Origin of the sequence: Synechococcus sp. CS-1328 (genome assembly GCF_025128095.1) — a bacterium.
Classification (GTDB): Bacteria; Cyanobacteriota; Cyanobacteriia; order PCC-6307; family Cyanobiaceae; genus CBW1002.
Genome location: NZ_JAHLYT010000068.1, coordinates 55,355 through 102,674, shown reverse-complemented (window position 1 = coordinate 102,674; position 47,320 = coordinate 55,355). Strand labels below are relative to the sequence as shown.

Sequence of the window (47,320 nt, the reverse complement as noted above, 5' to 3'; positions counted from 1 at the left end):
TCCATCGGCGGGAACCTCTCCGTCGCCGGCGCCACCAACCTGCAGAACTCCCTCACCGTGGCGGGGGCCACCACCCTGCAGAACAGCCTCTCGGTCGCCGGGGCCACCACCCTCAACGGCGCTACCACGGTCAACAATTCGCTCACCGTTAACGGCGCCTCCACCTTCAACGGCAACCAGACGGTGAACGGCAGCCAGACCGTCAATGGCAACCAGGCGGTGAATGGCAACCAGTCCGTTTCCGGCAATCAACTGGTTGGCGGCAATTCCACCATCACCGGCAACCAGTCCATTGGCGGGAACCTCTCCGTCGCCGGTGCAACCAACCTGCAGAACTCCCTCAATGTGGCCGGTGCCACCACCCTGCAGAACAGCCTCTCAGTCGCCGGGGCCACCACCCTCAACGGCGCCACCACGGTCAACAATTCGCTCACAGTGGCTGGGCCCACCACCCTTCAAGGCAATCTCACTGTTGATACCCTTGCTGGCGCTGGTTCCGGGCTAATCATTGCCAACAGCACCGGCACTCTTTCTCGGTCCAATATCAGCGGTTCCGCTCTCAATAGCCTCAACTGCGTCGGTAACGGTCCTGATGCCGTTTGCTATGGCCCCAATGCCGTAGCCAACGGCGCCAACACCACCGCCATCGGAGCCGGTTCAACAGCTAACGGCAGTGGCGCCTCTGCGCTTGGCAGCCAGGCCAACGCAGCCTTCGAAAGCGCCACGGCCATCGGTAACCTAGCCACTGCCTCTGGAGTGGGCGCAACGGCCATTGGCTCCTCCAGCCAAGCTACGGCTGCCAATAGCCTTGCCATCGGCAGCGGAGCTGAATCCAGCTACGCCAATGCCACTGCCATCGGAGACGGCGCCACGGCAATCAGGGCCGGGAATGGTGCATCCAGTTCCGTAACTCTCGGACAAAGCGGGAACGGCACTAGTGAATACTATCTACCCGGCCTCTCCAACAAGCCAGCCACAGGAACTGAGTATCTGATCATCGACTCACAGGGGAGGGTTCAAACAGGCACCGCAACTATCGCGCCTAACTACATCATCGCGGTTCAGAACGTGTTCAATTGCACGTACCAAGGCATTGACGCGAGTTGCTATGGCGAAGGTGCCTCCGCAGTTGGAGACTACGCCAGCGCCATTGGCGCGAACAGCACCGCAAGGGGATTCGGATCCACCGCCGTAGGTGCAGACTCTTTTGCGGGCAATCAATCCACTGCGCTAGGAACACTGGCACTCGGCATCGGGAGCAATTCCGTAGCTATGGGCACGGCGGCATTTGCCATCGGAAATCGTTCGATTGCGATTGGCGAACTCTCCCTAACCGGAGGAGCAAACTCCATTGCTATCGGATTCAATTCCCTCACGGGGGGAACAAACTCGATCGCGATTGGCATCGGAGCCTCTGCGCTTGATGCCGATTCGATCGCCATTGGCGCGAATGCCCAAACCACCCGAAGCAACCAGGTAGCGATTGGGACTTCGGCCACAGAGGTAACGATCGCAAATATCTCAGGCAGTGGCAATCAGCTGGTCTTCGCCAATGCCGATGGCACCCTCAAGCGGTACACGGGATCAACCACTCTTGACACAGACTTAAGCATTTCTGGCAACCAGAGAGTCGGTGGCAACCTCTCCGTGGCTGGAGCCACGACCCTCAACGGCGCCACCACGGTCAATAACTCCCTCACCGTCAATGGCAACCAGTCGGTGAACGGCAACCAGTCCGTTTCCGGCAATCAGCTCGTTGGCGGTAATTCCTCCATCACTGGCAACCAATCCGTTGGCGGCAACCTCGCGGTGGCGGGTACCACCACCCTCAACGGTGCCACAACGGTCAACAACTCCCTCACCGTCAATGGTAACCAGACGGTGAACGGCAACCAGTCCGTTTCCGGCAATCAACTGGTTGGCGGCAATTCCGCTATCACCGGCAACCAGTCCATTGGCGGCAGCCTCACCGTCGCTGGTGCAACCAACCTGCAGAACTCCCTCAATGTGGCCGGTGCCACCACCCTGCAGAACAGCCTCTCGGTCGCCGGGGCCACCACCCTCAACGGCGCCACCACGGTCAACAATTCGCTCACCGTTAACGGCGCCTCCACCTTCAACGGCAACCAGACGGTGAACGGCAACCAGTCTGTTTCGGGCAACCAATCCATCGGCGGCAACCTTTCGGTCGCCGGCACCACCACACTCAACGGTGCCACCACGGTCAACAACTCCCTCACCGTCAACGGCGCCTCCACCTTCAACGGCAACCAGACGGTGAACGGCAACCAGTCCATTTCCGGCAATCAGCTCGTTGGTGGCAATTCCACCATCACCGGCAACCAATCTGTTGGCGGCAACTTCTTTGTGCTAGGAGCTACCAACCTTCAGAACTCCCTGACTGTCAGTGGGCCAACCAACCTGCAGAACAGCCTTTTTGTAGGCGGCAGCACCACCCTGAATGGCGCCACCACCATCAACAACTCCCTCAGCGTTAGTGGGAATCAGAGCGTTAGCGGCAGTCTTTCCGTAACTGGACCCACAACCTTGAACGGCGGGGCAACAATCAACAACGGCCTTACATTGAGCGGTCCACTCACGATCAATGGCCAAACGATCGGCAGCTCTGCCATCAATGCCCTGAACTGCGTTGGCACGGGAGCCAACGCCGTGTGCTACGGGCCCAATGCCCAGGCCACGGCAAACTTCGCCACCGCCATCGGTTCCGACAGCCGCAGTGCCGGCACTAACAGCCTTGCCCTGGGAGCCGGTGCAACGGCCAACTTCGCGGGATCCACGGCCCTGGGGGCAGGCGCCCAGGCCACTGCAGCCAACCGCATCACGATTGGAACCAACAACACTTCGATTCAACTGCCCTCCCTCACCGGCACGGGATCCCCGGGGGTTGTTGATGTCCTGAGCCCAGATGTGAATGGCGTGGTGCGGGTTACAACCTTCCCCACCAACACCACCACCTTCTGCAACCGCACCGGAGCGGGCTCCACCTGCTATGGACCCAACTCCGAGGCCTTCGGGATTGGAGACACCGCTATCGGCACCAACGCTACGGCTGATGGAACCATCGGTGCCACCGCTCTCGGTGCCTTCACCGAAGCCAATGGCAATGGATCCACTGCGCTCGGCGTCGCCAGCTCGGCCGATGGTGACTTCTCTCTGGCTGTCGGCTTTGGAGCCAATGCCTCCAGCAGCAATGGCCTTGGCTCCATGGCCATCGGCAGCCTCAGCAGGGTGGCGGGAGAGGGCTCAGCAGCAATTGGTCTCGGCGCCCAGGCCAGTGGAGTCAATGCTCAGGCCTTTGGAACCGCGGCCACTGCCACGGGCAACAACACCCAGGCCTTCGGCGCGGCAGCGTCTGCAACCGGGGTCAACTCCCAGGCCTTCGGCTCCAACGCCAGCGCCAGTGGAACCGATGCCCTGGCTTTCGGTTCCAGTTCCACCGCCTCCGGGACCAACACCACCGCCCTTGGCACCGGTGCCTCTGCAAGCGGGGTGAACACCCAGGCTCTTGGTGCTGGTGCACTCTCCAATGGTGTTGATTCTTTGGCGGTTGGATCCAATGCCCGTGCCACTGGTTCGCAGGTGAGTGCCATTGGTGCCGGCGCAGTGGCCAATGGTTTCAATGCCATTTCCTATGGCACCGGTGCAACGGCCAATGGACGCAATGTTGTGGCCATCGGCACGAACGCCAGAGCAGAAGGTTTCAACACCAATGGCGTGGCGATCGGCACCGATGCCTTTGCTTCCGGTACGGATGTGACCGCTCTCGGCGCTGGGGCTCAGGCTACCGGCGTGGGATCTACCGCCATCGGCAGCGGCGCCACCACCACACGAAACAACCAGATCGTGTTGGGCACCGCCACAACCACGGTCACTGCGCCCAACCTTGCCGGCCAGGGCACCGAACTCGTTGCTGCCAATGGCGATGGCACCCTGGTGCGCTCCGTCGGGATCAGCGCCAGCGGAGGCTCCCTCACAGTGCAGAACGGGCTCACTGTGGTCGGCCCCACCACCTTGAACGGGGGAGCCAATATTTCCAACGGCCTCAGCGTGCAGGGAGGGGCTAATGTGGACACCCTGAATGTGACTGGATCCACCAATATCGGTGGCAGTCTCAACGTGAGTGGCCCCTCCACATTCAATAACAATGTGACCATCAACGGCGGGCTTTCTGCCTCAGGTCCCGTCAGCCTCACGGGCCTGGCCAACAACAATAACTTCGCCGTTGACAAATACCAATCCGGCCAACGGCGACTGCTCACCATTGACGGCAGCGGCAACTCCGGCACCTCGCGGCTCACTGTTCCCCAGGTGGAAACTGCTGTGACCCAGACCGTGCCCCGACTTGAGAATTCCGTTTCACAGCTTGGCAGGGCTGTCGAAACCACCGGCGCCATGGCGGCGGCGTTCTCTGCCGTGCCTGAAGTCTCCCTGCAAGAGGATGAGCCGGTACGTTGTGGATTCGGGGCCGGTGGCTTCGGCTCTCAATACGCTGTTGCTGCAGGCTGTGCCGTGCGCGTGGCGGATCGGGTGCACATCAATGGTGCTCTTTCCTATGCACCCTCGGTGGACTACGGCTATGGATCCACACCTTCGGTGGGCGGCCGGCTGGGCTTCTCCTTCCCCCTGGGCAAGATCGACAAGAGCCGCTCTCCCCAGGCCCACCAGATCGCAGCCGTGAGCGATGACCTGATCGCCCTTCGCCAGCAGGTGAACCAGCGCGATCAGCAGATCGGAGAGCTCAAGCAGCAACTTGAGAAACTTGAGGCCTCGCAGGAAGCACGGGGTGGCAGCCAGACAGCAACATCAGAGGTCACCACGCAACTGATCGCGTTGCTGAAGCAGAGAATCGAAGAGCTGGAGAGCGTAAAGAAAAAGTCTGAAGAGGAAGACAAGCGTCAGAACGGTGTGATCCAGAAGCTTCAGGACCAACTGGCAGACCAGGAATCTCGCTTCAAGAAGATGATGGAGCAGATCCGAACCCTTCTACCGGGCGGCAAAGTTTCTCTCGACTCTTCCAGTCAGAACTGACAGCCCCCCCTGGAATGCTCTCTCTCTGTATTCGCCTTTCTTCTTTCTGTAAGTACCAATCACTCCCCATGAATCGTTCCCTCTCCATACTCGTCTGCCTCGGTCTCATCGTTTCAGCTCCTGCTGCCGTGCTGGCCCAGCAGAAACCAGCCTCGTCAGCGGTGAACGATGCCCAGTTGCGGCAGCAATTCCGCGATGGCTTCTTGCGCGGCTGTCTGGGTAACAATCTCGCGGGGATCCGCAACAAGACCCAGTACTGCACCTGTCTTGCCGACGCCTACAACTCCCGTTACGACGGAGCCACCCTGGCAGCGATCTCTCAGTTCGCCACCACTGCCGGCAATGCCGGGACCACGCTGGTGAACCTGATGATGCAGCCGGAAACACAGCGGTGCAAGGCAGCGAACTCCTAACGGCGGCAGTTCGGCCTCAGGAGCCCAGCCAGGCACAATCGGGCCATGGAGCCAGCCAGTACAGACAGCCACTCTGCTGACGGAAGCGTGGAGATCCTCGACTCCCGCGCCTGGAAACGGGCCGAGCGGGCAGTGTGCTGCCTCCCCTATCGGCGCGACTTCTACCTGATGGTGAGCGGGCAGGCGATCAGCAGCACCAGCTTTTGTGGCCGCAACGACCTGCATCCGCTCTTCCGGGGCGGAAGTCCTGTCCCTGACTCTGTGGAACGCGACTGGATCTGGTTGATCCGGCTGGGCGTGCTGCGGCGGGAGGTGGATGGTCAGGGGCTGACGGAGCGAGTGCGACTCACCCCTATGGGCCGACAGATCCTGGCCCACTGGCCAACCGACTTTCCCAGGCCCACGCCCCTGCTGAGGCTGCAGCACTGGCTCAGTCGGCATCGGCCCCGTCGATGAGCGGAGCCTGTTCAGCGCCCCCGTCCCTCACTCCCCTGATGGTGCTGGGCACCAGCAGCGGAGCGGGGAAATCGCTGATGACGGCGGCCCTCTGCCGGGTGTTGAAGCGTCGCGGTGAAACGCCCCTGCCCTTCAAGGGGCAGAACATGAGCAACAACGCCTGGGTGGATCCGGCTGGCGGCGAGATGGCCTACTCCCAGGCCCTGCAGGCCTGGGCCGCGGGGGTGGAGCCTGTGGCCGCGATGAACCCGGTGTTACTCAAGCCGCGGGGCGACAGCACCAGCGAGGTGATCCACCTCGGCCGCTCGGTGGGCACCGCCCGGGCCGAGCACTACTACCGCGATTGGTTCCGGCCCGGTTGGCGGGCGATCCGTCAGGGCCTGACGGAGCTTCAACAGCAGCACCCTGGTGGCCGGCTGGTGCTGGAGGGGGCCGGCAGCCCCGTGGAGGTGAACCTGCAGGCTCGCGATCTCACCAACCTGCGTCTGGCCCAGTTTCTGCGGGCCCGTTGTCTGCTGGTGGCCGACATTGAGCGCGGTGGTGTCTTCGCCCAGATCGTCGGCACCCTGGCGCTGCTGCGTCCGGTCGAGCGCCCGCTGATCCGGGGCCTGTTGATCAACCGCTTCCGGGGGCGGCGTGAGCTGTTCGATGCCGGCCGCGGCTGGCTGGAGGCGCAGACCGGGGTGCCGGTGCTGGGGGTGATGCCCTGGCTGGAGGAGCTGTTTCCACCGGAAGACTCGCTCGATCTGCTGGAGCGGCGCGGCCGCAAGAGCGGCGCCGAGCTGGAGATCGCCGTGCTGCGGCTGCCCTCGCTCAGCAACTTCTCCGACCTCGATCCGCTCGAAGCGGAACCCAGCGTGCAACTGCGCTGGATCCGGCCCGGCGAGGAGCTGGGCCGGCCCGATGCCCTGATCCTGCCGGGCAGCAAGCAGACCCTGCGCGATCTGGCTGGCCTGCAGGGGGCTGGCCTGAATGAGGAGATCGCCGCCTACCTGGCCGGCGGCGGCCAGGTGTTCGGCCTCTGCGGCGGCCTGCAGATGCTGGGCCAGCGGTTGCAGGATCCCGAGGGTCTGGAAGGTCTCGAAGTCGCCATACCAGGCGCCTCGCCCAGCACGCTGCCAGGCCTCGGCCTGTTGCCGCTGGCCACCGTATTCAGCCCCGCCAAGACCCTGCGCCAGCGCCACAGCACCGCCCTCTGGCCGCCGGGCGCCCCGCTGCAGCTGGAGGGTTTCGAGCTGCACCACGGCCGCACTGAACTCCTGGAATCGGGCCCTGGCCCTGGCCCCTGCGCCCCCCTGGCGGCGGAGGCAGGGCTGGGCTGGTGGCGTTCAGCTGGTGAGCAGGGCGGCGTGGTGGCGGGCACCTACCTGCACGGCGTCTTCGAGAACGGACCCTGGCGGCGGCGATGGCTGAACCAGTTGCGACAGCGCCGCGGTCTTCCCCCTCTGAGCGAGCACCAGCCCCACCACGGCCGCCAGCGCGACGTCCTGCTGGATCGCCTCGCCGATGCCTTTGAAGCCCACGTGGACCTGGTCCCGTTGCTGGGAACCCCTCGGCAGCCTGGCGCGCCGATCAACACCGGTTAGCGCAACACCGCTTAGCGCAACACCGGTGAACTCCGCATCCCCCAGGCCCCACCAGCCAGGGCGAGCCCCAGCAACGGCAGCTCGCCGAACCGGTCATAGGGGGTCAAGCCCTCACGCGGCTCCAGGCTGAGTACCGCCGTGACCGGCCTGCCCGGGGGGAGGACGGCGCGCAGGCGGCCGGAGCTGTCGATCACCAGACTGGGGCCGGTGTTGGCCGCACTCACCAGCCAGCGACCTGTTTCCAGGGCCCGCAGCTGGGCCAGGGCCTGGAACTGGCCCTGGAGCTGGGCGGGGTAGGGGTCGAGATTGGCGCTGGCCAGCAGCCACTGCGCCCCGGCGGCCACGGCGGCCCGCTGGCCAAAACCATCGGCGATCTCGTAGCAGATCGCTACCCCGATCGCCCCGCCAGGCCGCATCAGCAGCCGCGACGGCGACCCCGGCGTGATCCCCCCCACGGCCGAGAGCCCACTCCAGCGCCACAGGTTGGCCAGGGGCACCCATTCCCCCAGCGGCACGACCCGGGCCTTATCGATCCAGCCGCTGGGGCGAACCTGATCGCCAGCCGCAAAGCGCAGCACGCTGCTGCGCACGTCCGCGTCCTGGCGCCGAAAGCCGCCGCTGAGCACTTCGGTGGGTGCGGGATCTGGCAGGGGCTGATCCAGCGGCAGGGCACCCTCGGGCAGCAGCAACGCATCGATCGGCTCGCCAGTCGTCGCTGCCGCCACGGCCAGCTGTTGCGCTGCCGCCAGCCTTTGCAGCAGTAGCTGCTGCTGGACTGCTTCGAATTTCTGCCGGGTGGGAATCGCTGGCTGCACCACCAGCAGCCGCAGAGCATTGTCAGGTGCCGGCAACCCAGTTAAGGCCAGGGAAGCTCTCGCTGCCTGAGCACCTGTGGTCTGCTGCGAAGCCCGCAACAGAGCGGCACCCACACCATGCAGAAATAGAACGGCCAGGAGTCCGCCCAGCAGCGCCGCCATCCCCTCAGACCAACGGCGGCGCACCCACAGCCGCAAGACACGCCACAGCAGCCAGCCGATCAGGAGCTGCAACGCCGCCACCAGGCCGGCGCCGCCGAGGCTCGCCCAGGCCGCCAGGGCACGATCACCCGGCAGTGCCGAAGCCCCCAGGCCGATCCAGAAGAGCGGGCCGCGGGCCAGTAGCACCTCGACCAGGCCCCAGAGCGCCGCCGCCGTGATCGCCGCCCCCAGGCCACCGGCTCCCCACCAGTCCTCCAGACGCGTCAAGACAGCCAGCCACAGGGCCACCAGCAGGGCTCCAGCCAGGCCGCACAGCCCCCAGAGCAGCAGGCAGAGGGGCAGGCTGAGGGGGAGGGGGACTCCCACCCAGTCGAGGGGATGGAGCCAGAGCAACCAGCGGTGGCTCACCAGCACCGCCGCAGCCCCCCAGGCCCAGCCACCCCGCCAGCTGAGCGGCGAGCGCGGCAAGGCCCAGAGCAGCGCCAGGGCCGGCCACAGCAGCCAGGGAGCTCCCAATGGCGGCAGAGCCAGGCCTGCCCCAGCGCCAGCGACGGCCGCTCCAATCCACCAGCGACACCGGTCAGCTCCCATGGCTGTGGAGCCTAGGAACGGCCAATCTGGTCACAGCAAGATGGCCGCCGATCCATGGACCAGGGCAACCTGCTGCAGATGCTGCTGTTGCGCGGCCTCGGCACCACATCGCTGGTGGGCGACCGGCTGCGGCTGGTGAGTCAGGACTGGGTCCGCAGCGGTCGGCTGGATCCCGGCCAGGCCTCCGCCCTGGTGGAGGACGTGCTCAAGGCCCTGCGCGGCGAAACGCCTGAGCTGGAGCAGCAGGCGGAGCGGCAGCTGGAACGCAACCGCGATCAACTGCTCGAGGATCTGGGCCTGGCACGCCAGCGCGAACTGGATGAGCTACGGGGGCGCATCGACCGGCTGGAGCAGGCCCTGCGGCAGCGCCAGATCAGCTCCGACTCCTCCGACTGAGTCAGTCGCCACCGCCCAGGCGGGAACGGTTCAGGGGGCAGAATCGGCAGAGTCCAACCGTTCCTTGCCCGCCGCCCCATGCGCGACATCCTGATCAGCTCGGCGGTGTTCGTGGCCTGCCTGATGGTGGCCTTCGTGAGCCAGCTGGTGGCCCCCTCCACCGTGATTGGCGCGGCCAGTGCCGAATCTTCCGTGGCCGGCGCATTAGCCAGTCCGGCAGTGGCCGTGACCAACGCGGCAGCCAGCAACGGCATGGCGGCTCAGGCTCTCAATGCCCCTGCCGTGAGCAGGCCCGCTCGCGCCGTTGTGCAGGCACCGCTGGAACTCGATCCCAACGATCCCAACCCCACCCTGTTCGCCATGGCTTCTGATTCGCCGATCCCCAGCTCCACAGGAGAGGCCCTGGCCCAGGGGGCTGCGTCCCTCGGCGGAGCGATCGATGCCCCCAAGGAGCGGGTCACCCCCAGCGGGCTGCGCATCACCGACCTGGTGATCGGCGATGGTCCCGAGGCTCAGAGCGGCCAGACGGTGGTGGTGAACTACCGCGGCACCCTGGAAAGCGGCAAGGAATTCGACTCCAGCTACGGCCGTGGCCCCTTCTCCTTTCCCCTCGGTGCCGGCCGGGTGATCCGCGGCTGGGACGAAGGTGTGGCCGGCATGCAGGTGGGCGGCAAGCGCAAGCTGGTGATTCCCTCTGATCTGGCCTATGGCGAACGGGGCGCCGGCGGTGTGATTCCCCCCAACGCCACCCTGATCTTCGAGGTGGAGCTGCTGCGGATCGGCCGCTGAAGGCTTGGCAGCTGGACGCTGAACTCGAACGCCTTCGCCGCCAGGTCCTGCGCTTGCCGTAGAGGCACGTGGCCCTTGCCAGACAGGAGCCCCACATCTGAAACCTGTAGTAATCGTTAGGATGCCTCTGACAAGGCTCCATCGAGCCTGACTCCCGTCCTGCCACGGGTGGACACCGAGCCCACGACTGAACGGCCCGGCCCTCCTGAGGCAGGCTTTCCCCAAGCCCTTTCCCTTCCCCCATGGCTCACACGCTGCCCGCGCTGCCCTATGGACTCGATGCGCTCGAGCCCCATATCAGCAGCCGGACCCTGGAGTTTCACCACGGCAAGCACCACAACGCTTACGTGACCAACCTCAACAACCTCGTGGCCGGCACCGACCTCGAGGCCAAGAGCCTGGAGGACACCATCACCGCCGTGGCCGGTGATTCCAGCAAGGCCGGTGTGTTCAACAACGCCGCCCAGGTGTGGAACCACAGCTTCTACTGGCAGTGCATGAAGCCCGGTGGTGGCGGCAGCCCCAGCGGCGCGCTTCTGGAGAAGATCAATGCCGATTTCGGCAGCTTCGAGAAGTTCGTGGAGGCCTTCAAGGCCGCCGGCGCCACCCAGTTCGGCAGTGGCTGGGCCTGGCTGGTGCTGGATGGCGGCACCCTCAAGGTGACCAAGACCGCCAACGCCGACCTGCCCCTGGCCCACGGTCAGAAGGCCCTGCTGACCATGGATGTGTGGGAGCACGCCTACTACCTGGATTACCAGAACCGCCGTCCCGACTACATCACCACCTACCTCGAGAAGCTGGTGAACTGGGACTTCGTGGCCGCCAACCTGGCCGCCGCCTGATTCACCATCCCATCACGCGCCCCCGGCGCCTCTGCCGAGAAGCCCCTGGGTATCCCAGGGGCTTTTTCTTTTGCCCGTCTCGGGGAAGAGCCTGGCTGTGCATTCTGAGCGGCTCAGACATGTGAGATCGTCACAACCCCTGACCGAAGAGTTGAGACTCCTTAGCGTGGGCCCAAGGCCAATCCCTGATCCTTGCTGCCGCAGCCTTCCCGCCGGGGATCTGCACTTCCTGCTACGCATCACAACCATGAAGAAGAGCCCGACCGAGAAAGGCATTAAGGAACTATTCAAGGGAATGTATACCTTCGGTGACAGCCTCACCGACTATGGCTCTCTGGCTGCCTACGCCTACAAAACAGTTCTTGATCCCACGGTGCTGCCGCCCTGGAGTGGTGTCACCTTCAGCAACGGCAATCCCGTGAGCCAGCTGGACCTACGCATCCGGCTTGGCCTCACGCCCGCTTCGATTCCAGCCCCCAATGAGCAGCTGCCCAGCCCCTACTATCTGCTCGCCAATCCCTATGTCGCGCCTCCCGGTCTCGGTATAGCCGGGGGCCCATCTTTTTCCATCGGCGGAGCCACCAGCGGCAGCGCGAGTGTGTACAACGTGCTGGAGGTGCCCGACCCAGCAACGAAGACCAAGGTGCCTCTGGCCACGCTGATTCCCCAGCTATCCAACACTGGAGTCCAGAACCAGATTCGAGCTGCGCTGGCCCAGGGTGTTCGCCCCACCTCCCGGGAACTCACCCTCGTCGAGGGTGGAGGCAATGACCTGCTGGTGGCACAGATCGAGGAAAACCCCGACCTTGCCGGTGTTTTCCAGCAGGCACTGGTCAACATGCGCGAAAACCTCAGCGTTCTCCTGCGGGCGATGGGCGCTCGTCAGCTGCTGACCTTCGGCATGGCTGATTTCAGAGGCACGGTGAACGGGGTGCCTTATCAGATGCCCTTCCTCAGCGAAATCCTTGCGGCAGCCAGCGCTCCCGATGCTCCGGCCTGGTTGCAGCAGTGGAAGCAATTCGACGACGCCGGCGGCCTCGAGACGTTCCAGCGGGACTATGCCGCAATGGTTGCCGATGTCGCCCGGCAGTTCCCCTATGCGGCAGTGATCTATCACTCACCCGAATTTGGAGCCAACTGGAAGCTCTATGGCGAGCAGCTTGGGGATTTCGCCGACTACGGCATCCAGGACACACTGTCCTATGCCCAGGCCAAGGACCAACCCCTTACAGAGCAGGAAACCAACTCCTTCCTCTACTTCGACACCGTCCACAATGCCAGCAACGGCCAGGTGATGGCGGGCAAGGCCATGGCCCTTACCCTGAAGAGCGCCGTTTCAGCCATTGAGGGCGCAACCCTGGGCGCCAGGGAAATTGGCAACAACCGGCCCAATCTGCTTGTGGCGCAGAGCGGCAACACCGAACTGATCGGCCTGGGTGCAGGCGATGTTCTGCTCGGCAATCGCGGCAATGATGCCCTGTCGGGCGATCAGGGCAACGACAGTCTGGAAGGCGGGCGTGGCACCGACTGGCTCAGCGGTGGCAGGGGATCAGACACCCTCACCGGCGGCCGCGGTGCCGACTTCTTTGCCTACGAGCTGCAGGATGTGCGTGCCTCCTGGCGGGATGTGATCACCGATTTCAACGGCGCCGAAGGCGATCGGCTGGGGCTCACCGCCATACTCGATGGCACCGACCCCTTTGCAAATCCGGGCTGGACGTTCATCGGGGTGGAACGGTTCACAGGCAGTGGAGAGGAACTGCGCTTCGTCGGCGGCGTACTGAAGGGCGATGCCGATGGGGATGGACGGGCCGATCTGCGCATCCGGCTGGAGGGCATCAATGCCTTTGACGCCGGCTGGATCACCTGAGCGGCCGCGACTGCCCCAGCACCGCCTCCGGCGCGATCCACATGGCATCGCCATAGGAGAAGAAGCGATACTCCCGCTCGATCGCCTCGGCGTAGAGATCGAGCAGGCGCCGCCGGCCGATCAGGGCACTCACCAGCAGCAGCAGCGAGCTCTTCGGCAGGTGGAAGTTGGTGAGCAGGCCCTGCACCACCGCGAAGCGGAAGCCGGGCTGGATCACCAGGTTCACCGGCCCCGTGTGGGGCTTCAGAACGCCGCCGTGCAGGACCGCCACCCCCTCGAGGCTGCGCACGCTGGTGGTGCCGATGGCGATCACCCGCCCGTCCCGGGCGCGGCAGGCCTGCACGGCCGCCACCAGGGCCTCGTTCACCTCCACCCACTCGCTGTGGAGTTCGAGGCCGCGCAGGTCTTCGGTTTCCACCGGCCGGAAGGTACCCAGACCCACGTGCAGGGTGGTGGTGGCGATCTCCACCCCGCGGGCCCGGATCGCGGCGAGCAGCTCATCGCTGAGGTGCAGCCCAGCTGTGGGGGCGGCCACCGCACCCGGGCGGGAGGCATAGCGGGTCTGGTAGCGCTCGTTATCGCTGGTGTCGTGTTCGTGGATGTAGGGCGGCAGTGGGATCGCGCCATAGGCCAGCAGCAGCGGTTCGAGGCCGGCGGCATCGGTGCACTCCGGCGGAAACTGAACGATCCGGCCACCGGTGTCGGGATCGCTCTCCAGCACCTCCACGCTCAGGGGAGGCTGCCCCTCGGCCAGCAGCTCCAGCTGGTCACCGGGGCGCAGGCGCTTGGCCGGCCGGGCCAGGCAGAGCCAGCGGGCCTCCTCCCGGGGTTCGAGCACCAGCAGTTCCACGGCGCCACCGCTGCCGGCACGGCGGGCCTGCAGCCGTGCCCGCAGCACACGGGTGTCGTTCACCACCAGCAGATCACCGGGCCGCAGCTCCTCCTGCAGATCCCAGACCGTGCGGTGGCGGCAGCCCGCATCGGCTTCCACCGCCAGCAGGCGGGCCGCATGGCGAGGCTCCACGGGGCGCTGGGCGATCCGCTCGGGCGGCAGCTCGAACCCATAGCTGGACAAGGCACGATCCTCCTGATCTCCCAGGGAGGACACCGCAGAATGGGAGGAGAGGGGCTGCAACCGCCGATCGGGAATCAGGCCGGCAAGTAATAGCGCACCACGGTGAAGACCCGGTTGTGCTGGGCATCCAGTGCCTGGCGCATGTTGATGGCGCGCTGGTTGAGCAGCAGGCTGTCGATGCGGTAGCGGGGAATCGCCATCGGCATCACGATCGTGAGGGTGGAGGCGGGGTAGCGGTTCTCCTCGGCTTCCACCACGGCCACAAAGGGTTGGATCAGGGAGGCAAAGGGGCTGTCCAGCAGCCGCAGTTCCAGCTGGGGTTCGTCCCCCACCAGACGCAGCCAGTCGGCCTGAATGGCGGCTGGATCATCCTCTTCCGAGAGCACCCACACCGCCACCACCTGATCGGAGACCCGGGCGGCGTAGTGCAGGGCATCGAGGCTGGGGCGGCTGAAGCCGGCGATCCAGACGATGCTGCGGTTGCCGATCGGTTCATGGCGTAGCGGCAGCCGCACCGGCTGGATCTGATCGGGCTGTACAGCGATTTCAGCCGTCACCCGCCTGTAGCGCCGCCGGATGCGGGCCAGCAGCGCCACCAGCAGCGGGATGGCGATCACCACCGTCCAGGCCCCTTCGCTGAACTTGCTCAGCACGATCACCACCAGCACCACGCAGGTGGTGACGGCCCCCAGGGCATTCATCAGCAGCCGGCCGTGCCAGCCCGGGCCGCGCTGGCGCCACCACAGCACCACCATGCCCGTCTGGGACAAGGTGAAGGCCATGAACACCCCCAGGGCATAGAGGTTCACTGCCACGGTGGTGTCACCCCGGCAGACCACGATGATCACGGCGGTGGCCAGCACCAGGGTGGTAATGCCGTTCTGGAACACCAGCCGATCTCCCAGCCAGCCCATCTGACGCGGCAGGAAGCGGTCCTGGGCGAGCATCGCGGCCAGGCGTGGGAAGCCGGCGAAGGCGGTGTTGGCCGCCAGCACCAGGATCAGCAGGGTGGTGATCTGCAGAGCCCAGAGCAGCGGACTGCCGGCACCGAACACCCGCAGGCCGATCTGGGCCAGCACGGTGCGATTCGGATCGGGTGCCACGCCGTAGAGGAAGCCGAGGCCGCTCACACAGAAAAACATCGCGGCGAGCATCAGCCCCATCACCAGCATCGTGGTCCGCGCCCTGGTCGCCGCCGGCTGGCGGAACAGCTTCACCCCGTTGGCGATCGCCTCGATGCCGGTCATGGCGGAACAACCGGAACTGAAGGCCCGCAGGATCAGAAACAGCCCAAGCGGCTCCACCGCCCGAATCAGCGGGGGGGGATCGGGCTGGAAGCCATGGTGGAACACCAGGTCCTGAAGTCCGCCGAGGGCCAGAAGCGCCACCATCAGCACAAACGCGTAGGTGGGGAGCGCGAAGGCCTGGCCCGCCTCGCGGACACCGCGCAGGTTCGCCCAGCCCACCAGCAGCAACAGCAGCAAGGCGAAGGCCACCTCGTGGCGCAGCAGGCCCGGCAGCAGTGAGGAGAGCGCCTGGGTTCCCGCCATCAGGCTCACCGCCGCCGTGAGGGTGTAATCCACCAGCAGCGAGGCGGCGGCCACCAGGCTGGCAGCGGTGCCGAGGTTCTCGCGGGCCACCACGTAGGAGCCGCCACCCTGGGGGTAGGCCTCGATCGTCTGGCGGAAGGAGAAGACCACCACGGCGATCAGCGCGATGATCGCCAGCGTGATCGGCAGCGACAGCTCCAGGGCGCGGCTGCCGGCCAGGATCAGAACCCCCAGAGCGGCCTCGGTGGCATAGGCCACTGAGGAGAGGGCATCGGACGACAGGATCGGCAGGGCTTCGTAGCTGGGAAGCCGTTCGGCTTCCGCCTCGCTGCGCGGCAATGGCTTGCCGAACAGCCGCTGGATCAGCTCCATGGACCCATCGCTCAGAAGGCCAGGCTTTCGGGGTTGGTTTCGATCAGCTGGGCCAGGTCCTTGAGGAAGGCGGCGGCGTGGGCGCCATAGATGGTGCGGTGATCACAGGTGAGGTTCACCTGCATCTGTTTCTTCACACTGATCGAGCCATCCTTGCCGGCCACCACGGTGGGGCGCGACGCGGCCACGGCCAGAATGGCGCCGGTGCCGGGGGGAAGGATCGCGTCGAAGCGATCCACCCCGAACATGCCCAGGTTGGAGAGGGTGAAGGTGCCGGTGCTGTATTCCTCCGGCTTGAGCTGCTTGGTGCGGGAGCGGGCCACCAGATCGGCCCAGTTGCGGGCCAGGGAATAGATGTCGGTCTTGTCGGCGGAGGCCAGCACCGGTGTGATCAGGCCGCCGTCTTCCATGGCCACGGCCACGGCCACATTCACGGCGCCGGGGTAGGTCATGCCGGCCTCGGTGGTGGCGGCATTCACCTGGGGATGGCGGGCCAGCACGACCCCCACGGCCTTGGCCAGCAGGGCGGTCATGGTGACGCCCTTGCTCTTCACCTGCTTGTAGAAGGCATCGAGCTTGTCGGTGGTGATGGTGTAGCCCACCCGGAAACAGGGCACCTCCAGGCTGGCCAGCATGTTGCGGTTCACCGCCTGCTGGAGGGTGTTGAAGGCCACGCTCTCACCGGGGCGGCCAAAGGCCTGCCCTGCCGGAGCGGGGGCTGCAGCGGGCCGGACGGCAGCCCCATTGCCAGCGGCAGCACCTGCCGGGGCGGCGCTCACCGCAGCGGCCGAGCCCTCGGCGACCCGGGGAAGACTGACCGGCTGGCCGGTCGCGGCCAGCACGTCGTCGGCCTGAATGCGGCCATGGGGACCGCTGCCGCGCAGGCCCTCGAGCGCCACACCCAGCTGACCGGCCAGTTTTCGGGCGCGGGGGCTGGCCACGACGCGGCCATCGGCGGCCGCCGCGGAGGAGGAGGCCAGCTGGGAAACCGTCGCGGCAGCCACCGGAGCTGCCACAGGTGCGGTGGGCGCTTTGGCTACAGCGGCAGGGGCGGGCGCGGCCGGCGCCGGCGCTGCAGGGGCAGCTGCTGCAGGAGCAGCCGCCGCAGCGGGAGCTGCAGGTGCCTTCGCTGCCGCCTCGGCGATCTCCGCTTCCGATTCCACGATCAGGCCGATGGTCTCGCCCACCGGCGCTGTGCCGCCAGCGGGCATCAGCACGGCGGCGAGGAAGCCTTCGTTGAAGGATTCCACGTCCATGTCCGCTTTGTCGGACTCGACCACGAGCACCGACTCGCCCCGTTCGACCCGATCACCGGGTTTCTTGAGCCACTCCACGATCTTGCCCTCCGTCATGGTGGAGCTGAGGGCAGGCATGAAGATTTCGTGGGTGGCCAAAGTCCGCCGCGCGTTTCGCGGATTTTACGAGTCGCGCGGCGAGCCAGCAGTTCAGACGCCTTCGATGGCCTCGATCACGCCATCGCGCACCAGCACGGAGGCCTGCAGACGCTCCACCAGGTTGTCGCCCACCTGTACGTCACAGAAGCTTTCGAGCTGGCCCTGCTCGACGATCTGCTCCATCTCCAGTTCACGCACCTGGCGCTGCTGCTCCAGCACCTGCCGTTTCTGTTCTTCCAGTTCCGCCCGCTTCTGCCCCACCTGCTGCTGCACCGAGCCCACCTGCTCCTGGACGCGGGGATCGAGGGGATTGAGGCTCTGGCGGCGGATCTCGTCGATCAGCTGCTGGCCTTCCTGCTCCAGCTGGGCCAGTTGCTGATCGCTCATCTGCACGGCGTTGCTGAGCTCGCGCTCGGCGTCCTCCTTCCAGCGGGGCGTGACCACGGCGCGCACCGTGATCGTGCGCTTGATCGAGAGGCTGGGGCCGTTGGCCATGGACAAACAAAAGCAGCATCCACCCTCTCAGCCACCGCATCCGAGGTCAACGCCGGTTCGCCGCACCGCTGGGCCGCTGGCTGAGCCGCTGGGCTCGCAACGTCAGCTGCGGTCGTCAGCCTGCGTAAATCGCCTCGATTGCGGCGCCATCCCGGGCCGCGATGCGGTCGCGCCGTTGCTTGAGGGTCTGGGTGAGCAGGCCGTTCTCGAGCGTGAAGGGGTCCACCAGCGCCACCCCCGCCAGGCGCTCATCCGGCCTTGAGCCTGGCCGCGCCGCCAGAACACGATTGAACTCACTCTTGAGCGTCCGCAGCAGGGCTGGATCGACCGGTTCCAGTGGGGTCTCGGCCTCCAGGTTGAGCGGGGGCAGTCCCGCCGCCACGGCAAAGGCGGCCAGGGCTTCCCGCCGCGGAACCACCAGGGCGCCGAGCTGGCGCCGGTCCTGGCCCACCAGCATCACCTGCTCCACCAGGGCGCTTTCCACCAGGGCCTCCTCGAGGGGGCCGGGTTCGATGTTCTCGCCGCTGCTGAGCACGATCGTGTCCTTGGCGCGGCCGGTGAGCACCAGGCAGCCATCGGCCAGCAACCGCCCCAGATCGCCGGTATCGAACCAGCCCTCGGCATCGAGCACCTGGGCGGTGGCGTCCGGTTTGCCGAAGTAGCCGCCCATCACCTGGGGGCCGCGGGCCAGCACCCGGCCGCGTTCGCCAAGGCGCAGCAGGGCGCCGCTCTCGGGATCGACGATTCGCAGGGCCGTTCCAGGCAGGGGCTGGCCGGAGCTGCCGCGGCGGTTGAGCCAGGGTCGGCGGCAGGTGAGCACCGGACTGGTCTCGGTGAGGCCGTAGCCCACCAGCAGCTCGATTCCGATCACCTCGAAGAAGCCATCCACGTGCAGAGCCAGGGCACCACCGCCACTGATGGCGGTGCGGAGCTGTCCGCCGGCCAGCTGCTTGCGCACCTTCGGCCAGAACAGGGTGTCCGCCAGCCGCTGCAGGGGCCAGCGCAGCCCGACCTCAAAGGCGGCGCTCAGACGGCGCAGCGGCGGCTCCGGTTCCAGGGTGCGATCGAGCGCCTGACGGCGGCAGAGGCAGAAGCGGCGGCCGTTGGCCAGGGCCAGGTTCAGCAGGCGCTGGCGGGAGGAGGGCATGGCGGCCAGGGCATCCTCAAACCCGGAGAGCAGGGCCTCCCAGAGGCGCGGCACGCTGATCAGGTACTGGGGCCGCACCGCCTGCAGGTCCTGGCGCAGATGGCGCAGGGTTGTGTAGGTCTGCCGGCAGCCGCAGGAGAGCAGGAAGTATTCAGCGCTGCGCTCGTAGGCATGCCAGATCGGCAGCACACTCAGCACCCGATCGCCGGGGCTGGGGGCCACCGCCACCCCGAGGTGGCGCAGCTGATGCAGCAGGTTGGCATGGCTGAGCGGCACCCCCTTGGGCTGGCCGGTGGTGCCGGAGGTGTAGAGCAGCGTGGCGAGGCGCTGTTCGCCCCCAGCCGGGGGTGCTGGGGGCGGCGCCTGGGCTCCGCGCTCCAGAAACTCCTCCCAGGTGAGACAGGGTGGCGCCGCATCGCCGGCCGCACCGCCGTGCCCTTGCTCATCAGCACCTTGGCTGCCGGAGCCTTTGCCGCAGAGCAGCACCACAAAGCGCAGCCTGGCCAGCCGTTCACGGCCGAGATCGAGGCTCTGCAGCAGCGCTGCCGACTCCACCACCAATCCCTTGGCACCGCAGTCGTCGAGGATGTATCGCAATTCTTCGGCTGGCGCCGAGCTGCCGCGCACCGCATCGGCGGCGCCGGCGCGCATCAGCCCCTGATCGGCCAGGAGCCAGCGGGGGCCGTTCTCGGCAAACAACGCCACCACATCGCCGGGTTGCACCCCCAGGGCGGCAAAACCAGCGGCCGCGGTTTCGATGCCGCGGCGCAGCTGGCGAAAGCTCAGGCTTTCGGCCGGCGCGGCGTGGGGGGCTTCCAGCGCCGGGGCCTCCCCATACAAAGAGTCGAGCGCCGGCCAGAGCTCCTCCAGGCCGCGCAGATGGCTCCAGTCGGTGCGGCCTTCCAGGGCCTGCCGGTCTTGTTCACTGCCGCTCCAGTGGATCTCGGCGGGCGCGGCCATGGCGGAAACGACGGGCGTTGGCGCCCACGATTACCACCCCTGCAGCGCTTCTGCCGGGAGGGGAGGCCGCAGCTGCAGATCGAACACCTCGGCGAAGGCCGCGATCAGCAGGGGTTGCACCTCTGCGGCCGTGAGCTGGGGAATCCAGTCGCACAGGCGCCCCACCGGTCGATCGTGCAGGCCACAGGGCACGATCGCGGCATACCCCTCCAGGGGCCCGTCCACATTCAGGGCCAGGCCGTGCTGGCTGATCCAGCGCCGCGCCCCCACCCCGATCGCCGCCACCTTGCGCCCTTCCAGCCACACCCCCGTGAGACCGTCCAGCCGTTCGCCCCGCAACTCCAGGCGAGCCAGCACCCTGAGCACCACCTCCTCCAGCCGCCGCAGGTACTGGTGCAGATCGGCCCCGTGGCGCTGCAGGTTCAGCACCGGATAGAGCACCAGCTGGCCGGGCGCATGGTGGGTCACCTCACCGCCCCGATCGATGCGGTAGGTGGGCAGGGGCGGATCGGCCGGATCGAACCGCAGGAAGGTCGGATCGGCGCCGCGGCCGAGGGTGTAGCAGGGGGGATGCTGGACCAGCAGCACGGCATCGGGTCCGTCGGGATCCTGCAGCAGACGGCTCTGGAGCTGCTGCTGCCACTGCCACGCCTTCAGAAACGGCACCGGATCGGCGGTTTCAACGCGAGTTTCAGCGGAGGCTTCAGCGGCGGTTGCAGCGGCGGTTTCAAAAAGGATTGCGTCGTTCCGGAATCGGGGCACTGGCTTTCGTAGCGTTGGTGCAAGCCGAGAAACCGGAGGCGGTCCAAGCTCATGAAACTGCTGATTCATGGCCGCAATCTTGATGTCACCCCGGCCATCCGGGAGTACACCGAAGCCAAGCTGACCCGCGCCATCAACCACTTTGAGGGCATGGTGAAGGAGGCCGACGTGCATCTGTCCGTCGCCCGCAACCCCCGCGTCCCCCAGCAGACCGCCGAGGTGACGATGTATGCCAACGGCACGGTGATCCGCGCCCAGGAGCGCAGCGAGAACCTTTACGCCAGCATCGATCTGGTGGCCAGCAAGCTGAGCCGCCAGCTGCATCGGTTCATGGACCGGCAGCACGACCACCACCACAGCTCCGGTCACAGGGCCAGCACCACCCCCGGCACAGAAGAGATCGTTGGAGAGCTCTCGGTCGATCACTCCCTCACCGAAGGTCGGGAACCGGAGCTGCCCGCCCCCGCGGTGCGGCGCAAGTACTTCGCCATGCCGCCGATGAAGCTGGACGACGCCCTGCATCAGCTGGAGCTGATCGACCACGACTTCTACGTGTTCCGCGATGCCGACGATGGCCAGATTCAGGTGGTCTATCGGCGCAACCACGGTGGCTTTGGAGTGATTCAGCCCAGAGACGCCTGATCGACCCTGAGCTGAGTCACCCCCAACCTGAGCGAACCCACGGCCGGCGTCCCTCGGTCGTTCCACCGGTGGTAATGGCCATGGCCCGCGATCGCTCCAGCCTGCGCGAGCAGCCCGACCTTGCTCCCCTGATCGACCATGCCCTGCTCGACCCGCTGCAGGGCCGGGCTGGCGTGCAGCGCTGCTGTGAGGAAGCGCGCCATTTCGGCTTTGCCGGGGTCTGTCTGGCTTCGCGCTGGGTGGCGACGGCCCGCGAGCACCTGCCGATCGGAGGGCCGGTGAAGTTGATCTCGGTGGTGGGGTTTCCCTTCGGTGCCGTGCCAGCGGCCATCAAGCGAGCCGAGGCGGAAGCCGCGGCCGCCGGAGGGGCCGATGAGCTCGATGTGGTTCCCGATTTCGGTGCCCTGATCGACCGGGACACAGGCAGCCTGCACGATGATCTGGCGGCGATCGTTGAACTGGGCCTGCCGCTCAAGGTGATTCTCGAGGTGGGCCGTCTGGAGCCGGAGGCGCTGGAGCTGCTGGTGGAGGTGAGTCTGGATGCCGGTGCTCGCTTCCTCAAGACCGGCAGTGGCTTCGGTCCGCCCGTGACGGCAGACCAGGTGGGTCGGCTGCGGGAGCTGGCCCGCGGCCGGGCGGCAGTGAAGGCCTCCGGCGGTATCACGGATCTCGAGCAGGCCCTGGCCCTGGTGGAGGCCGGCGCCGCCCGCCTGGGTACGAGCCGTGGCGTGGCCCTGATGCAGGCGCAGCGTGCCGGATCGCCGTCTTGAAGGTCTGGCCCTCAGTGCCCGCCCCCTGGGCGAACACGATCGCCTGCTGAGCCTGATCAGTGAGGAGGAGGGCCTCTGCCGGCTGGCTGTGCCAGGGGCCCGTCGGCCCCGCAGTCGCCTGGCGGCCGCGGTTCCCCTGGCCCACCTGACCCTGCAGGTGAGCGGAGGCCGGGGGCTGCAGCGGGTGCGGCAGCTGCAGGTGCTGCACAACTACACCCTGCTGGGGGAACGGCTCGAGACCCTGGCCGCCGCCCAGTCGCTGCTGGAGCTGGCCTCCCTGCTGGTGCCTGAGCACCTGCCGGTGCCCGGACTGCTGGGGGACCTGCTGATGCAGCTGGGTCGTCTGGAAGAGGTGGTGCGGCAGCACTCCCCCAATCCCGAAGCCCTGGCGATCGCGGTGCAGGGCAGTGTCCATCTGCTGGCCCTGGGGGGCTATGGCCTGCCCCTGCAGCACTGCGCCCGCAGCGGTGCAGCCCTGCAACCGCCCGTGGGCAACTGGGAGTGGCGCTGCAGCCTGCTGCCGGGTGAAGGATTGGTGGTGGGGGCGCTGCCGGGCGCCCGGGTGGTGCTCAATGCCTCGGAAGTGGCCCTGCTGCAGCGTCTGCCCCGGCCCCAGCTGCCCCGCCGCCGCGATGGAAGCCTGCTGGGACCCGAGCCGGTGTGGCTGCACCTGCTGGCGCTGCTGGAGATCTGGTGCGACGAACACCTCAGCCGCCGACCGCGGGCCTGGCGCCTGCTGCGGCGGGACGGGCCAGACGGCCCTGGGGCAACATGAACCCGCATGACACGACCCGCAGCGCCAGCGTGAGCGCCCCCAACATTCCAGGAGCTGGCGGCGGCGCCACCGGATTACAGGCCGTGCTGGCCCTGCCTGGCTTCATGCGGCTGTGGATCGGCCAGGTCTTCTCGCAGCTGGCCGACAAGTTCTACATCGTGTTGATGGTGTTCCTGATCGCCCAGTACTGGGTCACGGACACCCCCGGCACCAATCCGGCGCTGGCGGAGGCCGCGGCGGTGATGCGGATGGACGTGGAGACCCGCGCCCAGGTGATCACCCTGCTGGCCACAGGCATCTACGTGGCCAACACGATTCCGGCCATGGTGCTGGGCACCGTGGCCGGCGTCTGGGCGGATCGCTGGCCGAAACGGGGCGTGATGGTGGCCTCCAACGGCCTTCGGGCCGCCCTGGTGCTGCTGGCGCCGCTCTGCCTGATCCCCGGGCCGGTCTGGTTCGGGCTGAGCTGGGGCTACTGGGGATTGGTGGGCATGACCTTCCTGGAGTCAGTGCTGACCCAGTTCTTCGCGCCGGCGGAACAGGCTGTGATCCCGCTGCTGGTGCCTGGCCCGCTGCTGCTGGCGGCCAATTCTCTCTATCAGGCCACAAGCATGGCCGCCACGATCCTGGGCTTTGCCCTCGGCGATCCGATCCTGCGACTGCTGCGCAACGGCCTGGCCCAGTTCGGCATTCAGGGGGGGGAGTTCCTGCTGCTGCCTCTTTGCTATGGCCTGGCGGCGGTGGCGATCAGCACCATCCAGCTGCAGGAGCAACGCCAGCTCGATCGACAGACCACGGTGTGGCAGGAAATCGGCGATGGCCTGCAGGTGCTGCGGGCCCGACCCAGCGTGCGCACCGCCATGGTGCACCTGGTGCTGCTCTACAGCTTGCTGGCCGCGCTCTACGTGCTGGCCATCAGCCTGGCCTCGGGGGTGGAGGGGCTGGGCCCCACCCGGTTCGGAGTTCTGCTGGCCATGAGCGGTGTGGGCCTGGCGGTGGGGGCCCTGGCCATGGCCCAGCTGGGCCATGGCATCAACCGGCGGGTGCTGGCCTCCGCCGGCCTGGGCACGATCGCCTGGTGCCTGGTGCTGCTGGGCCAGTTGCGCGGCAGCCTGGTCTTCACCCTGCTGCTCTGCGGCCTGCTGGGGGTGGGAGCGGCCCTGCTGGCGATCCCCGCCCAGACCACGATCCAGGAGGACACGCCCGAGGCGCAACGGGGCAAGGTGTTCGGTCTGCAGAACAACCTGATCAACATCGCCCTGAGCCTGCCCCTGGTCCTGGCAGGCACGGTGGTGAGTCGCTATGGCCTGCTGCCAGTGCTGTGGGGACTGGCCGCCATCGCCCTGCTGGCCGCCGTGATCGAGCAGCCCTGGCGCCCCGAAGGCCGCTGAGCCTGAGCGAACGCCCATCCGGTCGCTGAGCCCTGAGGCAGCCCGATCAACGCTGCTAGCGTCGTCCTCTGCTGGTGCAGGTGGTGCTTGGCGCATATTGCCTGGCTTGGCAAGAAATCACCGTTCTGCGGCAACGTCACCTACGGGCTCACCACCACCTATGCCCTGCGGCAGCGGGGGCACGGCATCAGCTTCATCCACTTCGACACCCCGGCCACGGGCCTGAGCCTGCCCGAGTTCGGCAGTGCTTCGCGCAACCGCATGGCCAATGAGAGGGCGCGGAGGGCAAGCGCCTCGCTTCAGTCAGGCGAGCGGGCGGTAGGCGGGGTGGGGAACGTTTCCCTGGTCCAGACCAACCCGACGGTGACCCTGGCAGAGGAGAACCCGGAGGTCGCTCTGCCCTATCTGATGAAGTCGCAGGTGTACACCATCCCCTCGCTGGGGGCCCAGCGAGCCCTGCGGGAATCCCTGGAGCGCCTTCGTCCCGACGTGGTGCACGCCAGTCTCACCCTCTCACCGCTGGATTTCTTCCTGCCCGACCTCTGCCAGCAGCTGGATCTGCCGCTGGTGGCCACCTTCCATCCCGCCTTCGACGCCAGCCTGCGCAATCTGGCCGGAGGCACGCAGCAGCTCACCTATCAGCTGTATGCCCCCTCGCTGGCCCGCTACGACCGGGTGATCGTGTTCTCGGAGCTGCAGGCCGAGGTGCTGCTCCGGCTGGGGGTGCGGCGCGAACGGTTGGCCGTGATTCCCAATGGCGTCGACATGGCCACCTGGCGGCCGGCCTCGGTGTCTCCGAGTCCGGAGCTGGCCGCTCTGCAACAACGCTTCGCCGGCCGCCGCGTCTTTCTCTACATGGGCCGGGTGGCCACCGAGAAGAACGTCGAGGCCCTGCTGCGGGCCTGGCGCCTCGTGCGTCCCCGCGGCTGCGTGCTGGTGATCGTGGGGGATGGTCCCGTGCGGGCGGCCCTGCAGGGCAGCAGCAGTGAACCCGATGTGGTGTGGTGGGGTTTCGAGCCCAGTCTGGAGCGCCGGGTTGCCCTGCAGCAGCTGGCGGAGGTGTTCCTGTTGCCCTCCCTGGTGGAAGGCCTTTCCCTGGCCTTGCTGGAGGCCATGGCCAGCGGCACGGCCTGCGTGGCCACTGATGCTGGCGCCGATGGCGAGGTGCTGGCGGAGGGAGCGGGCATCGTGATCAGCACCCAGGGCGTCACCACCCAGCTGCGCACCCTGTTGCCGGTGTTGCGGGACCAACCCGTGTTGACCCAGGAGCTGGGGCGCCGGGCCCGGGTGCGGGCGATGGAGCGTTACACCCTGGCCGCCAATATCGACAGCCTTGAGCACCTCTATGGCGAACTCTGCCACCACTCCCAGGTGGCCTGAGCGGCATCAGCTGCAGGGCTCTGCGCTTCTGTCCCGTTGTTTCAAGGTTCCACAAACCGGCTCGCCTGGCCTGAACTACACCGATCTACGGTGGGCAAGATTATGCTGTAGATATGAAATCAAAGCCCTTGACGAGACTTGAACTCGTGACCTCTCCCTTACCAAGGGAGTGCTCTACCGCTGAGCTACAAGGGCGTGTGGTGGATGGGCCGGGTTGGATTTGAACCAACGTAGGCAGAGCCAGCGGATTTACAGTCCGCCCCCATTAACCACTCGGGCACCGACCCGAACCACACCCCAAGAACTTACCAGCCGGCCTGCCGCCCCCAGCACCGCCAGCGGCCCAATCCGCCGGGCCTCGATACGATCGAGCTTCTTCCGATGGTGGAACTCCCGGTGCGACTGCTGGTGCTCCACGGCCCGAACCTCAACCTGCTCGGCTGCCGCGAACCGGGGCTGTATGGCAGCCGCAGCCTCGAGCAGATCAATGCCGCTCTGCAGGAGCAAGCCGCCGGTCTGGGGGTGGAACTCGATGGTTTCCAGAGCAACCACGAAGGCGCCCTTGTGGATCGGATCCAGGCGGCCCGCGGCGACACCGACGGCATCCTGATCAATGCAGGGGCTTACACCCACACCTCGATCGCCATTCGCGACGCCCTGCTGGCCGTGGCCATTCCCTTCGTGGAGCTGCATCTGAGCAACACCCATGCCCGCGAGCCCTTTCGGCATCAGTCGTACCTGGCCGATCGGGCCGTGGGGGTGATCTGCGGCTTCGGGGCCACCAGCTATCGGCTGGCCCTGGACGGACTGGTGGAGCACCTGCGCGCGGCCCGCCCATGACGGGAACGTCCCAGGCGATGACATCCCGGCCAGCCCGGGTGAAATGGCTGGCCGCCCCGAGCAGCGAGGCGTGGCTGCAGCAGGCCATGGCCGATCTCGATCTGGTGCTGATCGATCACGCCCACTGCGAACGCAAGGCTGCCGGCGTGGCCCTGCAGCTGATGTTCCGCTACCCCTCCGATACCGCCCTCGCCGCCGCCCTCAGCCCGCTGGCCCAGGAGGAGCTGCAGCACTTTGATCGGGTGCTGGCCCTGCTGCTCCAGCGCGGCATCCCCCTGCGTCCCCTGGCAGCGCCCCCCTATGGGGCCGGTCTGTCGAAAGAGATCCGCCGCCAGGAACCGGATCGCATGCTCGACAGCTTTCTGGTGGCCGGTCTGATCGAGGCCCGCAGCCACGAGCGCATGGCCCTGCTCGCCCAGCACGCGCCCGACCGCCAGCTGCGGGAGCTCTACGGCGATCTGCTGGCCAGTGAGGCCCGCCACTTCGGGCTCTACTGGATGCTGTGCGAACAGCGTTGGCCGCGGCCGCAGCTGATCGCCCGGCTGGAGCAACTGGCAGCGGTGGAGGCGAATCTGCTGGCCCGCCTGCACTCAGAAGCGCGGATGCATAGCTAGACCGCCAGTTCGTCTAGACGGCCAGTTCCTCCAGTCGGGGGTAGCGGTCGGCGATCGGGTCACCGGTGAACTGGGCCACCCAGCCCTCCGGGTTGTTGAAGAAGCGCAGGGCGCAGAACGACGGAGCCGCCCCCATGTCGAACCAGTGGGGCGTGCCGGCCGGCACGGCGATCCAGTCGTTGCGCTCGCAGAGGATCTGCACGACCTCCTCGCCGAGGTGGAGGCAGAACAGACCCTGCCCTTCCACGAAGAAGCGCACCTCGTCTTCGCTGTGGGTGTGCTCCTGCAGAAACTTCTGGCGCAGGGACTCCCGATCGGGGTGGTCGGGGGTGATGCGGATCGCATCCACGGTGGGGTAAGCCCCTCCCTGCTGAACCCGGGCGATCTCGGCGGCATAGCGGCTGAGAATCTCTGCCTCGTCTGCCTGGTCGGGCAGATCCTGGGCCGCAGGCCAGCGCTCGAAACGGATGCCCCGTTCCGCCAGGGCGCGCTGAATCATCCGCTCATCTCCGGTCACCAGCTCCGGCATGGGGCTTCCCTTGGCAGGGGTGCTGGGGTAGAGGCTCAGCTGACTCAAGGATCAGGTCCAGGGATCGACGTGGCTTCAGCCTAGAAAGATCGGCGCTGATCGCCTCCTGCCCATGCCGCTGCCGGCCGCGTTCCCCCCGACGAGCCTGCCGCCCGACACCCCAGCGGCTCTCACCCTGGTGGGGGTGGGCCCGGGCGATCCACGCCTGCTCACGGTGGCGGCCGTGGAGGCCATCAGGGCCGCCATCGTGGTGGCTTACCCGGTGGCCCGCCTCGGCGCCAGCGGCATGGCCGCCGCGATTGCCGCCCCCTGGATCACCCCTCAGCAGGTGCAGTTGCCGCTGCTGTTCCCGATGGTGAGCGAAGCGGCGCCGCTGCGGCAGGCCTGGCACGCTGCGGCCGATACCCTCGCGGCCGCCGTGCTGGAGGCCGCCGGCCAGGGCGGCTCGGTGGTGCTGCTCTGCGAAGGGGATGTGTCGCTTTTCGCTTCCAGCTCCTACGTGCTGCTGGCCCTGCGCCAGCGCCATCCGGCCCTGCCGGTGCAGCTGATTCCCGGTGTCAGTGCCGTGGCTGCCGCGGCGGCGGCCGGCGCCTGGCCCCTGGCGCTGCAGCAGGAGAGCCTGCTGATCCGCCCCACTCCTGAGACGCCAGAAGCTCTGGAGGCCCTGCTGGATCGCGCTGCCGCGGGCGCCGAAGTGCTGGCCCTGCTGAAACTGGGCCATCGCTGGGCCTGGGTTCGGCCCCTGCTGGAGCAACGGGGCCTGCTGGACCAGGCCCTGTTTGCGCAGCGGGTGGGCTGGCCCGATCAGCAGGTGGCATCGGCCCGTGTTGTGGAGGCCGGCGCGGCTCCTTACTTCTCGCTGCTGCTGATCCGGCAGAGCTGGCCGGAGGTGCTGCCCTGATCGGTGGTGGCGTGATCAGGGCTGCCCTGAAGCGAGGCGGCCGCTTGCGTCAGCAGGGCCAGGGCCTCGGGCGGCGTGGGGGCCCGCATCAGGGCATGGCGCAGCTGGGCCGCGCCTGCAAAGCCCTGGCAGGTCCAGCTCATGTGCTTGCGGGCGATCAGCAGCCCGTGATCGCCGCGGGCCGCCACCAGGGCCTGCAGCTGCTCCGCGGCCAGGGCCAGCCGTTCGGCGGGGCCAGGGATGGGCGGCAGGGCGCGTCCCGTCAGGGCGGCATCGATGCGGCCCACCAACCAGGGATGGCCCATGGTCCCCCGTCCCACCATCACGCCGTCGGCACCGGTGATCGCCAAGCAGCGCAGGGCCTCCTCCGGGCCGGTGATGTCGCCATTGGCAATCACCGGAATCTGCAGCGCCGCCTTCACCCGGCCGATCGCGATCCAGTCGGCCTGGCCCCGGAAGCCCTGTTCGCGGGTGCGGCCATGCAGGGTGAGCAGCTGGGCACCGGCGTTCTGGAGCTGGATGGCAAACCCCACCGGATCGGCGCTGCTGCCGCACCAGCCCAGGCGCGTCTTCACCGTGACCGGAATCCGCACCGCTGCCGCGACGCTTTCCACGATCCGTGCCGCCAGATCCGGATCGCGGATCAGGCCACTGCCGCCGCCCTTGCGGGCGATCTTGCGCACCGGGCAGCCCATGTTGATGTCGATCAGAAAGGCGCCGGCCGCTTCAGCGCGCCGGGCCGCGTCCGCCATCGCCGCCGGGCGGTGATCAAACAGCTGCACCCCGATCGGTCCCGGCTCCTCCGCCAGTTCCTCCACCTTGGCCAGGCCATGGCCCAGCTCCAGGCTGGTGGCGTTCACCATCTCGGTGAACAGCAGCGCATCAGGAGCCCAGCGGCGCACCAGAGAGCGGAAGATGCGATCGCTCACACCGGCCAGGGGGGATTGCAGCACCCGGCAGCGCAACTGACGGCTGCAGCCGCGGCCCGCGAGGGTCAGGGGCGTGGGGGCGACAGTCACGTTGGTGGCGATGGTGGTGGCGATGGTGCTGCAGCCATCATCCGAGGTGGTGCAGAACCAGGCGATGCCTCGGTCGGATCAGAATCCTTTGACAGAAACTCCAGCTCGAGCAGCCTGAGCGAGAACGAGGCCCTTGCGGTGCAGACCTTGCCCAACCCGGAGCCCACGGCCCACCCCTTTCCCCTCAGCCGCAGCCTGCTGGAGGTGGTGCTGGACGATCGCACCAGTGATCGCTTCGTCTGTGAGCTGGTCTGGTGGCGCCTGGGCTACCGCCCTGTGGCGCAGATCTGGCTGGCGGGCCCCGACACGTCCCTGGATTGGGCCGAGGCCTTCCCCCAGGCGCCTGAACTGATTGCCGAGCGGCCGGCCAGTGTGCGGCTCACCCGCTCGGTCGCGCCGCCCCACAAGCAGCTGCTGAAAGAACAGCTGGGCTTCGCCGGTTACCGCATCGGCGGCCTGTACCCCCGTCGCACCCGCCGGGCCACGGCGGTGAACTGGCTGCTGGCCCACCTGGCGGAACGGGGCGAGCCGCTGGCAGCGAGCGGCCCGCTGCCGCTGCTGTTGGAGCCGCCGATCGACCCTGTGCAGGGCCACCCCGGCGACCTGCCGATCTCCTGATCTGGGGATCCATGGACCAGCCGATTCCGGGCCGGGTCAGGGGCGGATCGTCACCGGCGTGCCGAGGGGGGTGTGCTCGAACAGCCAGCGGGCGTGGGGGCTGGGCACTCGAACACAGCCGTGGCTGCGCGGCACCCCGAACCGCTGGCCGGCGGCCTCCTGCCAGGGCGCACCGTGCAGGCAGATCACCTGATCCGGCGTGACACAGAGGGCCCATGGCACATTCGGCGCCACAAAGCTGCTGCCGCGCATGGTGACGCTGCGATGCTTGCCGTAGACCTTCCCCTCACCGGTGGGGGTCGGACTCGACGCCAGCCCGGTGCTGACAGGCACCGTACGCAGCAGCGTTTCTGCCGCGCCGTAGGCGTAGAGCTTCTGGTCGGAGAGGTCGACCACGATCGCGGCAATCAGCTCCACCATGGGGCGTCGCCGCCCGAAGGCGGAAGGCAGAGAGGGATACCTCCTCCCTAGCCAGATCAGCCAGGCGCGCGGCCGCTCTGTAGTGTCAGGAAACGCAATGTCGTTGAGATAAGCCGCTTTGGCGCTACCCGTCGTCGCCATCATCGGGCGACCCAATGTGGGCAAGTCCACCCTCGTGAACCGCCTGTGCCGCAGCCGCGAGGCGATCGTGCACGACGAACCGGGCGTGACCCGTGATCGCACCTACCAGGAAGGATTCTGGCGGGATCGCACCTTCCGCGTGGTCGATACCGGCGGCCTGGTGTTTGATGACGACAGCGAATTCCTGCCGGAAATCCGCGAACAGGCCAACCTCGCCCTGGCGGAGGCCGCCGTTGCCGTGGTGATTGTCGACGGTAAGCAGGGATCAACCGCCGCCGATCAATCGATCGCCGAATGGCTCAGGGGCCAGAAGGTGCCCGTGCTGCTGGCGGTGAACAAGTGCGAATCGCCGGAAGCCGGCCTGTCGATGGCGGCCGAATTCTGGGGTCTGGGCCTGGGCGAACCGTATCCGATCTCAGCGATCCACGGGGCCGGCACCGGCGATCTGCTCGATCGGGTGGTGGGTTTCCTGCCTCCCACAGAAGAGGTGGAAACGGAGGAACCGGTCCAGCTGGCGATCATCGGCCGGCCCAATGTGGGCAAGTCGAGCCTGCTCAATGCCATCTGCGGTGAGAACCGGGCGATCGTCAGTCCGATCCGCGGCACCACCCGAGACACGATCGACACCACGATCGAACGGGAAGGCAAGGCCTGGAAGATCCTTGATACGGCCGGCATCCGCCGGCGCCGTTCGGTGAACTACGGCCCCGAATTCTTCGGGATCAACCGCAGCTTCAAGGCGATCGAACGCTCAGATGTCTGTGTGCTGGTGATCGACGCTGAGGATGGGGTGACGGAACAGGATCAGCGCCTGGCCGGCCGGATCGAGGAGGACGGCCGCGCCTGTGTGGTGGTGGTCAACAAGTGGGATGCGATCGAGAAGGACAGCCACACCATGCCGGCGATGGAGCGGGAGCTCCGGGCCAAGCTCTATTTCCTCGACTGGGCGCCGATGCTGTTCACCTCCGCCCTCAGCGGCCAGCGGGTGGAAGCGATTTTCCCCCTGGCCCTGCTGGCGGTGGAACAGCACCGTCGCCGCGTCACCACCTCGGTGGTGAACGAGGTGCTGCAGGAGGCCCTGAGCTGGCGCACACCCCCCACCAGCCGCGGCGGTCGCCAGGGGCGGCTCTATTACGGCACCCAGGTGGCCAGCCGTCCGCCCAGCTTCACCCTGTTCGTGAACGATCCCAAACTGTTCGGCGAAACCTACCGCCGCTATGTGGAACGGCAGATCCGGGAAGGGCTGGGTTTCGAGGGCTCACCGATCCGCCTGTTCTGGCGCGGCAAGCAACAGCGCGATGCCGAGAAGGAGCTGGCGCGCCAGCAGAGCCGCAGCCGCTGAGTGGACTGGCTGCGGCAGATGCCGATCGGCCAGTACGTGGCCGACGACGACTCCCAGGCGGAGAGCGGAGCCGGCAGCTGGCTGAAGCGGATGGATCCGCGCCTCAAGCTCGGCTGGACCGTGGCTTTCCTGGTGACGCCAATCCTGGCCGGCCCGATCTGGCGCCTGGCCCTGGTGGCCCTGCTGCTGCTGATCACGGCGGTGTGCGGCCTGCCCTGGCGTCTGTGGCGCCGCAGCCTGCCCCTGCTGCTCGCCCTGGCCCTGTTCGTGGGGGTGCTGTCCGCCCTGCTGCCGGCCGGATCGGCCCCTGCAGCGCCCCTGCAGCGCCCGCCGGACGAAGTGCGTCTTGAGCCCGGTCCACCGGGCAGCCCCGCCCCCAGCCGCTCCGGCCAGAGCTGGGAGCTGGTTCATTGGGGTCCGGTGCAGCTGGGGCCCCTTCCCCTGGGCCCGCTGGTGATCAGCCGTCGCTCGGCCGAGCTGGGCCTCAACGGCGCCACCCTGCTGTTCACCTTGATCCACAGCGCCAACCTGCTGCTGCTCAGCACCAGCCCAGAGGCGCTGGTCTGGGCGATCGGCTGGTTCCTGAAGCCATTGGCTGCCCTGGGCTGGCCGGTGGACCGGCTCGGTTTCACCCTGCTGCTGTCGCTCCGCTTCCTGCCGCTGGTGCAGGAGGAGCTGCAGAACCTGCTGCGCTCGATCTCCACCCGGGCGGTGAACCTCAAGCAGCTCGGCTGGAAGGGAAGCCTGGCGCTGGTGCTGGCGGTGGGGGAACGGCTGCTGGCCAATGTGCTGCTGCGGGCGGAACAGGGGGCCGAGGCCCTGCTGGCCCGGGGCGGCCACTGGCTTGCGCCCGACCGGTTGCATCAGCCGCCGGCCTCGCTCGGCAGTGCCACGGTGCTCGGCGGAATCGCTCTGGTGGCCCTGTTGCTGCTGCGCTGGCAGGTCGGTGCTCTTTAATGGCGCCAGTCCAACGGACGACGTGAGCGCAGAGCGTTATCTCAACCATCCCACCTTCGGGATGCTCTACCGGGTCGCCCCGACTGGTGAGAACTGCGATCTCTATGCGACCCTCTACGCCCAGAGAATCTTCTTTCTGGTGACGCTGCAGCCCAGGGGCGCCAACTTTGAGGTGATCCCGCTGATGGATGCCCGCCACTACGCCGAGCAGAACCTGGCCCGCTCCCGGCGGGAAGGACCTGAAGTGCACGCCCGCTGGCGGCAGCTGTTCGACCAGACCTTCATCTGAATTCACCGGTCATGGCAGCGGCAGGGTTGGCCGAGCGTCTCTCCGAGGTACGCCAACAGCTGCCCGCAACAACCCAGGTTCTGGCCGTGAGCAAGGGTCAGCCCAGCGAGCGGATCCGGGAGGCGGTGGCCGCCGGCCAGCGCAGCTTTGGGGAAAGTCGGCTGCAGGAGGCCATCACCAAGCAGGAGGAGCTTGCCGATCTCGATGGGCTGGCGTCGCCCCTCGACTGGCACTTCATCGGGCGGCTGCAGGCCAACAAGGCCCGTGGGGTGCTGCGCCAGTTCGGCACGATCCACTCGGTCGACAGCCTGGCCCTGGCCGAGCGCCTGGCTCGCATCGCCGCTGAGGAGGCCCTCAGCCCAGCGGTGTTCTTTCAGGTGAAGCTGCGGCCCGATCCGAGCAAGACCGGCTTCGAGCCGGAGGAGCTGCGGGCCGCCTGGCCGCAGCTGCGGGCCCTGGCGCCGCTGCGCCCGCTGGGGTTGATGACGATCGCCCCCCAGGGCCTGGAGGCCGCGGAACGACAGGCCCTGTTCCAGGACTGCGCGCACCTGGCGGCAGAGCTGAATCTGGGGCAACTCTCGATGGGGATGAGCGGCGACTGGCGGGAGGCTGTGGCCGCTGGAAGCACCTGGTTGAGGCTCGGCAGCACCCTGTTTGGGCACCGCCCCTGAGGGGAAGTGCTTGCAACCGTTCTCGTGGGACGCTATTCAGGTGCCAAGCATCACAACAGAGGCTCCATCCGTGTCGTTGTTCTCCCGCCTGCGTGCCGTCGTGTCCGGCGATGACTATCTCGACGGCGAGTACGACGACGACCTCGACTATGACGCCGGCGACGTCAACTCCAGTACCAGCAGCAGCACCAGCCGTTCGATCGGCAGCAGCAGCAGCGCCCTGGCCCTGACCAGCGATTTCAACCCCGAGGATCCCTTTGGCGGCACCAATGTGATCGGCATGCCGGGCCTCTCCTCCTCGGCGGCGGAGGTGACCCTGATGGAGCCCCGCAGCTTCGATGAGATGCCCCGAGCCATCCAGGCGCTGCGCGAGCGCAAGACCGTGATCCTCAACCTCACGATGATGGAGCCGGACCAGGCCCAGCGCGCCGTCGACTTCGTGGCCGGCGGCACCTTCGCCATCGACGGTCACCAGGAACGGGTGGGGGAGAGCATCTTCCTGTTCGCGCCGTCCTGCGTCACCGTCACCACCACCGGTGGGGAGGAGTCGTCGTCGCCGACGGTGGTGAGCAGCCGTGATCACGCCGCTGAGAGTGAGGCCGCCCCCAGCCCCGCCTGGGGACGGCAGGATATGGGTCTCTGATCCCAACCCTCCGGCTTGAGCTCCGCTGAATCCCCCCGCTTCGGCGTGGTCGGCCTGGGCCGTATGGCCCAGGCCTTGCTGTTTCCCCTGATCGAGAGTGGCCAGCTGGCTCCCGCCGACGTGCGGGCGGCCGTGGCCAGCGCCGCCTCCTCCGAGCGCCTCCGCCAACTCCACGGCCTGGCGGTGAGCACTGATCCCGCCGAGGCCTGGGCAGCGCCAGTGGTGTTGCTGGCGGTGAAGCCCCAGCAACTGCAGCAGGCGGCCGCTGCAGCGGCCGGTGTGGCCGGCGCAGGCGGTGCGGCTGGGCAAGGCCTGCTGATCTCCGTGTTGGCGGGTGTGACCCTGGAACGGCTACAGCGTCTGTTTCCGCAGCGGGTCTGCGTGCGGGCCGTTACCAACACCCCCTGCCTGGTCCGCCAGGGTCTTACCGGCCTGGCCTGGGGTGGGGGATCTGGAGCATCCACGCCCCAGGCCACGCCGCAGCAACGCCAGCTGGTCCAGGACCTGTTCGAGCGGGTGGGCGATGTGATGGAGCTGCCCGAGAGCCAGCTCGATGCTTTCCTGGCGCTGACCTCCTCGGGGCCAGCCTTTGTGGCCCTGATCGCCGAGGCCATGGCCGATGGGGCTGTGGCAGCAGGCTTGCCGCGGGTGCTGGCCCATCACCTGGCGCACCGCACCCTGGCCGGCACCGCCGCCCTGCTGCACGAGCAGGAGCTCCATCCGGGCCAGCTCAAGGACATGGTCAGCAGTCCGGGCGGCACCACCATCGCCGGCCTGCGGGTCCTGGAGCGGGCCGGGGCGCGATCGGCGTTGATCGAGGCGGTCGTGGCCGCAGCCGAGCGCAGTCGGGCGCTGGCCTGAGCGAGTCTCAGGGGCTCTGAGAAGCCCTCAGGGGCGCGGCTGGCCCAGCCGTGGCTCCGTTCCGGCCAGCAAGCGCTGGATGTTGCTGCGATGGCGCCAGACCACCAGCAGGGTGGTGATCACGGCGAGGGCGAGGTAGGGAAGCCGCAGGCCCATGCCGTTGCCGGCAAACCAGCCCAGCATCAGCAGGGGCAGGGAGAGGGCCGCCACCACGCTGGAGAGGGAGACGATGCGGCTGATGGTCAGCACCGTGAGGAAGATGCCGAAGCAGGCCAGACCCACCGGCCAGGTCAGACCGATCAGCATGCCCAGCCCGGTGGCCACGGCCTTGCCCCCTTTCCAGCCCAGCCAGACCGGCCAGATGTGCCCGGCCAGAGCCGCAAGACCGGCCGCCACCACGCCGCTGTCGATCAACCAGGCGCCGCTGCCGAGCGGTTCGCCCAGGGGCTCGAGCACGGCCCGTGCCAGCACCACGGCGGCGATGCCCTTGCCCACATCCAGCAGAAACACCGCCAGGGCAGGGCCCTTGCCCACCTCCCGCAGCACGTTGGTGGCGCCGGTGGAGCCGGACCCGTGCTGCCGCAGGTCGATGCCGCGCAGCCAGCGACCAGCCAGATAGCCGAAGGGGAGCGACCCCAGCAGGTAACCGGCCAGCAGCATGATCAGGGGGAGCAGCAGGGGCATGGGGCGGGACGCCGCAAACGACCGCTGCGAGCTTGCCGCAACGGAGGGCCCTCTAGCTCAGCGCAGCAGCCAGCTCCCTCGCAACGCAACGCGGTCGCCATGCAGCGCAGCAACAGCTCAGTGCGGCAACGACCTAGTAGGTCTGCTCGTCATCGACCAGTTCACCGGGACCGGCGGCGAAGGCCAGCCAGAGGGGGAACTGCAGGATCGGCACCTCCACCACCCGTTCAGCCGCATCGATCACGATGAAGGGCAGCTCGCCCCGCTCCTCGAGCCGGTCGGCCCGCTCGATCAGGGCATCGGCCCGCTCGAACAGCACGATGCCGCTGTTCGGTCCGAAGTCTTCCCGCCCGAGGCCGAGGCAGTCCTGCAGACCCCGCCGCCATTCACCCAGTCGCTCAGGTTGGCCTGCCAGCACCAGGGTCTGGAAGCGTTCGCCATACAGCTCCCCGAGGATCGACACCGCCGCACCGGCGATCAAGGCATTGCGGCTGCGGCTGCCGGCGCTGGCCTGGGCGCCGCGGCCGCCCTGATTCAGGAACCAGTCCTCCAGCAGGGCGGCCTGCGCTGCCTCAAGGGTGCGCCGCAGGGTCCAGGGATCCGCGTAGAAATCAGGCTGGCCGCTGTAGCGCTCCAAACGGGAGCGAATCAGGGCGTCGTCCTGGCTGAACAGGCCCGCCGCTGCCACAGGCGCGGCGGCGGGTGCTTCCGCAGCTGCTGATGCGGCGGCCACCTGATCGAGCGGTGAGGGCTGCACCACCAGGGGCTGGGCCACCAGCTCCACCTGCTCGGCCGCCACCACCAGATCCTGCAGCGCCCCCACCAGGTAGTCCTGAAAGCCCTTGAGCCGGCGGGCGATCGCATCCGACTGGCCACTGAAGCTGCTGCCGATCTCGCGCTGGATCTGCTCCCGCCGCCGCTCCAGTTGCCGGATCTCCTCTTTCAGGCCGCTGTGGCGTTCGGTCAGATCCTGGAGCGCCAGGGTCAGCAGGCTGTCCCGGGCTGCGTCCAGGGGCTCCGGTACCGAAGGTTCCTGGGCAACCGACGCCGCAGGCTCCCCTACCACAGGTTGCTCTGGGCCCCCCGTAGGCCCCACGGTGCCCAGCCCTTCACGCGTCTGATCCTGCTCAGCAGCTTCGGGGCCTTCCGCTGGAGAGACAGGAGTGCCGTTCAGCGGGGTGGGGGGATCGGGCAGCGTGCGGCTGTCAGTCATCAGACCAGGAGTTCAGAGGCAGGAAGCGGAATCTGCGGAGGCGCAGCGGTGCTAGTGGAGGCGGAGTCGTGAACGTGGCGATCTCGGTTCAGGCGTTGTCAGGTGGGGACTCTGGCGACAGATGCGGCAGGTGGCGGCGCAGCTGCTCAGCCAGGGCCTCGGCCTCGAACAGCATCGGCAGCAGGTGGATGCTGCTCTGCTCTCGGAAATAGAAGATCACAGGGACCGGAGGCCAGAACAGGCGCCAGCTGATCCACTCGGCATAGGGGAAGCGGCGGATGCAGGTCGAACCGCGCCACACCAGCAACTCCGCATGGGCGAACTGCAGCCGCAACAGCGCCGTCTGCAGGGCCAGCACCAGGCCAAACAGCACTACCGTCGCCGTGAGCCACGGGGCTCCTCCCCAGAGGGGCTTCAAGGTCAGCAGGGCGATGCCCAGGATCACCACGCCGGCGGCCACCCAGAAGCGGGGGGCCAGCACGGCGCCGAGGGCGGGATCAGGACCGCTACGGGCGGGATCGACGGTCACCGGTGGCTCAGTTGAGAAGGGGGCTGACGCCATTATCCGAACAGCACCTGGGTGAGCACCACGTCCATCAGCGCCACGGTCACCAGGATCATCACCACCGCACCGGTGGTGCTGGTGCCCACCTCCTTGGGCCCACCGCTGGTGGTCAGACCCCAGCCGCAGGAGAGCACGGCGATCTGAAGGCCGAACACCACCGCCTTGACCAGCATCGAGGGCAGGTCGTCAGGCTCCATCCAGGTGCGAACGGAGTTCCAGAACACCGTGGGAGGAATGCTGTAAAGCAGCGAGCTGCTTACCTGTCCGGACCAGATCGCCACCCCGAAGAACAGCAGGCACTGCACCGGCGCCATCAGCACCATGGCCAGCACCCTTGGAACCACCAGGTATTCGACCGGATCGGTGCGCAGCATCGTGATTGCGTCGATCTGTTCGGTCACCTTCATGGTGCCCAGCTGGGCCGCAAAGGCGGTGGCCACCTTGCCGGTGAGCAGCATGGCGGTGAGCAGCGGCGCGATCTCCCGCGACATCCCCAGGGCCAGCAGGCCCCCCACCGTGGCTCCGGCACCCTGGCGAGACAGCTCGGCCGCCACCTGGATGTTGAACACGGTGCCGGCCGCGAGGCCGGTGATCAGCACAATCAGGAAACTGCCCGGTCCGGCTTCCAGCAATTCCATCAGCAGATCGTTGAAGCCGATCCGGCCGCGGGCGATCGCCGCCAGGGCCTGGCCGCCGATCATGCAGCTCGCTCCTAAACGCCGTAACCAGCGGGGCGCAAGCCAACGGTTGGACAGGAGCCTCATCGGCCAACCCCGCCATCGGCCACCAGCAGATGGGCACCGCGCTCAGGCCAGCGGCGCATCACCACCAGCCCCAGCACGATCAGTACCACCGGGATGATGCCCATGCAGAGGCGGATGGCCGTGAGGGCACTGCCGGGTTGCTCGACGCCACGGGCGGCCACATAACCGCTCAGGCTCATCAGATTGCCGAAGAAGAACAGGGCCAGGCTGATGCAGATCTTCTGGGCCAGCACCATCCAGGCGCTGTACTGCCCGGCGGGCTTCTCTGGATCGGCATCGATCGCATCGGGCAGCAGGGCCCAGGGAATCAGATAGGCCGTGGCGGCGCCCAGCCCAGCGGTGATGATCGCCAGCACCAGCAGGGCCAGGCGAAGCAGGTTGGATGCGGAGGCCGTGGGCTGAACGGCGGCATCAAGAGCCGGCAGCAGCATGGCCATCATGCAGCCGATGATCCACAGGACACTGCCCCATTGCAGGGCCTTCACCCGCCCCCAGCGGTTGGAAACCCCGTTCCAGATCCACAGACCGATCAGGGAGCTGACGATGAAGGGCAGCAGGATCCAGTTGCTCCAGCCCTCCGGCAGACCCATCACCACCGGCAGGTAGAGCAGGGCGGCGGTCTGCATCAGCTGCAGGGCACACCAGAGCAGTAGGTATAGGCCAAGCACGCGCAGAAAACGGCCGTTCTGGCGCACGCGGCGCAGCAACCGACGCGTGGTGCCGCGACGCGACGCGGGCTTCTGACAATGCAGCGCCGCCGGTGCGATCCCCCAGCCACAGAGCAAGGTTGTGAGGCTGATGATGCCTCCGGAGATCATCCCCACACGCCAGTAGCTGTTGGGATCGGAATGGTTGGCCAGCAGCAGGCCGCCCAGCACGAGCCCGATCAGGCTGGCAATGATCGATCCGGTGAAGCGCAGGGTATTGAGCCGCGTGCGCAGGGTCACATTGGCGGTGAGCTCAGCTGCCAGGGCGGCGTAGGGCAGGTTGACGCAGGTGTAAAGGCTGTTGGCCACCACCGAGATCGCCACGAAGATGGCAAAGCGCTGCCAAGGTCCACCCGGTGGCAGCCACCACATCAGGGCCATCGCGATGCCGAGCGGCACGGCGCTCCAGAGGATCCAGGGAAGGCGCGGACCGGATCGCGATTTGGTCTTGTCGCTCAGCCAGCCCACCAGGGGATCGTTGATGGCATCCCAGAGCCGCGCCAGCATCAACACCAGCCCGGCCATCCAGGCCGGCAGGCCCGCTGCGGAGGTGTAGAAGATGAACAGGTAGAAGCCGATCAACGACGCGGCCATGCCTGTGCCGGCATCGCCAATGCCGTAGGCCATCAGCATGCGTTGGCGGGGCCAGCCCACCAGATCGTTGGCGTCGCTCACCGGACGCCCCCCGGAGGTGGAAGCGGCAGGCCGCGACTGGTGGGGTGGGGAGCTGGAATCGCGCACTCGGCCCTGGACGGCACGCAGGCCATAATGCAGCAGTCGAACGGGGGTCGACCCTCGGCTCGGCATACCAGCGCAGGACACAGCGATTCGGTTCAACCGGAAGCTCAGATGTGCCGGTATCAGCTCCAAGCCACCAGCAGGCCAACCAATGGCCACGGGTAAGGCCTGGAACGGATCTACTTCTGCGGGCGTAGTTTAGTGGTAAAACCTCAGCCTTCCAAGCTGATGATGCGGGTTCGATTCCCGCCGCCCGCTTCCTGTTCTCACTAAGGTTTACGGCTCAAGTCGCTTGCTGCGACTGGTTTTCGGGCTACCAGAGTCCGCCAGCACCTGTTTGCCCGTGCCTGCCTGTGAGGCGCAACATCTCACATGCCGGCCGCCATCGACTGGGACCTGTCGATCAGGGATGTTGTGTCTCAGGCGCTGTCTCAGCGGGGCTGCCGAAGCGGCTGGACGGTTCTGAATCACCGGGGTCACGCGAGGCTGAACATCGACGCTGGTGCCGACGGGGGCAGGCGCCGCCAGGTGCTGCTTCCTATCCCCTGGCTGTGCTATCAGGTCGACCAGATCCGCGATGCCGTGGCTCCGGTTTGCGAGGAGTTCCAGAAGGGCATCGAGCCCGACGCCTGTGTCGACTATTCAGCCCGGGCTGGGTGGTGACTATGTGGTCCAGTACCTGATGAATCGCCGGCTCTGGAAAGCATTCCGGCGTGAGTACGAAGCTAGAGGCGAGAAACTCGTGCCCTGCTCCTGCCGGCACAGGTACGCCCAGGTGCCCACGTGATCTGTGATCTGCCACCGAAGCTGGATGTCAGTCATGACCGCGTGATCCGTTCGGGTCGAACCGGATGGGATCGGACCTGATGTGTGACCTGTTTGGCGACCTATAGTGAGACTCCTGACCGGTCTGATCTGCCGATGGCGCACCGCGTACTGGCCGAGACCACCGTGAGCATCTCGGAACTCAAGAAGAACCCCATGGCCACCGTGGCGGCCGGAGAGGGGATGGCCGTCGCGGTGCTCAACCGCAACGAGCCGGCCTTCTACTGCGTGCCGGCCAGGGCCTACGAAGAGCTGATGGATCTTGTGGACGACCTGGAGCTGGGTCGCATCGCCGATGCCCGACTGGCGGACGGCCAGAAGCCGGTGCGGGTCAGCCTCGATGCCCTTTGAGCTGGCTTTTCACCCGGAGGCCCTGCGGGAATGGCAGAAGCTGACGAAGGGAATCCGGGAGCAGTTCAAGAACAAGCTGGTCGAACGGCTGATTGAGCCCCTGATCCCGGCCAGCAAACTGCGTGGATCCACCACCCGCTACAAAATCAAGCTGCGAGCAGCTGGATTCCGCCTCATCTACGAGGTGCGGGAATACGAGGTGCTGGTGCTTGTCGTGGCGGTGGGCAAGCGGGAGCGCAATGCTGTCTATCGCCAGGCCGACCAGCGCTGAGGTCCTCACCCCATGGCCGACTCAAGGCCCTCTGAGCTGGATCAACTCCGCCAGGAAAACGCCCGACTGATGGCCCTGCTGGAGGCCCATGGCATCGACTGGCGCTCCAGCGCACCTGCCCCATCTGAACCTGTCCCGGTTTCGGTCCAGCCCCCTGTCATTGCTCCCGTTTCGGCACAGGAGAAGGTGGCGCTGTTCCGGCATCTCTTTCAAGGCCGAGACGATGTCTACGCCCTGCGCTGGCAGAGCAGCAGCAGCGGGCGATCGGGCTATGCGCCGGCGTGCGCCAATGAATGGCAGCCGGGCGTGTGCGAGAAGCCGCGGATTGCCTGCCGCGACTGCCATCACCGGCAGCTGCTGCCGCTGACGGATGCGGCGATCTACGGCCATCTGGCCGGCGACCACACCATTGGCCTCTACCCCCTGTTGGAGGACGATCACTGCCAGCTGCTGGCTGCCGACTTTGACGAGCAGGACTGGCGTGACGACGCCCGGGCCTTCCTGCGCTCCTGCCGGGAGCTGGCGGTGCCGGCAGCGCTGGAGATCTCGCGCTCCGGTGAGGGTGCTCATGTGTGGGTGTTCTTCGAGGAGGCCGTGCCGGCCCGGGAGGCTCGCCAGCTGGGGGCAGCCCTGATCAGCCACACCTGCTCCGCGACACGCCAGCTGGGGCTGAGCTCCTACGACCGGCTCTTCCCCAACCAGGACACCATGCCCAAGGGCGGGTTCGGCAACCTGATCGCCCTGCCGCTGCAGAAGGAACCCCGGCAACGGGGCTGCAGCGTGTTCGTGGATGACGACCTGCAGCCCTATCCCGATCAGTGGGCCTATCTGGCGTCTCTGCAGCGGTGCTCGGTGGCGGGGCTGCAGACCGTGATTCAGACCGCCACCACCGGCGTCCATCCTCTCGACCTGCGCTTCATCGACGAGGAGGACCTGGCGACCCCATGGAAGGCATCTCCTCCGATTCCCAAGCTCAGAGGACCGCTGCCCGCCTCGATCACCCTCACCCTGGCCGATCGGCTCTATGTGGAGCGCTCGGGGTTGCCGCAGCCGCTGCTCAATCGCCTGATCCGCCTCGCCGCCTTTGCGAACCCGGCTTTCTACAAAGCCGAGGCGATGCGCCTGTCGGTGTGGGACAAGCCGCGGGTGATCGGCTGCGCCGAGAACTTCCCCCAGCACATCGCCTTGCCGCGCGGCTGCCTGGAGCCGGTGCAGACCCTGCTGCAGGAGCAGGGGATCGGCTGGGAGCTGGTGGATGACCGACAGAAGGGCTCACCGCTGGAGCTGGCATTCACCGGCCAGCTGCGCGGTGACCAGGAGGCGGCAGTGGAGGCGATGGTCTGCAGCCGATCCTGTTCATGCAGTGCGGACCCATTCGCCACACCGCCGAGCGGCCCGCCGGGGCGCCCCAGACCCTGGAGCTGGTGAGCCGCACCCATCAGCTCAAGGGGCTGCCACCCGATCTGCCGATCCAGGAGCTGATGCACCGGCTGGCGGAGGATCAACGGCGCACCGATCGGATTGTGGCCGAGGCCCTCGCCTGCTGGGAAGCGGGACGCAAGCTGCTGCTACTCAGCGAGCGCACGGACCACATCACAGCGATCGCCGCTGCGCTGGCTGAGCAGGTGCCGAACCTGTTTCTGCTGCATGGCCGGCTGAGCGCACGCCAGCGCAGCGCCACCCTGGCTGCGCTGGAGGCTTTGCCGCCGGAGGCGCCCCGCATCGTGCTGGCCACCGGGCGCCTTGTGGGTGAAGGCTTTGACCACCCTCCGCTCGACACCCTGTTGTTGGCGATGCCCGTGTCGTGGAAGGGAACTCTGCAGCAGTACGCCGGCCGCCTGCACCGGGAGCAATGCGGCAAGACCACTGTGCGCATCATCGACTGGCTCGATCTCGGCCATCCCGTGCCGCAACGCATGTGGGAGCGGCGGTTGCGTGGGTATCGGGCCATGGGATACGAGCTGATCTCAACTCAGTAGTCCATGCCGAGCTCCTGAGCCCGGGCGGCCAGCTCATCGACGACCTATGCCAGTGGCGGACTCAGGCCCAGGGCATCACGGGCCCGCAGGCCCAGGGCTGAGGCCATCGTGGCGCTGCTTGATGCCAAGGACGCTGTGGGGCTCGGTGATCAGCCAGTCGCTGCTGATCAGGGTCTCGCTGCACTGCTCAAACCAGTCGAGGGCGTGCGGACTGCGCTCTTCCGGGGTCAGCAGAGCCACCACCACGCTCGATCACCGATGGGGTGAGGGGCATGGTGGCCTGCAGCTTGCGCAGATCAGCGGCCCAATCCGAGCGATCCAGCTGGCGCAGGGGCTGCAGACTCAACCGGCCATCGGGACCAACGACGATCTCGATCTGGTCGCCTTCCCGCAGTCCGGCCTGGCGCAGGCAATCGGCCGGGAGCCGCACCGCCAGGCTGTTGCCCCAGCGGCGGATCGCCTGCTGGAAGTGCCTGCCGGCATCCACGGAATGGTCACTGGGCTGGGACTGCGCCAAAGGAGCCAGCTCGCCCGCGGTCGGCACGCTCTAGATCCAGCACCCTTCATCCGGTTTGAGTGGTTCAACGCCGCAGATGCTGCTGGCTCCAGCGCGTGAAGGTGGCCAGGACCCAAGCTTTCACCCAGCCTGATGACAGCCATGCCCAAGCCACTGACTCCTGCAGCCCCGTCGAGGTCTCCGCTGGCCCTGATGGCCGCCATCACCCTGACCATCACAGCCATCGGCGGCGGTGCTTCGGCTGTGGCCCATCCCCTGGCCGTGGTGCCGGAGGCCGAGCGGCTGCCAGGCCATTCGGCTGAGTTTGTCGATGCCCCCACCAGCAACGCTGGGGTCTCGGCGGTGCGCAGCCTCGGCAGCCAGCCCCTGGGGGGAGATTTCAGCGCCCTGCACCGCCATGACAACCGGCCCGGGGTTGCGTATCTGCTGGAGGGACGCCTCACGGATCGCCGGGGGCCCTCCTAGAGCCCAGTGGTGCGACAGGCCGGGGAAGCGGCCTTCGAAACCACCGGAATCACCCATTGGTGGCGCAATGAAACCAGCGAACCGGTGCGGGCCATCGTGGTCGACATTGTCGAAGCTTCTACACCCTGAACAGGCAGATCGCTTGGGGGTACGGGCCACTAAATGACCGTGCCATCGGCCACCATTGTGTTCTTCTCGATCACCACAATTCCGCTGCGAATGGTGAATCCCAGCTCACTGCGGTCAGCCTCCTGGACCCGATCCTTGTTGATCACCTGCACGTTGGTGCCCATGCGCACATTTTTGTCGAGAATCGCTCGCTTCACCACTGAGCCTGCCCCAATCTCGAGCGGCACGCCACCACGCGAGCGCACCAGAGCGCGCTCAGCCTCCGATTCATAACTATCGGCCCCCATCACCAGCGTGTCCTCAAGGACGGCGCCCTCCTCCACCAGCAGGCGCAGCACGCAGTGATCGATCACACAGCGATCGAGCAGGCAGCCCTCGCTGAGCACGGAGCGGCGCACCCGAGCCTCGCGGATCTGGCTGGGCGGTAGATAGCGCGAACGGGTGTAGATCGGGGCCTGCTCGTCGTAAAAGATGAAGGCGGGCTGCTCATCGGCCAGGGCCAGATTGGCGTCATAAAACGCGTTGATGCTGCCGATGTCTTCCCAGTACGCATCGAACAGATAACTCTGCAGCGGCTGGCCAATGGCCAGGGCGGCCGGAATGATGTCCTGGCCGAAGTCGGTGGCTTGCGGGTGGCTGGCGAGCAATTGGAACAGAGTATCCCGCTCGAACACATAGATGCCCATCGAGGCCAGAAAAGGGCGGAGCTCCGCTTCGCTGGCCGAAAGGCCCAGGGCCCGGGTGTCGACTCGCATCGCCTCGAGGGCCTCACCCTTGGGCTTCTCGCGAAACTCCCGGATCCGCCCTGTGGCATCGGTGCGCATCAAGCCAAAGCCTTCTGCCACCGAGCTGTCCACTGGCAATGCCGCCACCGTCAGCGCGGCAACGCTGGCCCGATGCGCCGCCACAAAGGCCGCGTAATCCATCCGGTAGAGCTGATCACCCGAGAGGATCAGTACCTGATCCACATCCCAGGCCTCAAACAGCTCGCGGTATGGGCGTACCGCATCGGCAGTGCCCTTGAATCAGCTCGGGCTGTCGGGGGTCTGCTGGGCCGCCAGTACCTCCACGAAGCCGCCGCTGAAACCGGAGGAGAGGTTGTAGGTGAGGCTGATGTGGCGGTTGAGCGACTGACTGTTGAATTGGGTGAGGGCGTAGATCTTGAGAATCCCTGAGTTGATGCAATTGCTGATCGTGATGTCGATCAGGCGGTTTTGACCGCCCAGCGGCACCGCAGGTTTGGCGCGGGTGAGGGGGTGGGGCTGTAGACGGGTGCCGGCGCCGCCGCCGAGGATGATCGCCAGAACACGCATCACGCGCTGAGCTCTCGCTTGAAAAGGAAGTAGAGGTGATTTGGATCCTTGTATTGCCGGGGCAGGCAGTGGTGAAGAATCGCGAGGCGGTGCCAGCAGACACTCCGCTTGATCTGCTCAATAGTTTGCTCTTCCCGGACCAGGATCCGCAGGGCCTTGCAGTACAGCGGAAAACTGGCTTCCAGCTCGCCGATCGTGAGGGAGGTGGTGAAGCTTGCCGGGCTCATGGCAGCAACATTTCGGACGCTCTGTAGGTTCGATCAACCGCCCGGTCGGGCGAAGCCCCCGTTTGGGGGCAATCGATCCTCAGTCGCAGTGGGTCGCCTGAAGGCGTAGCGGGTGTGGAGCCTCGTGCTTGCGCCGGGGCGCAGCTCGAGTTTATGGCCTTCCGGGCCGGAATCCCAGTGAATCTGCTGCAACGAGCCTGGAAGGGATGCCCCCAAATGGGAACAGTGGAAAGCCTGTGCCCCTGGGCGATAGGGGTTAGCGGTGCAGGCAGATCTGAACCGTGCCAAAGCACATTGGCCTCAGCCACGAAGGCCTCAAGCCACGAAGCGTCGATGCAGTCCGCATCCCGGCTCAGTCGTCGTAGACGCGGCAGTTGACGTCGGAGGGGTTGAGATCGCAGAACACTTCGAAGGGAGAGGGAGCCTCGGCCTCCTCGGGGTGGCGTTGCTGGAACTCCTCCAGTTCCCTGATCTGCTGCTGGATTTTGCTGGCGATCGCCTGCTCACCTTTGGTCTGAGCCTCGGCGAGGGCGGAGCGATAGGTCTGAAGCTGGTCTCCGATGGTGGCCATGGCACACAGCCCCAGCAGGGGCCCGAATTGGCCCGGTGAATGTAACCCTGCCGGCTCCAAGGACAGGTCACCCAACCCGGCGATCGCTGGGCAACGTTTGCTGTGATTCAGGTACTTCTACTCATCCTGGGGGCACCATCGTGTCGGAGTCCGTGGATCCTGCAGGGTGGCAGGGTGGTGCGGCCTCGGAGGATGGAATCTATGGCCGACGCTCCCTATCTCGTTGCCCTGGCCCTGGTGGAGTTTGGGGGCAAGCGCGCGCTGCCGCTCACCGGTAAATCCCAGTCAGCCGCCGCTGCCGAGGCCATCGATCCCGGCGATGACGGACGCACCCTCGCGCTGGAACTGCTGCTGCGCCTCTGGCAGCGCAGCGAGGAGGGCCCTCTGCAACGGGCCGCTGGAGAGCCCAGCCTGCTGCTGGTGGAACTTCCGATGGAGGTGATGAGCGAACAGCTGCCCCTGCTCAAGGCGAAC

49 protein-coding genes, 3 tRNA genes and 1 pseudogene (1 of these 53 only partly in view) are annotated in these 47,320 nt (G+C 67.0%); 32 read left to right on the top strand and 21 right to left on the bottom strand.

The annotated features are described in order from the left end of the window. From KQ310_RS12800 to KQ310_RS12785, 4 genes are all read left to right on the top strand, one after another. Nucleotides 1–5,049: YadA-like family protein (locus KQ310_RS12800; RefSeq protein ID WP_259722110.1), on the top strand; the 5,049-nt coding region annotated here is incomplete at its 5' end. Nucleotides 5,050–5,117: 68 nt separating this feature from the next. Next, a complete protein-coding gene (locus KQ310_RS12795; protein WP_259722109.1) occupies nucleotides 5,118–5,462 on the top strand; it encodes a hypothetical protein in 345 nt (114 codons plus the stop codon). A gap of 87 nt (nucleotides 5,463–5,549) precedes the next feature. Next, nucleotides 5,550–5,918: an Npun_F0494 family protein gene (locus tag KQ310_RS12790; RefSeq protein ID WP_259722108.1), complete on the top strand. Its 369-nt coding sequence runs from the start codon at nucleotides 5,550–5,552 to the stop codon at nucleotides 5,916–5,918. Continuing rightward, nucleotides 5,915–7,504: a cobyric acid synthase gene (locus KQ310_RS12785; protein WP_259722107.1), complete on the top strand. Its 1,590-nt coding sequence runs from the start codon at nucleotides 5,915–5,917 to the stop codon at nucleotides 7,502–7,504. Before KQ310_RS12790 ends, KQ310_RS12785 begins: the two co-directional genes overlap by 4 nt. A gap of 11 nt (nucleotides 7,505–7,515) precedes the next feature. Here KQ310_RS12785 and KQ310_RS12780 read toward each other — a convergent pair whose 3' ends face one another. Next, the gene (locus KQ310_RS12780; RefSeq protein WP_259722106.1) at nucleotides 7,516–8,997 is read right to left on the bottom strand and encodes an apolipoprotein N-acyltransferase; all 1,482 of its coding nucleotides are present in this window, start codon (nucleotides 8,995–8,997) and stop codon (nucleotides 7,516–7,518) included. 129 nt (nucleotides 8,998–9,126) lie between these two features. Here KQ310_RS12780 and KQ310_RS12775 point away from each other — a divergent pair, with 129 nt between their 5' ends. The 4 genes from KQ310_RS12775 to KQ310_RS12760 all read left to right on the top strand — a co-directional run bounded on the left by KQ310_RS12775 (nucleotide 9,127) and on the right by KQ310_RS12760 (nucleotide 12,969). Next, complete coding sequence (locus tag KQ310_RS12775; protein WP_259722105.1) at nucleotides 9,127–9,468, top strand: phasin family protein; 342 nt, start codon at nucleotides 9,127–9,129, stop codon at nucleotides 9,466–9,468. A 78-nt stretch (nucleotides 9,469–9,546) separates the two neighbouring features. Beyond that, nucleotides 9,547–10,257 carry an FKBP-type peptidyl-prolyl cis-trans isomerase gene (locus tag KQ310_RS12770; protein WP_259722104.1) on the top strand — a complete coding sequence of 237 codons (711 nt, stop codon included), beginning with the start codon at nucleotides 9,547–9,549 and terminating at the stop codon, nucleotides 10,255–10,257. A gap of 242 nt (nucleotides 10,258–10,499) precedes the next feature. After that, a complete protein-coding gene (locus KQ310_RS12765; RefSeq protein ID WP_259722103.1) occupies nucleotides 10,500–11,099 on the top strand; it encodes a superoxide dismutase in 600 nt (199 codons plus the stop codon). A gap of 247 nt (nucleotides 11,100–11,346) precedes the next feature. Then, complete coding sequence (locus KQ310_RS12760; RefSeq protein ID WP_259722102.1) at nucleotides 11,347–12,969, top strand: SGNH/GDSL hydrolase family protein; 1,623 nt, start codon at nucleotides 11,347–11,349, stop codon at nucleotides 12,967–12,969. Here the strand turns inward: KQ310_RS12760 and queA are convergent. The 6 genes from queA to lipB all read right to left on the bottom strand — a co-directional run bounded on the left by queA (nucleotide 12,962) and on the right by lipB (nucleotide 20,724). After that, nucleotides 12,962–14,068: a tRNA preQ1(34) S-adenosylmethionine ribosyltransferase-isomerase QueA gene (gene queA, locus KQ310_RS12755; RefSeq protein WP_259722117.1), complete on the bottom strand. Its 1,107-nt coding sequence runs from the start codon at nucleotides 14,066–14,068 to the stop codon at nucleotides 12,962–12,964. The genes KQ310_RS12760 and queA overlap by 8 nt on opposite strands. A gap of 50 nt (nucleotides 14,069–14,118) precedes the next feature. Continuing rightward, entirely contained in the window at nucleotides 14,119–15,966 is a 1,848-nt protein-coding gene (locus KQ310_RS12750) for an APC family permease (protein ID WP_259722101.1), read from the bottom strand. A gap of 11 nt (nucleotides 15,967–15,977) precedes the next feature. Continuing rightward, complete coding sequence (locus KQ310_RS12745; RefSeq protein WP_259722100.1) at nucleotides 15,978–17,360, bottom strand: dihydrolipoamide acetyltransferase family protein; 1,383 nt, start codon at nucleotides 17,358–17,360, stop codon at nucleotides 15,978–15,980. Between the two features lie 51 nt (nucleotides 17,361–17,411). Beyond that, entirely contained in the window at nucleotides 17,412–17,855 is a 444-nt protein-coding gene (locus tag KQ310_RS12740) for a YlqD family protein (protein WP_259722099.1), read from the bottom strand. A gap of 115 nt (nucleotides 17,856–17,970) precedes the next feature. Beyond that, a complete protein-coding gene (locus KQ310_RS12735) occupies nucleotides 17,971–19,962 on the bottom strand; it encodes an AMP-binding protein (RefSeq protein WP_259722098.1) in 1,992 nt (663 codons plus the stop codon). A gap of 30 nt (nucleotides 19,963–19,992) precedes the next feature. Next, a complete protein-coding gene (gene lipB / locus KQ310_RS12730) occupies nucleotides 19,993–20,724 on the bottom strand; it encodes a lipoyl(octanoyl) transferase LipB (protein ID WP_399238291.1) in 732 nt (243 codons plus the stop codon). Between the two features lie 51 nt (nucleotides 20,725–20,775). On the opposite strand from lipB, the gene hpf reads away from it, so the two are divergent. The 5 genes from hpf to KQ310_RS12705 all read left to right on the top strand — a co-directional run bounded on the left by hpf (nucleotide 20,776) and on the right by KQ310_RS12705 (nucleotide 25,682). Continuing rightward, complete coding sequence (gene hpf / locus KQ310_RS12725; RefSeq protein WP_259722097.1) at nucleotides 20,776–21,366, top strand: ribosome hibernation-promoting factor, HPF/YfiA family; 591 nt, start codon at nucleotides 20,776–20,778, stop codon at nucleotides 21,364–21,366. Between the two features lie 80 nt (nucleotides 21,367–21,446). Continuing rightward, complete coding sequence (gene deoC, locus KQ310_RS12720) at nucleotides 21,447–22,136, top strand: deoxyribose-phosphate aldolase (protein WP_259722096.1); 690 nt, start codon at nucleotides 21,447–21,449, stop codon at nucleotides 22,134–22,136. Then, nucleotides 22,117–22,911 (top strand): DNA repair protein RecO, encoded by a 795-nt coding sequence (recO, locus tag KQ310_RS12715; protein WP_259722095.1) that lies wholly within the window; start codon nucleotides 22,117–22,119, stop codon nucleotides 22,909–22,911. Before deoC ends, recO begins: the two co-directional genes overlap by 20 nt. 104 nt (nucleotides 22,912–23,015) lie before the next feature. Continuing rightward, the gene (locus KQ310_RS12710; protein ID WP_259722115.1) at nucleotides 23,016–24,302 is read left to right on the top strand and encodes an MFS transporter; all 1,287 of its coding nucleotides are present in this window, start codon (nucleotides 23,016–23,018) and stop codon (nucleotides 24,300–24,302) included. Between the two features lie 87 nt (nucleotides 24,303–24,389). Next, nucleotides 24,390–25,682 carry a glycosyltransferase family 4 protein gene (locus KQ310_RS12705; RefSeq protein WP_259722094.1) on the top strand — a complete coding sequence of 431 codons (1,293 nt, stop codon included), beginning with the start codon at nucleotides 24,390–24,392 and terminating at the stop codon, nucleotides 25,680–25,682. A 123-nt stretch (nucleotides 25,683–25,805) separates the two neighbouring features. Here the strand turns inward: KQ310_RS12705 and KQ310_RS12700 are convergent. Continuing rightward, a tRNA-Thr gene (locus KQ310_RS12700) sits at nucleotides 25,806–25,877 on the bottom strand. A 10-nt stretch (nucleotides 25,878–25,887) separates the two neighbouring features. Further along, nucleotides 25,888–25,969: transfer RNA gene (locus KQ310_RS12695), tRNA-Tyr, on the bottom strand. A 109-nt stretch (nucleotides 25,970–26,078) separates the two neighbouring features. Here KQ310_RS12695 and aroQ point away from each other — a divergent pair. Continuing rightward, complete coding sequence (gene aroQ / locus KQ310_RS12690) at nucleotides 26,079–26,522, top strand: type II 3-dehydroquinate dehydratase (protein ID WP_259722114.1); 444 nt, start codon at nucleotides 26,079–26,081, stop codon at nucleotides 26,520–26,522. Continuing rightward, nucleotides 26,519–27,136, top strand: a complete 618-nt coding sequence (locus tag KQ310_RS12685; protein ID WP_259722093.1) for a tRNA-(ms[2]io[6]A)-hydroxylase — start codon at nucleotides 26,519–26,521, stop codon at nucleotides 27,134–27,136. The genes aroQ and KQ310_RS12685 overlap by 4 nt, the downstream gene beginning before the upstream one ends. Nucleotides 27,137–27,149: 13 nt before the next feature. Here the strand turns inward: KQ310_RS12685 and KQ310_RS12680 are convergent, their stop codons facing one another. After that, nucleotides 27,150–27,713 (bottom strand): acireductone dioxygenase, encoded by a 564-nt coding sequence (locus tag KQ310_RS12680; protein WP_259722092.1) that lies wholly within the window; start codon nucleotides 27,711–27,713, stop codon nucleotides 27,150–27,152. Between the two features lie 64 nt (nucleotides 27,714–27,777). Here KQ310_RS12680 and cobI point away from each other — a divergent pair, with 64 nt between their 5' ends. After that, nucleotides 27,778–28,566, top strand: a complete 789-nt coding sequence (gene cobI, locus KQ310_RS12675; protein ID WP_399238287.1) for a precorrin-2 C(20)-methyltransferase — start codon at nucleotides 27,778–27,780, stop codon at nucleotides 28,564–28,566. Here cobI and dusB read toward each other — a convergent pair. Then, nucleotides 28,515–29,585, bottom strand: coding sequence for a tRNA dihydrouridine synthase DusB (gene dusB, locus KQ310_RS12670; RefSeq protein ID WP_259722091.1), 1,071 nt, complete (start codon nucleotides 29,583–29,585; stop codon nucleotides 28,515–28,517). The genes cobI and dusB overlap by 52 nt on opposite strands. A gap of 147 nt (nucleotides 29,586–29,732) precedes the next feature. Between dusB and KQ310_RS12665 the strand changes: the two genes are divergently transcribed. After that, entirely contained in the window at nucleotides 29,733–30,203 is a 471-nt protein-coding gene (locus KQ310_RS12665) for a DUF1823 family protein (RefSeq protein WP_399238299.1), read from the top strand. A 36-nt stretch (nucleotides 30,204–30,239) separates the two neighbouring features. Here the strand turns inward: KQ310_RS12665 and KQ310_RS12660 are convergent, their stop codons facing one another. Further along, entirely contained in the window at nucleotides 30,240–30,623 is a 384-nt protein-coding gene (locus KQ310_RS12660) for a L,D-transpeptidase (protein ID WP_259722089.1), read from the bottom strand. Nucleotides 30,624–30,741: 118 nt separating this feature from the next. On the opposite strand from KQ310_RS12660, the gene der reads away from it, so the two are divergent. The 6 genes from der to proC all read left to right on the top strand — a co-directional run bounded on the left by der (nucleotide 30,742) and on the right by proC (nucleotide 35,527). Then, nucleotides 30,742–32,106: a ribosome biogenesis GTPase Der gene (der, locus tag KQ310_RS12655; protein ID WP_259722088.1), complete on the top strand. Its 1,365-nt coding sequence runs from the start codon at nucleotides 30,742–30,744 to the stop codon at nucleotides 32,104–32,106. Next, the gene (locus KQ310_RS12650) at nucleotides 32,107–33,063 is read left to right on the top strand and encodes an energy-coupling factor transporter transmembrane protein EcfT (protein WP_259722087.1); all 957 of its coding nucleotides are present in this window, start codon (nucleotides 32,107–32,109) and stop codon (nucleotides 33,061–33,063) included. Between the two features lie 22 nt (nucleotides 33,064–33,085). Further along, nucleotides 33,086–33,352 (top strand): PipX family protein, encoded by a 267-nt coding sequence (locus KQ310_RS12645; RefSeq protein ID WP_197154455.1) that lies wholly within the window; start codon nucleotides 33,086–33,088, stop codon nucleotides 33,350–33,352. 11 nt (nucleotides 33,353–33,363) lie between these two features. After that, nucleotides 33,364–34,023 carry a YggS family pyridoxal phosphate-dependent enzyme gene (locus KQ310_RS12640; RefSeq protein ID WP_259722086.1) on the top strand — a complete coding sequence of 220 codons (660 nt, stop codon included), beginning with the start codon at nucleotides 33,364–33,366 and terminating at the stop codon, nucleotides 34,021–34,023. Nucleotides 34,024–34,093: 70 nt separating this feature from the next. Further along, nucleotides 34,094–34,666 carry a cell division protein SepF gene (locus KQ310_RS12635; RefSeq protein WP_259722085.1) on the top strand — a complete coding sequence of 191 codons (573 nt, stop codon included), beginning with the start codon at nucleotides 34,094–34,096 and terminating at the stop codon, nucleotides 34,664–34,666. 15 nt (nucleotides 34,667–34,681) lie between these two features. Continuing rightward, complete coding sequence (gene proC, locus KQ310_RS12630; protein ID WP_259722084.1) at nucleotides 34,682–35,527, top strand: pyrroline-5-carboxylate reductase; 846 nt, start codon at nucleotides 34,682–34,684, stop codon at nucleotides 35,525–35,527. Nucleotides 35,528–35,554: 27 nt separating this feature from the next. Here the strand turns inward: proC and plsY are convergent, their stop codons facing one another. The 5 genes from plsY to KQ310_RS12605 form a co-directional block, all read right to left on the bottom strand. Beyond that, complete coding sequence (gene plsY / locus KQ310_RS12625) at nucleotides 35,555–36,211, bottom strand: glycerol-3-phosphate 1-O-acyltransferase PlsY (RefSeq protein WP_259722083.1); 657 nt, start codon at nucleotides 36,209–36,211, stop codon at nucleotides 35,555–35,557. A 133-nt stretch (nucleotides 36,212–36,344) separates the two neighbouring features. Beyond that, nucleotides 36,345–37,424: a DUF3086 domain-containing protein gene (locus tag KQ310_RS12620; protein ID WP_259722082.1), complete on the bottom strand. Its 1,080-nt coding sequence runs from the start codon at nucleotides 37,422–37,424 to the stop codon at nucleotides 36,345–36,347. A gap of 88 nt (nucleotides 37,425–37,512) precedes the next feature. Further along, nucleotides 37,513–37,986, bottom strand: a complete 474-nt coding sequence (locus KQ310_RS12615; protein WP_259722081.1) for a DUF3119 family protein — start codon at nucleotides 37,984–37,986, stop codon at nucleotides 37,513–37,515. Beyond that, nucleotides 37,986–38,753, bottom strand: coding sequence for an ABC transporter permease (locus tag KQ310_RS12610; protein WP_259722080.1), 768 nt, complete (start codon nucleotides 38,751–38,753; stop codon nucleotides 37,986–37,988). Before KQ310_RS12610 ends, KQ310_RS12615 begins: the two co-directional genes overlap by 1 nt. Further along, nucleotides 38,750–40,093: an MFS transporter gene (locus KQ310_RS12605; protein ID WP_259722112.1), complete on the bottom strand. Its 1,344-nt coding sequence runs from the start codon at nucleotides 40,091–40,093 to the stop codon at nucleotides 38,750–38,752. The genes KQ310_RS12610 and KQ310_RS12605 overlap by 4 nt, the downstream gene beginning before the upstream one ends. 292 nt (nucleotides 40,094–40,385) lie before the next feature. On the opposite strand from KQ310_RS12605, the gene KQ310_RS12600 reads away from it, so the two are divergent. The 6 genes from KQ310_RS12600 to KQ310_RS12575 all read left to right on the top strand — a co-directional run bounded on the left by KQ310_RS12600 (nucleotide 40,386) and on the right by KQ310_RS12575 (nucleotide 43,624). Continuing rightward, a tRNA-Gly gene (locus tag KQ310_RS12600) sits at nucleotides 40,386–40,456 on the top strand. Nucleotides 40,457–40,570: 114 nt separating this feature from the next. Then, nucleotides 40,571–40,861 (top strand): hypothetical protein, encoded by a 291-nt coding sequence (locus tag KQ310_RS12595; protein WP_259722079.1) that lies wholly within the window; start codon nucleotides 40,571–40,573, stop codon nucleotides 40,859–40,861. Between the two features lie 258 nt (nucleotides 40,862–41,119). Beyond that, the gene (locus KQ310_RS12590) at nucleotides 41,120–41,374 is read left to right on the top strand and encodes a type II toxin-antitoxin system Phd/YefM family antitoxin (protein WP_259722078.1); all 255 of its coding nucleotides are present in this window, start codon (nucleotides 41,120–41,122) and stop codon (nucleotides 41,372–41,374) included. Beyond that, nucleotides 41,364–41,645 (top strand): type II toxin-antitoxin system RelE/ParE family toxin, encoded by a 282-nt coding sequence (locus KQ310_RS12585; protein ID WP_259722077.1) that lies wholly within the window; start codon nucleotides 41,364–41,366, stop codon nucleotides 41,643–41,645. Before KQ310_RS12590 ends, KQ310_RS12585 begins: the two co-directional genes overlap by 11 nt. A 12-nt stretch (nucleotides 41,646–41,657) precedes the next feature. Further along, nucleotides 41,658–43,073 (top strand): TOTE conflict system archaeo-eukaryotic primase domain-containing protein, encoded by a 1,416-nt coding sequence (locus KQ310_RS12580; RefSeq protein WP_259722076.1) that lies wholly within the window; start codon nucleotides 41,658–41,660, stop codon nucleotides 43,071–43,073. Beyond that, nucleotides 43,004–43,624: a DEAD/DEAH box helicase gene (locus KQ310_RS12575; protein WP_259722075.1), complete on the top strand. Its 621-nt coding sequence runs from the start codon at nucleotides 43,004–43,006 to the stop codon at nucleotides 43,622–43,624. Before KQ310_RS12580 ends, KQ310_RS12575 begins: the two co-directional genes overlap by 70 nt. A 187-nt stretch (nucleotides 43,625–43,811) precedes the next feature. On the opposite strand, the gene KQ310_RS12570 is transcribed toward KQ310_RS12575, so the two are convergent. Continuing rightward, entirely contained in the window at nucleotides 43,812–44,168 is a 357-nt protein-coding gene (locus tag KQ310_RS12570; RefSeq protein ID WP_259722074.1) for an AbrB/MazE/SpoVT family DNA-binding domain-containing protein, read from the bottom strand. 114 nt (nucleotides 44,169–44,282) lie between these two features. Here KQ310_RS12570 and KQ310_RS12565 point away from each other — a divergent pair, with 114 nt between their 5' ends. Next, nucleotides 44,283–44,606 carry a hypothetical protein gene (locus tag KQ310_RS12565; protein ID WP_259722073.1) on the top strand — a complete coding sequence of 108 codons (324 nt, stop codon included), beginning with the start codon at nucleotides 44,283–44,285 and terminating at the stop codon, nucleotides 44,604–44,606. A gap of 9 nt (nucleotides 44,607–44,615) precedes the next feature. After that, nucleotides 44,616–44,735 carry a cupin domain-containing protein gene (locus KQ310_RS12560; protein ID WP_259722072.1) on the top strand — a complete coding sequence of 40 codons (120 nt, stop codon included), beginning with the start codon at nucleotides 44,616–44,618 and terminating at the stop codon, nucleotides 44,733–44,735. A gap of 29 nt (nucleotides 44,736–44,764) precedes the next feature. Here the strand turns inward: KQ310_RS12560 and KQ310_RS12555 are convergent. The 3 genes and pseudogenes from KQ310_RS12555 to KQ310_RS12545 all read right to left on the bottom strand — a co-directional run bounded on the left by KQ310_RS12555 (nucleotide 44,765) and on the right by KQ310_RS12545 (nucleotide 46,846). Beyond that, nucleotides 44,765–46,051, bottom strand: a pseudogene (locus KQ310_RS12555) (glucose-1-phosphate adenylyltransferase). Next, nucleotides 46,048–46,275, bottom strand: a complete 228-nt coding sequence (locus KQ310_RS12550) for a DUF3136 domain-containing protein (protein WP_259722071.1) — start codon at nucleotides 46,273–46,275, stop codon at nucleotides 46,048–46,050. Before KQ310_RS12550 ends, KQ310_RS12555 begins: the two are co-directional and overlap by 4 nt. A gap of 352 nt (nucleotides 46,276–46,627) precedes the next feature. Then, nucleotides 46,628–46,846 (bottom strand): CP12 domain-containing protein, encoded by a 219-nt coding sequence (locus tag KQ310_RS12545; protein WP_259722070.1) that lies wholly within the window; start codon nucleotides 46,844–46,846, stop codon nucleotides 46,628–46,630. A 201-nt stretch (nucleotides 46,847–47,047) separates the two neighbouring features. On the opposite strand from KQ310_RS12545, the gene KQ310_RS12540 reads away from it, so the two are divergent. Beyond that, nucleotides 47,048–47,320: the 5' portion of a hypothetical protein gene (locus KQ310_RS12540; RefSeq protein ID WP_259722069.1), read on the top strand. It continues 117 nt past the right edge of the window; the window shows 273 of its 390 coding nt (coding positions 1–273); its start codon is at nucleotides 47,048–47,050; its stop codon lies off the right edge, out of view.

Bases quoted from the DNA above. Each gene is read 5' to 3' on its own strand.
- KQ310_RS12795 (WP_259722109.1), top strand. From the start codon at position 5,118: ATGAATCGTTCCCTCTCCATACTCGTCTGCCTCGGTCTCATCGTTTCA.
- KQ310_RS12785 (WP_259722107.1), top strand. From the start codon at position 5,915: ATGAGCGGAGCCTGTTCAGCGCCCCCGTCCCTCACTCCCCTGATGGTG.
- KQ310_RS12775 (WP_259722105.1), top strand. From the start codon at position 9,127: ATGGACCAGGGCAACCTGCTGCAGATGCTGCTGTTGCGCGGCCTCGGC.
- KQ310_RS12770 (WP_259722104.1), top strand. From the start codon at position 9,547: ATGCGCGACATCCTGATCAGCTCGGCGGTGTTCGTGGCCTGCCTGATG.
- KQ310_RS12765 (WP_259722103.1), top strand. From the start codon at position 10,500: ATGGCTCACACGCTGCCCGCGCTGCCCTATGGACTCGATGCGCTCGAG.
- KQ310_RS12760 (WP_259722102.1), top strand. From the start codon at position 11,347: ATGAAGAAGAGCCCGACCGAGAAAGGCATTAAGGAACTATTCAAGGGA.
- KQ310_RS12750 (WP_259722101.1), bottom strand. From the start codon at position 15,966: ATGGAGCTGATCCAGCGGCTGTTCGGCAAGCCATTGCCGCGCAGCGAG.
- KQ310_RS12740 (WP_259722099.1), bottom strand. From the start codon at position 17,855: ATGGCCAACGGCCCCAGCCTCTCGATCAAGCGCACGATCACGGTGCGC.
- KQ310_RS12735 (WP_259722098.1), bottom strand. From the start codon at position 19,962: ATGGCCGCGCCCGCCGAGATCCACTGGAGCGGCAGTGAACAAGACCGG.
- hpf (WP_259722097.1), top strand. From the start codon at position 20,776: ATGAAACTGCTGATTCATGGCCGCAATCTTGATGTCACCCCGGCCATC.
- deoC (WP_259722096.1), top strand. From the start codon at position 21,447: ATGGCCCGCGATCGCTCCAGCCTGCGCGAGCAGCCCGACCTTGCTCCC.
- KQ310_RS12710 (WP_259722115.1), top strand. From the start codon at position 23,016: ATGCGGCTGTGGATCGGCCAGGTCTTCTCGCAGCTGGCCGACAAGTTC.
- KQ310_RS12685 (WP_259722093.1), top strand. From the start codon at position 26,519: ATGACGGGAACGTCCCAGGCGATGACATCCCGGCCAGCCCGGGTGAAA.
- cobI (WP_399238287.1), top strand. From the start codon at position 27,778: ATGCCGCTGCCGGCCGCGTTCCCCCCGACGAGCCTGCCGCCCGACACC.
- KQ310_RS12660 (WP_259722089.1), bottom strand. From the start codon at position 30,623: ATGGTGGAGCTGATTGCCGCGATCGTGGTCGACCTCTCCGACCAGAAG.
- KQ310_RS12640 (WP_259722086.1), top strand. From the start codon at position 33,364: ATGGCAGCGGCAGGGTTGGCCGAGCGTCTCTCCGAGGTACGCCAACAG.
- plsY (WP_259722083.1), bottom strand. From the start codon at position 36,211: ATGCCCCTGCTGCTCCCCCTGATCATGCTGCTGGCCGGTTACCTGCTG.
- KQ310_RS12620 (WP_259722082.1), bottom strand. From the start codon at position 37,424: ATGACTGACAGCCGCACGCTGCCCGATCCCCCCACCCCGCTGAACGGC.
- KQ310_RS12615 (WP_259722081.1), bottom strand. From the start codon at position 37,986: ATGGCGTCAGCCCCCTTCTCAACTGAGCCACCGGTGACCGTCGATCCC.
- KQ310_RS12610 (WP_259722080.1), bottom strand. From the start codon at position 38,753: ATGAGGCTCCTGTCCAACCGTTGGCTTGCGCCCCGCTGGTTACGGCGT.
- KQ310_RS12605 (WP_259722112.1), bottom strand. From the start codon at position 40,093: ATGCTGATGGCCTACGGCATTGGCGATGCCGGCACAGGCATGGCCGCG.
- KQ310_RS12595 (WP_259722079.1), top strand. From the start codon at position 40,571: ATGCCGGCCGCCATCGACTGGGACCTGTCGATCAGGGATGTTGTGTCT.
- KQ310_RS12590 (WP_259722078.1), top strand. From the start codon at position 41,120: ATGGCGCACCGCGTACTGGCCGAGACCACCGTGAGCATCTCGGAACTC.
- KQ310_RS12585 (WP_259722077.1), top strand. From the start codon at position 41,364: ATGCCCTTTGAGCTGGCTTTTCACCCGGAGGCCCTGCGGGAATGGCAG.
- KQ310_RS12580 (WP_259722076.1), top strand. From the start codon at position 41,658: ATGGCCGACTCAAGGCCCTCTGAGCTGGATCAACTCCGCCAGGAAAAC.
- KQ310_RS12575 (WP_259722075.1), top strand. From the start codon at position 43,004: ATGCAGTGCGGACCCATTCGCCACACCGCCGAGCGGCCCGCCGGGGCG.
- KQ310_RS12565 (WP_259722073.1), top strand. From the start codon at position 44,283: ATGCCCAAGCCACTGACTCCTGCAGCCCCGTCGAGGTCTCCGCTGGCC.
- KQ310_RS12550 (WP_259722071.1), bottom strand. From the start codon at position 46,275: ATGAGCCCGGCAAGCTTCACCACCTCCCTCACGATCGGCGAGCTGGAA.
- KQ310_RS12545 (WP_259722070.1), bottom strand. From the start codon at position 46,846: ATGGCCACCATCGGAGACCAGCTTCAGACCTATCGCTCCGCCCTCGCC.